The 57,671-nt window shown below is 60.4% G+C and carries 46 protein-coding genes (2 of these 46 only partly in view); 22 read left to right on the forward strand and 24 right to left on the reverse strand.

The annotated features are described in order from the left end of the window. From JH25_RS01260 to JH25_RS01245, 4 genes are all read right to left on the reverse strand, one after another. Nucleotides 1–120 carry the 5' portion of a hypothetical protein gene (locus tag JH25_RS01260; RefSeq protein ID WP_032880749.1) on the reverse strand. The gene continues 237 nt to the left of window position 1, outside the view, so 120 of the gene's 357 nt are visible here — the first part of the coding sequence; the start codon lies at nucleotides 118–120; the stop codon falls past the left edge of the window. Nucleotides 121–122: 2 nt separating this feature from the next. Continuing rightward, a complete protein-coding gene (locus tag JH25_RS01255; RefSeq protein ID WP_032880750.1) occupies nucleotides 123–4,949 on the reverse strand; it encodes an RHS repeat-associated core domain-containing protein in 4,827 nt (1,608 codons plus the stop codon). Between the two features lie 110 nt (nucleotides 4,950–5,059). Next, nucleotides 5,060–8,134 carry an efflux RND transporter permease subunit gene (locus JH25_RS01250; protein ID WP_032880751.1) on the reverse strand — a complete coding sequence of 1,025 codons (3,075 nt, stop codon included), beginning with the start codon at nucleotides 8,132–8,134 and terminating at the stop codon, nucleotides 5,060–5,062. Nucleotides 8,135–8,136: 2 nt separating this feature from the next. Further along, nucleotides 8,137–9,240, reverse strand: coding sequence for an efflux RND transporter periplasmic adaptor subunit (locus JH25_RS01245; RefSeq protein ID WP_032880752.1), 1,104 nt, complete (start codon nucleotides 9,238–9,240; stop codon nucleotides 8,137–8,139). A gap of 722 nt (nucleotides 9,241–9,962) precedes the next feature. On the opposite strand from JH25_RS01245, the gene JH25_RS01240 reads away from it, so the two are divergent. The 3 genes from JH25_RS01240 (at nucleotide 9,963) to JH25_RS01230 (ending at nucleotide 12,986) form a co-directional block, all read left to right on the forward strand. After that, nucleotides 9,963–10,829, forward strand: coding sequence for a pirin family protein (locus tag JH25_RS01240; RefSeq protein ID WP_032880753.1), 867 nt, complete (start codon nucleotides 9,963–9,965; stop codon nucleotides 10,827–10,829). Nucleotides 10,830–11,009: 180 nt separating this feature from the next. Continuing rightward, nucleotides 11,010–12,455 carry a mechanosensitive ion channel family protein gene (locus JH25_RS01235; protein ID WP_032880754.1) on the forward strand — a complete coding sequence of 482 codons (1,446 nt, stop codon included), beginning with the start codon at nucleotides 11,010–11,012 and terminating at the stop codon, nucleotides 12,453–12,455. Between the two features lie 93 nt (nucleotides 12,456–12,548). Continuing rightward, nucleotides 12,549–12,986, forward strand: coding sequence for a carboxymuconolactone decarboxylase family protein (locus JH25_RS01230; RefSeq protein WP_005788953.1), 438 nt, complete (start codon nucleotides 12,549–12,551; stop codon nucleotides 12,984–12,986). Between the two features lie 4 nt (nucleotides 12,987–12,990). Here JH25_RS01230 and JH25_RS01225 read toward each other — a convergent pair whose 3' ends face one another. Continuing rightward, nucleotides 12,991–13,761, reverse strand: coding sequence for an AraC family transcriptional regulator (locus tag JH25_RS01225; RefSeq protein WP_032880755.1), 771 nt, complete (start codon nucleotides 13,759–13,761; stop codon nucleotides 12,991–12,993). A gap of 98 nt (nucleotides 13,762–13,859) precedes the next feature. Here JH25_RS01225 and JH25_RS01220 point away from each other — a divergent pair, with 98 nt between their 5' ends. Continuing rightward, nucleotides 13,860–14,990, forward strand: a complete 1,131-nt coding sequence (locus JH25_RS01220; RefSeq protein ID WP_032881322.1) for an MFS transporter — start codon at nucleotides 13,860–13,862, stop codon at nucleotides 14,988–14,990. Here JH25_RS01220 and JH25_RS01215 read toward each other — a convergent pair. Both JH25_RS01215 and JH25_RS01210 read right to left on the reverse strand, forming a co-directional pair. Beyond that, complete coding sequence (locus JH25_RS01215; protein ID WP_032880756.1) at nucleotides 14,980–17,124, reverse strand: TonB-dependent siderophore receptor; 2,145 nt, start codon at nucleotides 17,122–17,124, stop codon at nucleotides 14,980–14,982. The two genes, JH25_RS01220 and JH25_RS01215, sit on opposite strands and share 11 nt — an antisense overlap. Before the next feature lie 321 nt (nucleotides 17,125–17,445). Then, entirely contained in the window at nucleotides 17,446–18,342 is an 897-nt protein-coding gene (locus tag JH25_RS01210) for a helix-turn-helix domain-containing protein (RefSeq protein ID WP_032880757.1), read from the reverse strand. A 138-nt stretch (nucleotides 18,343–18,480) separates the two neighbouring features. Here JH25_RS01210 and JH25_RS01205 point away from each other — a divergent pair, with 138 nt between their 5' ends. From JH25_RS01205 to JH25_RS01195, 3 genes are read left to right on the forward strand one after another with little or no spacing between them, the layout of a single operon-like run. Further along, entirely contained in the window at nucleotides 18,481–19,839 is a 1,359-nt protein-coding gene (locus tag JH25_RS01205; RefSeq protein ID WP_032880758.1) for a glutamine synthetase family protein, read from the forward strand. Nucleotides 19,840–19,863: 24 nt separating this feature from the next. After that, on the forward strand, nucleotides 19,864–20,964 hold the full coding sequence (locus JH25_RS01200) for a polyamine ABC transporter substrate-binding protein (protein ID WP_032880759.1): 1,101 nt from the start codon (nucleotides 19,864–19,866) through the stop codon (nucleotides 20,962–20,964). Continuing rightward, nucleotides 20,961–22,253, forward strand: coding sequence for an NAD(P)/FAD-dependent oxidoreductase (locus tag JH25_RS01195; RefSeq protein WP_032880760.1), 1,293 nt, complete (start codon nucleotides 20,961–20,963; stop codon nucleotides 22,251–22,253). Before JH25_RS01200 ends, JH25_RS01195 begins: the two co-directional genes overlap by 4 nt. A 38-nt stretch (nucleotides 22,254–22,291) precedes the next feature. On the opposite strand, the gene JH25_RS01190 is transcribed toward JH25_RS01195, so the two are convergent. Next, nucleotides 22,292–23,191: a LysR substrate-binding domain-containing protein gene (locus JH25_RS01190; RefSeq protein ID WP_032880761.1), complete on the reverse strand. Its 900-nt coding sequence runs from the start codon at nucleotides 23,189–23,191 to the stop codon at nucleotides 22,292–22,294. 107 nt (nucleotides 23,192–23,298) lie between these two features. Here JH25_RS01190 and JH25_RS01185 point away from each other — a divergent pair, with 107 nt between their 5' ends. From JH25_RS01185 to JH25_RS01175, 3 genes are read left to right on the forward strand one after another with little or no spacing between them, the layout of a single operon-like run. Continuing rightward, nucleotides 23,299–24,303, forward strand: coding sequence for an aldo/keto reductase (locus JH25_RS01185; protein WP_032880762.1), 1,005 nt, complete (start codon nucleotides 23,299–23,301; stop codon nucleotides 24,301–24,303). Nucleotides 24,304–24,320: 17 nt separating this feature from the next. Next, complete coding sequence (locus JH25_RS01180) at nucleotides 24,321–25,118, forward strand: SDR family NAD(P)-dependent oxidoreductase (protein ID WP_032880763.1); 798 nt, start codon at nucleotides 24,321–24,323, stop codon at nucleotides 25,116–25,118. Between the two features lie 26 nt (nucleotides 25,119–25,144). Continuing rightward, nucleotides 25,145–25,561: an SRPBCC family protein gene (locus JH25_RS01175; RefSeq protein WP_032880764.1), complete on the forward strand. Its 417-nt coding sequence runs from the start codon at nucleotides 25,145–25,147 to the stop codon at nucleotides 25,559–25,561. On the opposite strand, the gene JH25_RS0127470 is transcribed toward JH25_RS01175, so the two are convergent. Beyond that, nucleotides 25,502–26,077, reverse strand: coding sequence for an AAA family ATPase (locus JH25_RS0127470; protein WP_050549418.1), 576 nt, complete (start codon nucleotides 26,075–26,077; stop codon nucleotides 25,502–25,504). The genes JH25_RS01175 and JH25_RS0127470 overlap by 60 nt on opposite strands. A gap of 158 nt (nucleotides 26,078–26,235) precedes the next feature. Here JH25_RS0127470 and dapF point away from each other — a divergent pair, with 158 nt between their 5' ends. Then, a complete protein-coding gene (gene dapF, locus JH25_RS01170; RefSeq protein ID WP_032880765.1) occupies nucleotides 26,236–27,039 on the forward strand; it encodes a diaminopimelate epimerase in 804 nt (267 codons plus the stop codon). Here dapF and JH25_RS01165 read toward each other — a convergent pair. Next, complete coding sequence (locus tag JH25_RS01165; RefSeq protein ID WP_032880766.1) at nucleotides 27,036–28,172, reverse strand: PAS domain-containing sensor histidine kinase; 1,137 nt, start codon at nucleotides 28,170–28,172, stop codon at nucleotides 27,036–27,038. The genes dapF and JH25_RS01165 overlap by 4 nt on opposite strands. Continuing rightward, on the reverse strand, nucleotides 28,162–28,977 hold the full coding sequence (locus JH25_RS01160) for an alpha/beta fold hydrolase (RefSeq protein ID WP_032880767.1): 816 nt from the start codon (nucleotides 28,975–28,977) through the stop codon (nucleotides 28,162–28,164). Before JH25_RS01160 ends, JH25_RS01165 begins: the two co-directional genes overlap by 11 nt. 132 nt (nucleotides 28,978–29,109) lie before the next feature. Between JH25_RS01160 and JH25_RS01155 the strand changes: the two genes are divergently transcribed. Further along, nucleotides 29,110–30,303 carry a TPM domain-containing protein gene (locus JH25_RS01155; protein WP_032880768.1) on the forward strand — a complete coding sequence of 398 codons (1,194 nt, stop codon included), beginning with the start codon at nucleotides 29,110–29,112 and terminating at the stop codon, nucleotides 30,301–30,303. A gap of 107 nt (nucleotides 30,304–30,410) precedes the next feature. Here JH25_RS01155 and JH25_RS01150 read toward each other — a convergent pair whose 3' ends face one another. The 3 genes from JH25_RS01150 to JH25_RS01140 all read right to left on the reverse strand — a co-directional run bounded on the left by JH25_RS01150 (nucleotide 30,411) and on the right by JH25_RS01140 (nucleotide 32,462). After that, nucleotides 30,411–30,800, reverse strand: coding sequence for a hypothetical protein (locus tag JH25_RS01150; protein ID WP_032880769.1), 390 nt, complete (start codon nucleotides 30,798–30,800; stop codon nucleotides 30,411–30,413). Nucleotides 30,801–31,117: 317 nt separating this feature from the next. Further along, nucleotides 31,118–31,609, reverse strand: a complete 492-nt coding sequence (locus JH25_RS01145) for a GNAT family N-acetyltransferase (protein ID WP_032880770.1) — start codon at nucleotides 31,607–31,609, stop codon at nucleotides 31,118–31,120. Nucleotides 31,610–31,859: 250 nt separating this feature from the next. Further along, entirely contained in the window at nucleotides 31,860–32,462 is a 603-nt protein-coding gene (locus tag JH25_RS01140; RefSeq protein WP_032880771.1) for a LuxR C-terminal-related transcriptional regulator, read from the reverse strand. A gap of 98 nt (nucleotides 32,463–32,560) precedes the next feature. Between JH25_RS01140 and JH25_RS01135 the strand changes: the two genes are divergently transcribed. Further along, on the forward strand, nucleotides 32,561–34,174 hold the full coding sequence (locus JH25_RS01135) for an ATP-binding response regulator (protein WP_032880772.1): 1,614 nt from the start codon (nucleotides 32,561–32,563) through the stop codon (nucleotides 34,172–34,174). Here JH25_RS01135 and JH25_RS01130 read toward each other — a convergent pair. After that, the gene (locus JH25_RS01130) at nucleotides 34,164–34,499 is read right to left on the reverse strand and encodes a hypothetical protein (RefSeq protein ID WP_032880773.1); all 336 of its coding nucleotides are present in this window, start codon (nucleotides 34,497–34,499) and stop codon (nucleotides 34,164–34,166) included. The genes JH25_RS01135 and JH25_RS01130 overlap by 11 nt on opposite strands. 175 nt (nucleotides 34,500–34,674) lie before the next feature. Between JH25_RS01130 and JH25_RS01125 the strand changes: the two genes are divergently transcribed. Then, nucleotides 34,675–35,157, forward strand: coding sequence for a GNAT family N-acetyltransferase (locus tag JH25_RS01125; protein WP_032880774.1), 483 nt, complete (start codon nucleotides 34,675–34,677; stop codon nucleotides 35,155–35,157). A gap of 526 nt (nucleotides 35,158–35,683) precedes the next feature. Here the strand turns inward: JH25_RS01125 and JH25_RS01120 are convergent. Together JH25_RS01120 and JH25_RS01115 are read right to left on the reverse strand one after the other, a co-directional pair. Next, nucleotides 35,684–36,166, reverse strand: a complete 483-nt coding sequence (locus JH25_RS01120) for a copper chaperone PCu(A)C (protein WP_032880775.1) — start codon at nucleotides 36,164–36,166, stop codon at nucleotides 35,684–35,686. Beyond that, nucleotides 36,166–36,774, reverse strand: coding sequence for an SCO family protein (locus JH25_RS01115; protein WP_032880776.1), 609 nt, complete (start codon nucleotides 36,772–36,774; stop codon nucleotides 36,166–36,168). Before JH25_RS01115 ends, JH25_RS01120 begins: the two co-directional genes overlap by 1 nt. 180 nt (nucleotides 36,775–36,954) lie before the next feature. Between JH25_RS01115 and JH25_RS01110 the strand changes: the two genes are divergently transcribed. From JH25_RS01110 to JH25_RS01095, 4 genes are all read left to right on the forward strand, one after another. Further along, nucleotides 36,955–37,338, forward strand: coding sequence for a DUF2946 domain-containing protein (locus tag JH25_RS01110; protein WP_005788904.1), 384 nt, complete (start codon nucleotides 36,955–36,957; stop codon nucleotides 37,336–37,338). 62 nt (nucleotides 37,339–37,400) lie between these two features. Then, entirely contained in the window at nucleotides 37,401–37,946 is a 546-nt protein-coding gene (locus JH25_RS01105) for a putative natural product biosynthesis protein (protein ID WP_032880777.1), read from the forward strand. Between the two features lie 151 nt (nucleotides 37,947–38,097). Beyond that, entirely contained in the window at nucleotides 38,098–38,649 is a 552-nt protein-coding gene (locus JH25_RS01100) for a cytochrome b (protein ID WP_032880778.1), read from the forward strand. Between the two features lie 115 nt (nucleotides 38,650–38,764). After that, entirely contained in the window at nucleotides 38,765–41,659 is a 2,895-nt protein-coding gene (locus tag JH25_RS01095) for an RHS repeat-associated core domain-containing protein (RefSeq protein WP_032880779.1), read from the forward strand. Nucleotides 41,660–41,710: 51 nt separating this feature from the next. On the opposite strand, the gene JH25_RS01090 is transcribed toward JH25_RS01095, so the two are convergent. From JH25_RS01090 to JH25_RS01075, 4 genes are all read right to left on the reverse strand, one after another. Next, nucleotides 41,711–46,153 (reverse strand): SpvB/TcaC N-terminal domain-containing protein, encoded by a 4,443-nt coding sequence (locus JH25_RS01090; RefSeq protein ID WP_032880780.1) that lies wholly within the window; start codon nucleotides 46,151–46,153, stop codon nucleotides 41,711–41,713. Further along, entirely contained in the window at nucleotides 46,150–50,865 is a 4,716-nt protein-coding gene (locus JH25_RS01085; protein WP_032880781.1) for a neuraminidase-like domain-containing protein, read from the reverse strand. Before JH25_RS01085 ends, JH25_RS01090 begins: the two co-directional genes overlap by 4 nt. 34 nt (nucleotides 50,866–50,899) lie before the next feature. Next, the gene (locus JH25_RS01080) at nucleotides 50,900–53,509 is read right to left on the reverse strand and encodes a Tc toxin subunit A (protein WP_032880782.1); all 2,610 of its coding nucleotides are present in this window, start codon (nucleotides 53,507–53,509) and stop codon (nucleotides 50,900–50,902) included. Between the two features lie 177 nt (nucleotides 53,510–53,686). Beyond that, complete coding sequence (locus JH25_RS01075; RefSeq protein WP_032880783.1) at nucleotides 53,687–54,163, reverse strand: hemerythrin domain-containing protein; 477 nt, start codon at nucleotides 54,161–54,163, stop codon at nucleotides 53,687–53,689. Nucleotides 54,164–54,450: 287 nt separating this feature from the next. On the opposite strand from JH25_RS01075, the gene JH25_RS01070 reads away from it, so the two are divergent. Continuing rightward, on the forward strand, nucleotides 54,451–54,657 hold the full coding sequence (locus tag JH25_RS01070; RefSeq protein WP_005788888.1) for a hypothetical protein: 207 nt from the start codon (nucleotides 54,451–54,453) through the stop codon (nucleotides 54,655–54,657). A gap of 60 nt (nucleotides 54,658–54,717) precedes the next feature. On the opposite strand, the gene JH25_RS01065 is transcribed toward JH25_RS01070, so the two are convergent. After that, a complete protein-coding gene (locus tag JH25_RS01065) occupies nucleotides 54,718–55,278 on the reverse strand; it encodes a type 1 glutamine amidotransferase domain-containing protein (RefSeq protein ID WP_032880784.1) in 561 nt (186 codons plus the stop codon). Nucleotides 55,279–55,305: 27 nt separating this feature from the next. Then, complete coding sequence (locus tag JH25_RS01060; RefSeq protein WP_032880785.1) at nucleotides 55,306–55,809, reverse strand: DUF4142 domain-containing protein; 504 nt, start codon at nucleotides 55,807–55,809, stop codon at nucleotides 55,306–55,308. Between the two features lie 197 nt (nucleotides 55,810–56,006). On the opposite strand from JH25_RS01060, the gene JH25_RS01055 reads away from it, so the two are divergent. The 3 genes from JH25_RS01055 (at nucleotide 56,007) to acpP (ending at nucleotide 57,193) form a co-directional block, all read left to right on the forward strand. After that, nucleotides 56,007–56,216, forward strand: a complete 210-nt coding sequence (locus JH25_RS01055) for a hypothetical protein (RefSeq protein WP_032880786.1) — start codon at nucleotides 56,007–56,009, stop codon at nucleotides 56,214–56,216. A gap of 2 nt (nucleotides 56,217–56,218) precedes the next feature. Beyond that, entirely contained in the window at nucleotides 56,219–56,650 is a 432-nt protein-coding gene (locus JH25_RS01050) for a hypothetical protein (RefSeq protein ID WP_032880787.1), read from the forward strand. A 303-nt stretch (nucleotides 56,651–56,953) separates the two neighbouring features. Then, nucleotides 56,954–57,193 carry an acyl carrier protein gene (gene acpP, locus JH25_RS01045; protein WP_032880788.1) on the forward strand — a complete coding sequence of 80 codons (240 nt, stop codon included), beginning with the start codon at nucleotides 56,954–56,956 and terminating at the stop codon, nucleotides 57,191–57,193. 8 nt (nucleotides 57,194–57,201) lie between these two features. Here acpP and JH25_RS01040 read toward each other — a convergent pair whose 3' ends face one another. After that, nucleotides 57,202–57,671 carry the 3' portion of a DeoR/GlpR family DNA-binding transcription regulator gene (locus JH25_RS01040; RefSeq protein WP_032880789.1) on the reverse strand. Its footprint extends 313 nt past the window's final position, so only the last 470 of its 783 coding nucleotides appear in the window; its start codon lies beyond the right edge, outside the window — the gene reads right to left on this strand; the stop codon is at nucleotides 57,202–57,204.

The raw sequence follows: 57,671 nt of genomic DNA on the forward strand, positions 1-57,671 counted from the left end.
TGTTTCGCTGTTGACATTTTTTGAAGCGATGAAGCACTCTCTTTCAGGGTCGTCGTAGTTTTCAATGCTGTAGGTGAATAGTAGGCTTCTGAGTATTGATAGTTCTGGTCTGAGCTTCATGTTTAGAATTCCGTGTACGCAGTAATCGGATTGCCATCATTGTCAAGTATTACAATAGCTTTGCTTTGTCTTCCGTATTCAAAATTATTTTTTTTGTATCCTTCTCCAATTATTTTTCCCATGTGCATTGGTCTGCGAGATGTTTGTAGATTTGTATATTTAAATATAAGTTGTGCGCGATAAATGGCGTTGAGTTGGTCCCGGTGGCTGAAATATCTAGTGGCTGCAGTAGGTATTTTGGGTTCACCATCTTTTCTTCCACCAATGTATCTTTCGATTTCTTCTGTTGTTGGGTTTTTACCTGATCTTACTCTTTCGAGTTGGGAGTCGGAGGTTGTCTGCGCGCCGTGCTTCTCCAAAAAATGTGCTCTTGGGAATGCTTGTTCGATCTCTTTCAAACGTCTGTAGGCGTTTGCCTCGGCTAGCTCATCAATTCTCGCCTGCCGCTGCGCGCGGGTCAGTTGCGGTAAGGCAGGCTCTCCGTGGTTAACACTCTCCGCAGGATTTGGAGCACTAGTGCTGGGTTTACACCCGTCAGCACCTGGGCATGTATTCAAGCCTAGCGGATCTACCCATCCCGTCGGATTGGGCACGTACTGGTAACCATTGATCCCACCCGCCAACTTCACCGGATCCGGCGTCAGGTAACGACCAATATCCGGATTGTAGTAGCGATGGCGGTTGTAGTGCAGTCCGCTTTCCTGGTCGAAATACTGACCTTGGAAACGCAGTGGATTGTCGATTTTGCCCACGTCGAGCCGGGCGATCTGGCCGTAGGCGCGGTAGTGGGCGGACCAGGCGATTTCGCCTTCAGGCGTGGTGAGTTCTTGCGGTGTGCCGAGGTGGTCGAGTTGGTAGTGGTAGGGCTTGGCCTCTTTTGGGCCGAAACCTTCCAATAGCGCCAGTGGGCGGAAGCTTTCGGGCTCGTAGAGGTAACTGCGATGGCGTTCCGCATGGTGCTCGGCAACCAGCTTGTCGCCTTGCCAGAAAAACTCGGTGGTCTCGCCATCCACGGTTTTGCTGACACGCCGCCCAAACGGGTCATACCGATAGCTTGCGGTCTGCCCGTTGGGTTTGGTGACGCCAATCAACCGATGCTGGCAGTCGTAGCGGTATTCCGTGACGAGTTGATGGCCCTTGCCGCGTCGTTCGCGGATCAGGTTGCCGAAGGCGTCGTAGTCGTAATGGCGGTCGCCCTGGATCATCAGGCGGTTGCCGGCAACGATGTCCGGGCCGGGGCGGTCTTGCATCAGCAGGTTGCCCGCTGGGTCGTGGGCGAAGCGTTCCTGGACGTCTTGGGAATGATCGGCGCGGGTTAGCCGGTTAAGCGGGTCGTAGCGATAGTCGTGCTGGCCTTTGCGGGTATCGAGCAGGCGGGTGAGGTTGCCGGATTTGTCGTAGTCGTACTGGCGCTGGTAAAGGTAGTTTTCCTGCTGTGTGACGGCGTGGGCGTGTAGGCGGTTTTGGTCGTCGTAGTGGTAATGGCTGAGCAGTTGACCTTGTTGGCGTTGGTGTTCGCGGCCGCTCTTGAATAAATGTGCAGTGAGCACCTCACCATTGAGCTCGACCGTAGCGAGATGGCCTCCCTTGTCATGGTTGAAGGTGAGGCGGTTGTTGTCGGGCAGGCGCAGTTTTTGTAGTTGGCCGCAGGCGTCGTAGCCGTAGTGCAAGGTGCCCCAGCCTTGGTGTTCGGCGGTCAGGCGGTTTTGGCGGTCGTATTCGTAGGCCAACGCCCAGTGGCCGTCTTCGACGCTGAGGAGATTGCCTTGGCGGTCGTAGGCATAGTCGACAACGCTGGCATCGGGCAGGGTTTTTCGTACGAGGCGACCGGCGTGGTCGCGCTCGTAGCGGGTGATGAGCTGACTGCCGTCGTCGCCGTGTTCGGCCTTTTCCAGCAGGTTGCCGTTGAGGTCGTAGACGTAGGCGGTGCGTTGGCCGTCGAAGCCGGTTTCCTGTTGGATCAGGCCGTTGGGGTGGTAGTCGAGTTGATAGGTTTCGCCGACTTCGTTTTCGATTTCGGTCAGCAGCAGCCGAACGTTGTCGTAGCGGTATTTGACCTGGGTGCCGTCGGCGTTGATACGGCGGCTGATCAGGTGCAGCCCATCGGCGTATTCGTAGCGGGTGACGTGGCCGAGTTCATCGCGTTCGGCGATGATTTTTCCGTAGGGGTTGTAGCTGAATTCTCGTGTGGTGCCGCCTGGCAAGACGAGGCGAATCAACCTACCGACGCTGTCCCATTCATAGACTGTCTGCGCGCCGTGTTCATCCTCGCGGGCAATCTGTCGGCCTAAATCGTCATAGCGATAACGCTTGATCCCGCCATTGGGCAATTGCTCTTCCAGCAACTGCCCACGCTCATTCCACACCAGCCGATGGCAACTGTGATCCGGGTACCAAACTCCGGTCAGTTGCCCGTGTTTGTTGTAGCTGTAATCGGTAACCTCGCCGTCAGGATCGATCCTACGCGTAATATCGCCTTGCTCATTACGCTCGTATTTCCAGACAGCCTCGCCGCGCCTTACAACCCGTACGAAGCCGTTGTCATGTTCGTAGGAGGTCGGCTCATCATCCCCGGGAAACAACGCCACCAAGCGTCCGGCTTCGTCGTACTGATACGCCATCACCGCGCCCAGCGGATCCTGCTCGACGGTCAGCCGCCCCTTGGCATCGTAGGATTTGAAATGCTGCGCGCCGTCTGGATCGATGCGCTGCACCAAGCGCGCCCGATCATCGTGGACATAAACTTCCTGGCTACCATCGGCGTTATGTACGGTGACACGCCCGTCATCCCCCCAGGCATAACGCGTGTCCATCTGGGAAAAACTCGCCCAATGCCGAACGCAACGCGCCGCCTTGCCAGCGTGCTCCCATTCCCAAAAGAAACTCGCCCCACCGGCCAGCTGCCGCTCAAGGATGACGTGCTGATCGTCGTACCGATAACGCTCGCTTTCCCCGACAGCATTGGTCGCGCAAACCAGTCGTCCGTCTTCGTCATAGGCGTAGGAAACAACGTTCTGTTCGGTCTCCCACACGTAGGGCTCACGGCCTTTGGCGCGATGAACCTGGTAGTCCACCGCCACGATGCGATCCAGCTCATAACGCAACAGCAGCGAGCGACCAGCACCGTTATCCAGCCGCTCAATCCGCCCCGTGCGATCACGGAAAATGCGCAGGCGGTTGTCATACGCATCACTGATCGAAACCAACGCACCGTCGCGAAAGTGATAGAACCGCGACGCCTGGGCCAGCACCAGCTCATCAGGAGCCGAGCCTAAATAGATCGCCGCTTCGGCCAGGCTATTGGTGATCGCTGGCCGAGAATCGGTGGGCAAGGGAAACTGCGTACGGCGGTTCTCATGATCAGTCCACACCACCGAATCGCCCGACACACAAAGCCGGTGCGCCAGCGCATGGCTCCAGCCAAACCCCAACCCGCAATCCAGTTCCACCGCACTGGTGCGATACAGCCGTGTCCACTCAAACGGCAAAATCCCGTCCAGCGCGCCATCGGTGAGGGTGAGCAATTCTTCCCCGGTGACCATCGACACCGGGCAGCCGTTGGTGACCGTCTTGTCCGCTGGCGCCGCCGCATCTCCCTTCGGATTGGAAGCCACGGCAGGCGCATCATCCACATGCTCCTGCCGGACCAATACCGTCTGCCGAGTCTTGTTGCGAACCACCGGCACCGGGTTCGAAACCAGCGTGTCGCCAGCCTTCAATGGAACCACCGGCACCGCCTTGAGCGGTGTCGCCGCACTGCTCAGCAACACAGGCTTGGCGGCCTCAACATGCGTGTCCAACCGCGGCCCCGCCACCTGCCTGGCCAGCAACTCCAACAGCGCCCGCACTTGCCCGGACTTGACGCCACTCAGCACCTGCGCACCCAGCCGCAGCTGTACGCCAATACCCCGCGTCGCCCAGATCAGTAGCAAATTGATCAACACTTCGCCGGTGATTTCACCCAGCAGCTCGTACATTTCGGGCGGCGGCAGCATCCGTATCCAGGCCACCACCGCTGCCACGTAGATAAACAGCAGCGGCTCATCACTGAGCACCAACAGTCCCTCGGCCAGCGTGTCTTTGCCCAGCGCGAGCAACTCGTCCAGTTCTGCCTGAGAGATGTACTTCAGCAACTTTTCGCTGTTGGATTTGAGATTCGCGAGCAGGTCATACAGCTCGGTGATGTTGTCCCACAGGTTGTAGAGCGCCTTGCCAAGTCCGGTAGCGAAGGCAAGGCCCTGCATCGCACTGCGCTTGTAAGCAGGATCTTTGGCAAAGTCTGCCCATTGAGGCGCGAAACGCTCGTCCCACTGTTTACGCAGATCAGCTTCCAACCCGGCAATCACTGACGTGTAGGAGGCATACAGCGCCTTGACGTGATCCTTGGAGACATTGGGGTAAAAGGTGATTTGGTATTGCTGGTCGCGGGTACAGTCGTTGACTTCGAGGATGCCGCTGGGGCCGATGGTCCGATGAAGCGGCGCGCCGACTGGGCTGCCATCCCGAGCCAGGGCTTGCAGTTCCACCTGGGTGTTGCCGATGGGTACGAACCGGGTACTTTCAAACAGATGCACCAGGGTCAACCCACCCTGGGCTTTGCATTGAGCGACGGTACGGCTGGGTTTATCGGAAGAAGCCGGCGCGACCAGTGCGACGTCTTCCCCAACCTTGAACACCTGCTCCACGGCAAGTGCCGAACCACCCAACAGGCTGTCGGCCCATGCGTCGAACGTGTTCAGGCAGGTACGAAAATCCGCTAGAACGCGAGTGACATCCGGCGCCTTGGGATGCATGGGGGCCAGCACAAAGCCAGCGATCACCGGAATCAAGAGCCAGCCCTGTCAACCAGGGCTCTAACGAAAACAACCATCTGCAATCCCTCGCACTGTTCAATCAGGCGAGGGACTTTGCAGAGGTTTTCAGGGCAGGGGAGTAGAGCTTATCCGGCGCTTGCGTGGGAAGTTTCAGCAACCTTGTCGCGCAGCACCAGGCTGCACAGCGCAGGCAGGAACAACAGCGTCAACACCGTGCCCACCAGCACGCCGCCAATCAGCACATAGGCCAGCGACGACCAGAACACCGACAGCGTCAGCGGAATAAACGCCAGCGCCGCTGCCAGTGCGGTGAGGATTACCGGGCGCGCACGGCGCACTGTGGCTTCGATGATGGCCTCGCGAATCGCCATGCCGTGATCCTGGTTCTGGCGGATCTGGTCGGTAAAGATCAGTGTGTTGCGCATCAGGATGCCGCCGATGCCGATCAGCCCGAGAATCGCGTTGAAGCCGAATGGCTGGTTGAACAGCAACAAGGTCGGCACTGCACCGATCAGGCCCAGAGGCGCGGTAGCGAACACCATGAACATCACGCCGAACGAGCGCACCTGGAACATGATCACCGTGAGGGTCAGCAGGATCATGATCGGGAACAGCGCCGCCAGGGCCACGTTGGCCTTGGCGCTTTCCTCTACCGGGCCGCCGATGTCGATTTTGTAACCACTGGGCAGCTTGGCGATCAGCGGTTGCAGGTCTTTGTACACGGCCATTTCCACATCGGGCGGTTGCACGCCGTCGATGATGTCGGCGCGCACTTCCACGGTGGTGGCGCGGTCACGGCGCTTGAGGATCGGTTCTTCCATCACCGCCTTGAAATGTCCGACCTGGGCCAGCGGCACCGACGTACCGGCGCTGTTGGTCAGCGTCATGTTATTGAGGTTGGCAAGGTCTTCGCGTTGGCTGCCCTGGGCGCGGGCCACCACTGAGACGGTGCGGTTGCCTTCGCGGACTTCGGTGATCGGGTTGCCGCTGAGCAGGGCGTTCAACTGGGACTTGACCTCGTCGGGGGTAAAACCCAGCAAGCGCAGGCGGTCCTGGTCCAGCACCAGGCGATAAGCGCTGGCACGCTCGCCCCATTCGAGGAAGGTGTCTCTGGTCAGCTTGTTGCCGGCCACGACCTGGCGCACGTCTTCAGACAGCTCGCGCAGCACATTGAGGTCTGGCCCGGAGACGCGAAACACCACCGGGAACGGCACCGGCGGGCCGAAGACGAGCTGTGTGACCCGCACCCGCGCCGATGGAAATTCGCCTGCCGCAATGCGCTCGCGCATACGCAGTTTCAGCGCATCGCGGGCGTGGGAGTCGGGGGTTTGCACGATCAGCTTGGCGAACGCCGGGTCGGGCATTTCAGGGTTCAACGACAGGAAAAACCGCGGTGCACCGCCGCCCACATACGTGTCCACCATGCTGGTCTGCGGCTCTTGCAACAGGGCTTTCTCCACCTGCGCTGCCACCGCTTCGGTGCTTTTAAATGCGCTGCCGGGTGGCATATACACTTCAAGAATCAGCTCCGAGCGGTCGGAGTCGGGGAAGAACTGTTTCTTCACCACCGCCATACCCAGGCCGCACAGCACGAACGCGGCCACCACCAGCCCGGTTACCAGCCAGCGCCCGCGCACGCAGGCCTCCACCAGGCTGCGCAGTTTCTGGTAGTAGCGCCCGGCATAAATCGCATCATGCCCGCCGGGGACTGGCTTGATGTGCGGCAACAACTTCACGCCCAGGTAAGGCGTAAACACCACGGCCACCAGCCAGGACGAAATCAGCGCGAAACCTACGATCCAGAAAATATTCCCGGCGTATTCGCCCGCCCCGGAGCGCGCAAACCCTACCGGGAGAAAACCGATGATGGTGACCAGGGTCCCGGTCAGCATCGGCGCCGCCGTGGAACTCCAGGCGTAGGTGGCCGCGTGGATCCGATCAAAGCCTTCTTCGAGTTTGACCACCATCATCTCGATGGCAATGATCGCGTCGTCCACCAACAAACCCAGGGAAATGATCAGTGCGCCGAGGGTCACACGGTCGAATTCACGGCCGGTGACCAGCATGATCACGAACACGATCGAGAGCGTCAGCGGCACGGCTGCCGCCACTACCAGCCCCACGCGAAAGCCCAGGGCCAGCAGGCTGATCAGCATCACCACGGCCAGGGCGACGAAGAATTTGAGCATGAACTCGTTGACCGCCAGGCTGATGTTTTTCGCCTGGTCGGAGACTTTGGCGAAGTTCACGCCCAAGGGCAGGTCGGCCTGGATCCTGGCTTCCTGGGCCAGCAGGCTCTTGTCCAGTTCCAGGCCGTTCCAGTGTTTTTCCATGATCACACCCAGCATCAGCGCGGGGTCGCCCTGGTGACGGATGCGGTAGGTGGGCGGGTCTTCATATCCGCGGCTCACCGTGGCGACATCAGCGATGCGCAGCACGCGGCCATTGACTTGCAGCGGTACGTTTTCGATCAGCGCGAGGCTGTCGAAGGCGCCGTCGATGCGTATGTAGGCGCGGGCGCCGGCGGTTTCGACGAAGCCTGCGGGCGCCACGGCGTTTTGCGCGGCGAGGGCGGCGAAGATTTGCTCGGGCTTGATGCCCAGAGTTGCCAGGCGCTCATAGGAAAACTCCACAAACACGCGCTGGGCCTGTTCACCAAGGATATTGACCTTCTTTACCCCCGGCAGGTTGAGCAAACCCTGGCGCAGCTCCTCGGCCATTTGTACTTGTTGGCGGTGGGGCAGGTGTTCTGCCTCCAGGGCATACAAGGCGAAATACACATCGGAATATTCATCGTTGAAAAACGGCCCGATCACGCCCTTGGGCAGTTGCGCGGCTTCGTCGCTGAGCTTTTTGCGTGTCTGGTAGAACAGCGCCTGGATCTCGCTCGGGCGTGTGGATTCGAGGAAGGTCATGCGCATCGACACGAAACCCGGCTGGGCGATGGTCTCGACGCGGTCGTAGTAGTCCAGTTCCTGCAGGCGTTTTTCCAGGCGGTCGGCCACTTGCTCCTGCATCTCCTGGGCGGTGGCGCCGGGCCAGGCGGCGGTGATGGTCATGACCTTGACGGTGAACGAAGGGTCTTCGGCGCGGCCCAGCTTGCCGAACGCGAAGACCCCGGCGACGAGGATCGCAATCAGCAAAAACAGGGTGACAGCGCGGTGTTTGACGGCCAGTTCGGAGAGGTTGATCCCGCGCATACTCATTGATCCTGCTTACGGTTGAGGGCCAGCGCTTGGGAGGGCAGCAAGCGCACCGTATCGCCGCTGTGCAACAGGTGAGCGCCGAGGGCGACGATGGTTTGGCCGGGTGTTACGCCGCTGTCGAGCAAGGCGTCCTCCTGGCCGAGGCTGGCGACCTTCACCGGGGCGAAGCTGAGTTTGAAATCGTCGCCAATCACCCATACGCCCGTGCCTTGCCCTGCATCCTGCAAGGCGCCAATGGGTACGCGGGTTTGCAGGGGCTGGCCGTTGCCTTGCAAGCGCACGGTGATGGTGGAACCGAGGGCGAAACGTTCGACCGCACCCTGCAGCACATAACGTGCGCGGTAGGTGCGGGTCACGGGGTCGGCGCTGGCGGACAGTTCGCGCAGAGTGGCGGTCACGGCCTGGTCCGCTGCGCCAAAAGGAAGCGCCAGGGCTTTTTGCGTAGCCAGGTCACGCTGGTTCTCCGGCAGATTGACGATGGCTTCGCGGGCGCCGTCATGGGCCAGGCGCGCCACGATTTGCCCTTCGGCTACCACCTGGCCGCGATCGGCCAGCACGTCGGTGATGATGCCGTCGCCATCGGCCTTGAGTACTGAATAAGTGCGACGGTTTTCGATCTGGCTGGCATCCGATTGCGCCGCGGCCAGTTCGGCCTGGGCGACGCGCAGGTTAGTGGCCGACTGATCGAAGATCTGCCGCGACACCGCGCCGGTACTGGCCAGGCGCTGGTAACGGTTTTCGTCATCGCGGCGCTGGCGCAGTTGGGCCTGGGCGGCGTTGACGCGGTTTTTTGCCGAGCGCAGCGCCAGTTCGAAGTCGCCAATGTCCAGCACCAACAGGGTGTCGCCACGGGAGACGTGCTGGCCGGGGTCGACCTTGCGTTCGATCACCTTGCCGCTGACCCGAAAGCCCAGGTCGCTTTCCGTGCGCGCGGCCACTACACCGGTATAGGCGCTTTGCTGGGTGCCGGCTGCTTCGACCTTGGCGGCGAGTACCGGGCGCGGCACTGGCACCTGGGCGGTATCGGCCTTGCTGTTGCAGCCATTGAGGAACATCAACAGGGCCAGGGGCATGAGAAAACGCAGGGGGAGAGGGGGCATGGCGAACTCCGGAAACCATTGTGCAAAAAATTACGGCCGTAATTTTTTGCTTATATTATGGTTGAAATATAAATTAATCCAGCCCCCCGATAATCCCAGTCAGCTATGTGCAGATCTCCTGTGGGCTTGTTCGCGAAAGCGCAGTGCCAGTCACTGATGAGTCAACCGAACCACCACTATCGCAGCATAGGCATCTACACAACTTTGTAGCTGCCGCACGCCCCGTAACCACGATGCGAAGCGAGCCGCTCTTGATCTTGATCTGCTCTTGATCTCAGGCGCCCCGTTAAACCACGCTGGCCGGAATTCGACAGGGATTTGGGGGGTAAACCGGCAGGGATGCCGGTTTAGCAGCCCCGCGCCATGGATGGCGCGTGGCGGCGGCCCCCCAAATCCATGGCGGATTACGGGCACACCGAGCCCAGGAGCCGCCGTAAGGGCGGAACCCTAAGTGGCCGTTACCGCAGGAATGGATATGCACCCGGTATAACTGCGTCGCCTGTCAGGCCGCCTTCGCGAGCAAGTCGAATCGTCGCACCGCCCCTCCCACAGTTGGATCGCGGGGTGTCAGGTAGGTAGGTGTCGGCTGGCAAGCCACCATCGCAGGCAAGCCCGCCTACAGGCTAAAGAATTGTTCTATATGTAGAACGATCAGGGCCAGTTTTGCCCTCTAGTGCTCAGAGGTGAGGCGAATTAAGCTGTACTCACTTTGGAGGTACATCATGAAAAAGCTAATTGGTATCTACACCAGCCCCCGCGCCCACTGGGTCGGCGATGGTTTCCCGGTACGCACGCTGTTTTCCTACGACACCATGGGCAAGCACATCAGCCCATTCCTGTTGCTGGATCACGCAGGCCCGGCTGAATTCACCCCGACTGAACAGCGTCGCGGCGTCGGCCAACACCCGCATCGCGGTTTTGAAACCGTGACCATCGTCTACGACGGCGAAGTCGAGCACCGCGATTCCACCGGTGCCGGCGGCAAAATCGGCCCGGGCGATGTGCAATGGATGACTGCAGCCAAGGGCATTCTCCACGAGGAATTTCACTCCCAAGCTTTCGCTCGTAGCGGCGGGGCGCTGGAAATGGTGCAACTGTGGGTCAACCTGCCGGCCAAGGACAAAATGGCGGATGCCGGTTACCAGACCATCGTGGATGGCGATATCCCGGTGCTGCCATTGGCTAACGACGCGGGGCAATTGCGCCTGATCGCCGGTGAGTTCGCCGGTACTCAGGGCCCGGCCCGCACCTTTACGCCGATTGACGTGTGGGACTTGCGCCTCAACGCCGGTAAGGCGGTCACGCTGGACCTGCACGCCGGGCGCAACACGGCCTTGGTGATCCTCAGCGGCACTGTGCTGGTCAACGGCAAAGAAGTCGCGCGCCAAGGGCAACTGGCGTTGTTCGAGCGTGACGGTGATCAGATCACCCTGGAGTCCAATGACGACGCCAAGGTGCTGCTGCTCAGCGGTGAACCCATCGACGAGCCCATCGTCGGCCACGGTCCGTTCGTGATGAACACCGAGCAGGAGATTCACCAGGCGTTCGCCGACTTCCAGTCGGGCAAGTTCGGGCAGATGCACGCCTGACGGTTCACCGCAAAAAACCTGTAGGAGCGAGCTTGCTCGCGAAGAACTTCAACATACTGCGTTCAATCAGACAGAACGCGTTATCGTTGTGGTTTTTCGCGAGCAAGCTCGCTCCTACATTTTGTTCCCAGGGTTCTTATTTCATGCGATCTTCTCGGCATTCGCCCTGGAGTCGCCTGGATGCCCTCATTTATCGCTGATCACCCGATGTTGTGCGCCGTGGCGTTGATCCTTATCGACATTGCCGTGTGGCGCCTTATTTCCCCCAGCCTGGCCAATTGGAAACTGGCGGCGCGGCTGGTGATCTTTGCGGTATTCAGTGCCGTGTTGTTCAACGACGGCATGAACCCCATGCAAGCGGCGCCCTATGCCGACGACACCACCTTGCACCTCGCCGCCACGGCGTTGCAGATCGGCTGGTGGCTGTTCGCGGCGCGCACCCTTACGGTGTTGCTCGGCGCGGTGATGATGCAGCGGGTCGGCCATACCGGGCGTTTATTGCAGGACCTGCTGGGCGCGGTGATTTTCCTGATCGCGATCATCGCCGCCATGGCCTATGTGCTCGACCTGCCGGTCAAAGGCGTACTGGCCACCTCCGGCGCCGTGGCGATCATCGTCGGCCTGGCGCTGCAAAGCACCTTGAGCGATGTGTTTTCCGGGATCGTCCTCAATACCACCAAGCCTTACCAGATCGATGACTGGATCTCAATCGACGGTACTGAAGGCCGCGTCACCGACATCGACTGGCGCGCCACGCGCCTGCAAACGTCCCAGGGCAGCCTGGCGGTGATCCCCAATTCCCTGGCGGCCAAAGCCAAGATCATCAACTTTTCGCGCCCGGCAGACATGTTCGGCCTGGCGGTCAGCCTGCAAGTCAGCCCCCATGCGCGCCCGCAAACCGTGATCGAGGCCCTGGAGCGTGCCATGCAAGGCTGCCGGCCGCTGCTGGCCAAGCCCGCCCCAAGCGTGGCGTTCAAGGCCTCCACCAGCGGCGGCGTGGAATATGAAATCAGTGGGTTTGTGCCGGCCATGGGCCTCAAGCGTGAAACACGCAACCAGCTTTACGACCTGGCCTATCGGCATTTGCAGGCGGCAGGTGTGGGGCTGTTGTCCTCCACCGAAGGCAGCACGCCGCCATCCGTGTCCGGCGCCCGCGCTCTGCTTGAGCGCTCATCGATCTTCTCCACCTTGCGTCAGGAAGAAAAAGACACCTTCAGCCAGAACATGACCCTGCACACCTACCGCGCCGGTGAGATGATCCTGGCGGCGGGAGAGGTCAGCGATCACCTGTTCATCATCGAGTCTGGCGTGGTCTCGGTGCTGTTGATCAAGGACGGGCACAAGTTCGAGGCCGGGCGCATGGGGCCGGGGGAGGTGATCGGTGAGTCCGGCATCCTTTCCGACCAGGCGGCACTGGCGGATTTTTCGGCCAAGACCTACTGCACGCTGTACCGCATCGAAAATGAATACCTCAAGCCGTGCCTGGACGCTCGGCATGATATCGGCGAAGCCATGAAAGCGCTGCTGGATTTCCGTCGCCATGCCGCCCAGGCCCTGACCGAAGACGTACCCGTGGTGCCGGTCAAGAAGGGCTTCATCCAGTGGCTGAGGAAGCGTGGCCTGTAGATTGGTCACCTGTTCTTCGCCCGGATTGGCTATTTCTCCAGAACGCTGCGCTGATTACTCTGCGCACCTGTCCCAACGTTCTGGAGTCTCATCATGCAAACCCGTACCGATTTCTACACCGCTTCCCCAGACGCGATGAAAGCCATGCTCGCCCTGGAAGCGGCGGTAGGCAAACTCTCCATCGAATTGCCACTGCTGGAACTGGTGCGCCTGCGCGTCTCGCAAATCAACGGCTGCGCGTTCTGCCTCGACATGCACACCGCCGATGCGCGCAAAGGCGGCGAGACCGAGCGGCGTCTGTACACCCTGTCGGCCTGGCGCGAAACGCCATTTTTCACCCCACGTGAACGCGCCGCCCTGGCCTGGGCCGAAAGCCTGACCCTGCTCAGCCACACCCACGCCCCGGATGAAGACTTCAACGCCCTGGCCGCCGAATTCAGCCCACAGGAGCAAGTCGACCTGAGCGTGGCCATCGCCACCATCAACAGCTGGAATCGCCTGGCGGTGGGGTTTCGCAAGATGCCCAAGTAAGGCATCAGTTGGCTTTGAAATAACCACGCGGGGTGCTGCCGGTCATGCCTTTGAAAAAGGCGATCAATGCACTGTCGCTGGCAAAGCCCAGTTCAAAGGCGCAGTAGCCCAGGCTGCGCCCGGTGGCGAGCAGTTCGATCACCCGCATCAGTCGCCACTGTTGGCGCCACTGCTGATACCCCAGGCCGGTCTCCCTGAGAAAAATCCGGCCAATGGTCTTGGTGCTGGCGCCAATGTGCTGCTCCAGTTCCTGCAATGTCGGTGGCAAGCGGTCGAGTTGGGCCAGCAAGGGTGCCAGGCGCTTGTCTTGCGGCAACGGCAGGAGCAGGGGCTGCTCGACCGCGTGGCGGATTTCGTCCAGGCACAGCCCAAGCAAGTGGGCATAGCGGCCGGTGTGCCAATCGGTCTCGAAGGGTGCCATAGCCATCGGTTCCAGTACGGCCCGCAGCAAGGTACTCACTTGGATCACTCGCACCTGCGCGGGTAACTGCCCGGCCAGGGCCGCGCTCACGTACACCGACCGGTAATCGACCGCGTGCTGCATCACCGCGCGATGAGGCAGGCCGCAAGGTATCCAGGCAGCGCGGGTGGGCGGCAGCAGGCACAGTTGAGTGTCCAGCGTGATGCGCGTGCAACCTTGCTGGGTGAACAGCAACTGCCCGCGCTGGTGGCGATGCATGCCGGAGTCGTGATTGCCCAGCACCGCAGCGATGCCGATCACGGGAGCGGCAAACGCGTCGGGATTGAAAGACGCAGTCGCTTCGAGCCAAGCCATGGTTTGTCCGATTTCATGGATAAAATGTCGAAGTCTGGATAATACCCCAGTTGGCGCGCCCTAGAATTCGTCCATTGTTTTTATGGATGGACCTGGTGATGAAGTCTGGAAATTTGCTGATGCTGACGATGGCCTTGCTGATGTTCCCGCAATTGGCCCAGACCCTGTACAGCCCGGCCCTGGGCGATATCGGCCGGGTGTTCGCGGTCGAGCCTGAGCGGGCGGGGCAGACACTGTCGGTGTACTTCCTGGCCTTCGCTTTTGGTGTAGTGGTATGGGGGCGCTTGAGCGATCGTTGGGGGCGGCGGCCCGTGATGCTGATCGGGCTTGGGGTTTATGCAGGCGCCTCGGCGCTGGCCTTGAATGTGACCACATTCAGCGGTTTGTTGCTGGCCCAGGCGTGTGCTGCTTTCGGTGCGGCGGTGGGGTCGGTGGTCACGCAGACCGTGTTGCGTGACCGGTTCCACGGCGCTGGACTGGCCCAGGTGTTTTCGCTGATGGGCATTGCGCTGGCGGCCAGCCCCGCCATCGGGTTATTCAGCGGTGCGAGCCTGGTGGAGTGCTTCGGCTATCGCGGCGTGCTTGGCACGTTGCTGCTGCTCGCACTGGGGTTGTGGGCCTGGTGCCTGTGGGCCCTGCCGGAAACACGCCCGGCATCGTTGCCCACGGCCGCCCTTGGCCAGACACTCGGATTGATGCTCAAGGATGCCGGAATCTGGCGCTCGGTCGGATTGGTGGCAGCCTTCAATATTGCGCTGTTCAGCTATTACAGCGTGGGGCCGTTTATCTTCGCGCACCTGGGGCGCTCCACTGCCGAGTTCGGCTACAGCGGCGTGCTGCTGGCGTTGGGGTCCGGCCTGGGGGCGTGGCTGAACAAAGCCTTGCTCAAGCGTGGTATGGACAGCGATCAATTGGTGTTTGTCGCTGCTGCAGTGGCGGTGGTGGGGAGCCTGCTGGTACTGGCCCTGCAACACAGCTGGTTATTGGTATGGCCGATGTTGCTGGTGGTGCTGGCATTCGGCATGGCGATACCCAACGTGCTCGGCGGCGCGTTAGTCGACTACCGCGATCGCCTCGGCACTGCCGCCGCCTTGTTTGGCTTGCTGTATTACCTGGTGATTGGTGGCGGGCTGACCCTGGTGGCATGGACCCAGGACCTTGGCTGGAGCCTGTTGGTATGCAGCTTGGCGGCGTTGTGGCTGGCAACGCCGCGGGTATTCAGAAGTTGACCGATGCACTCAAGCGCGCCGTCAGCGGTGCGCCCTGGAACAGGTAGTCATCGCCCATGTATTCGCCTGCGTCGCGCCAGTAGCGCTTGTCGAACAGGTTGTCGACGCTCAGGCGAAACACCGTCTCGTACCCATCGACCTTGGTGGTGTAGCGGCTGCCGACATTGACCACCGCGTAATCACCCACCTGTACATTACCGGTGCGATTGGCGTATTTCTTGGCGCTGTATTGCACGCCGCCCAGTACCGCCAGGCCATTGACCCACGGCAAGGCATAGTCGGCGTACAGGCTGGCGCGCAGCTTGGGCACGTTGATCGCCTGGTGGCCTTCATAGTCCGGCGTGCCGCTGCCGCTGACCCGCGCTCGAATCGCTGCCACGCTGGTTGCGATTTGCAGGCGGTCGGTGGCCCAGCCGTTGGCGGACAATTCCAGGCCGGTGTTCTTCTGCTGGCCTTGCTGCAGGTAGGTGAAACCGTCACCTTCGGGCTTGGCGTATTGGTAAGCCTGGCGCGTCTGGAACACGGCAGCGGCAAAGCTGATGCGGCGCCAGTCGTATTTAACCCCGGCTTCGATTTGGCGCGAGACGGTGGGGGCGAGGGTTTCATCCTGGTTTTTTGCGAACCACGGCGCCGTGCCACCCAGTGACAGGCCCTTGCTGTAGCTGGTGTACAGCGAAACGTTGTCCACTGGTTTGTAGATCAGCGAGGCCTGGGGCAGGAACACGTATTGTTGGGTGTGGCGTGTCTGGTTGCCGGTGACGCCGTCAAAGGCTTTTTCATCCAGGCGTACTTCACGACCACCGAGGATGGTTTGCCATTGCTCGTTGAAGCGGATGCGGTCGGTGACGAACAGGCCGTACTGGCGGCTGTCGAGGTTGCGATGGCTGTCGTTCAGCGGCTGGCTAGTAGGTTTAAAGGTTGGAGTTGGTTCATAGATATTGCCGCTGCCAATTGAAGCGTTCACAGATTCACGTTTGTCGATCACCCGACGAAACGCGCTGGTACCAAAGGTTAACTCATGGCTTAAGCCTGCGGCGTCGAACAAGCCAGTCATCGCAGCCTGGACTTCATCATCGCGACGAGTGTCGTCAGGGCTGCGGAAGTCGTAGATGTCGTAGTCACCCTCCGGCGTGAAGTAATTTCCTAGGCCGTTGGTATCGCCGCCCCACGCAAACGAGCTGTAATCGTCAATCACCACCTTGCTGCGCGCCGCACTGATATTACCTTTCCACTGGTCGCTGAAACGGTACTCGAACTTGCCGTTGAGGTTCAGCGAATCAATCCCCACCTGCTTGCCGCCGGTCTGGTGCCCCAGCAGCTTTTTCGGCGAGGCGTCATGGGGCACTTCCGTACCCCCCAACAGTTGATACCCCGGTACCGAACGTTGTTGCTTGTTCTGGTACTCGGCATCCAGTTGCAGCACGGCGTCGGGGCTGATGTTCCAGTCAAAGGCCAGGGACAGGAAATCGCGCTGGCCATTGGCGTGTTCCACATAGGAATTGAGGTCTTCATGGGCGACGTTGGCACGCAGGCCGAACTGCTGCTCGCTGCCAAACCAGCCGCCGACATCGGTGGCGATATAACCGCTGCCGCGATCATCGGTAGACACCGTCACCGAGCGCACGTCCTCCGGCCGCTTGGTCACGTAGTTGATCACGCCACTGGGCTCGGAAATGCCGCTCTGCAAACCGGCCAGGCCCTTGAGCACTTCCACCTGCTGCTTGTTTTCCAGGGCGACGTTCTGCTCGCCTGTGATGGTGCGCCCGTTGATCTTGTAGCTGCTGGCCGCATTCAGCGAGAAGCCGCGCACCACGAAGTTTTCGTAATAGCCGATGGGCGCGTAACTGTCGCCCACCGAGGCATCGTTGCGCAGCACTTCACTGAGCAAGCGTGCCTGCTGGTCCTTGATCAAGGCTGCGTTGATCACCGTGATCGAGGCCGGAGTGTCGAGCAATGGTGCTTCGTCAAAACCGCCCACCGAAGCGGTTTCATTGCGGTAACCGGACTCATCCAGGCCCTGGACCTTCACCGCCGGCAATTGGATCTCGGCGGCCAGGCTGCTGCCGATGCCGCCACTGAGCAGCAGGCCGAGGGCAAAACGTGAAGTGACGACGGGTCGAAAACGCAGAACCATGGGCAGGGCCTTATAGCGCGGGGCGGGGGCGCATAAGCTAGGCATAACGGCCAGGTTTTACAAGCGTTCGGTACTCGCGCACACCGAGCCTGGGCGAGGTGCCGAGTGGAGGGGCAAGAACATTTGATTACTTTGCCGCTTTTGCAAGGTGACCCGCCGGTGGGCGGAACCGATAGTGGCCGTTACAGCACAATGGATATGTACTCGGTCTGGTTAAAGGTGGGAGGGGGCTTGCCCCCGATGGCGGTGGGCCAGCCCCAGATGTATTGGCTGACACTCCCTCATCGGGGGCAAGCCCCCTCCCACCTTTTTGAATGCGTTTCAACGTGAGCGCTTGAGGGTTTCGCTGGGCAGTTCCTTGAATAGTGCTCGATAGCTATTGGAAAACCGCCCCAGATGCCAGAACGACCAATTCATCGCCACCTCGGCCACGGTGGTATCCGCGCCACTCAATAGCTCCCGCCGCGCCCCATTCAACCGACGCAACCGCAACCACTGCGCCGGACTCATCCCGGTGTAGGTCTTGAACCCTTGTTGCAATTGGCGCAACGGCACACCCGCAATCTGCGCCAGTTCCAGCAGGTTGGCAGTTTCATCCGGAGCATCCGCCGCCCATTCACCGATACGCGCCATCAACCGGCGTTCTTCATTGCGTTTTTGCAAGGAACTGCCGTCCAGGCACACGCAGGCGTTGTCGAGGATAAACAGGCAATCGTCGAGCAACTGCTGGGTCAGGGCATCACGGCTGATGGGGTCGGTCAGTGCCGACAGGCGCGTAAGGGTACCGCTGAGCCAGCGAGTGAACAGCGCGTTTTGCTGACAGGCCAGTGGCGCCATGAACAACCCTTCCAGTCTGGCCATGTCCAGCCCATGGCGTTGCACGAACTGCGGGCCGAACACCACCGCTACTTCGCGGTAGTTCTGCGGGGTGATCCAGGTATTGCGGCTTTCGCCGTTAAGCAGGTACAGCGCGTTGTCGCTGCCATCGAAGCAGAACGACAGCGCGCCTGGCGGCGCGTTGAAGTGCTGTTCCACGCGGGTGTTCATACATTCTTCGTACACCTGCACGCCTTGCAGGTCGAGGTAGCGCACGCGCCCGGCGAAATGCCCGGGGGACATTTGCTGGTAATGCTGCACCCAACCGGGTGTCGCACTGCATTGGGCGGTCACATCGCCGGTAGCGAAGGCCTGTACGCGCAAAGCGGTTGCCTGTGTCATGGGGGATCCGTGCGCACTCTATTGGTGCGTTGTACTGCGTGCAAAGTGGATAGATGCCGTTTCAAGGCCGGCCCAAGATAGACCTCAATGTGTCGACTGTACAAGCCGGCGCCGCATCCCACCCAAGACGAGGTCCTTATGAATGCCCCCTTCGATCAGCTCTCCACCTGGCTGAAAGAACACAAGATTACCGAAGTCGAATGCGTGATCAGTGACTTGACTGGCATTGCGCGCGGCAAAATTGCACCCACCAACAAGTTCCTGCATGAGCGAGGCATGCGCCTGCCGGAAAGTGTGCTGCTGCAAACGGTAACCGGGGACTTTGTCGACGACGACATCTACTACGACCTGCTGGACCCGGCTGATATCGACATGATCTGCCGTCCGGTGGCCAACGCCACCTACGTGGTGCCCTGGGCCATCGAGCCCACTGCCATCGTGATCCACGACACCTTCGACAAACAGGGCAACCCCATCGAACTGTCGCCGCGCAATGTGCTGAAAAAAGTCCTGCAGCTGTACACCGACCAGGGCTGGCAGCCGATTGTCGCGCCGGAAATGGAGTTCTACCTGACCCAGCGCTGCGAAGACCCGGACCTGCCGTTGAAAACCCCCATCGGTCGTTCGGGGCGTGCCGAAACCGGGCGCCAGTCATTTTCCATCGATGCCGCCAACGAATTCGACCCGCTGTTCGAAGACGTCTACGACTGGTGCGAAGCCCAGGGCCTGGACCTCGACACACTGATCCACGAAGACGGCCCGGCGCAGATGGAGATCAACTTCCGTCACGGCGATGCCCTGAACCTGGCCGATCAGATCACTGTGTTCAAGCGCACCCTGCGCGAGGCCGCGCTCAAGCACAACGTGGCCGCGACCTTTATGGCCAAACCGGTGGCCGACGAACCCGGCAGCGCCATGCACCTGCACCAGAGCGTGGTGGAAATTGCCACCGGAAAACCGGTGTTCGTCGATGCCGACGGCAACATGAGCCCGTTATTCCTGCATCACATCGGCGGCCTGCAGAAGTACATCCCCAAGCTGCTGCCGATGTTTGCACCCAACGTGAACTCGTTCAGGCGCTTTTTGCCGGACACCTCGGCGCCGGTCAACGTCGAATGGGGTGAAGAAAACCGCACCGTCGGCCTGCGCGTGCCGACTTCCAGCCCCGAGGCGATGCGCGTGGAAAACCGCTTGCCGGGTGCCGATGCCAATCCCTACCTGGCGATCGCCGCCAGCTTGTTGTGTGGCTACCTGGGCATGATCGAGCAGATCGAGCCCAGTGCGCCGGTGGAAGGCCGTGCCTATGAGCGCCGCAACCTGCGCCTGCCGTTCACCCTCGAGGATGCCCTGGCACGCATGGAAGACTGCGACACAGTCAAGCAATACCTGGGCGAAAAATTCGTGCGCGGCTACGTCGCGGTCAAGCGCGCCGAGCATGAGAATTTCAAGCGGGTGATCAGTTCCTGGGAACGTGAATTCCTGCTGTTGAGCGTCTAAAACAACGATAAAAGGGGTGACGATATGCGTCTTGTGAACAAGTTTCTGCCGTTGGCACTTGCACTTGTACTGCCGGCGGCATTCAGCGCCAGCACCCAGGCAGCGTCGACGGTGAGCGTCTACAACTGGACCGACTACATTGGTGAAACCACATTGGCGGATTTCCAGGCCAACACCGGGATCAAGGTGGTCTACGACGTGTTCGACTCCAACGAAACCCTGGAAGGCAAGTTGCTCGCCGGGCGCACCGGCTATGACGTGGTGGTGCCGTCCAACCACTTCCTGGCGCGGCAAGTGGAGGCCGGCGCGTTCCTCATGCTGGACCGAGCGCAACTGCCGAACTTCAAGAACCTCGATCCCCGGTTGCTCAAGCTGCTGGAGCAGAACGACCCGGGTAACGCGCACTCGGTGCCGTACCTGTGGGGCACCAATGGCATCGGTTACAACGTCGACAAGGTCAAGCAGGTGCTGGGTATCGAGCGCATTGATTCATGGGCGGTGCTGTTCGAGCCGGACAACCTCAAGAAGCTCCATGAATGCGGTGTGGCCTTCCTTGATTCGCCGGATGAGCTGTTTCCGGCGATCCTCAACTACATGGGCAAGGACCCACGCAGCGAGAACGCCGAGGACTACAAGCAGGCCGAAGCCAAGCTGCTGACGCTGCGGCCGTACATCACTTATTTCCATTCCTCCAAGTACATCTCGGACCTGGCCAACGGCAATATCTGCGTGGCCTTCGGTTATTCCGGCGATGTGTTCCAGGCCGCCAACCGCGCCAAGGAAGCCAAAAACGGGGTGAACATTGCGTACTCGATTCCCAAGGAAGGCTCCAACCTGTGGTTCGACCTGCTGGCAATTCCTGCCGACGCCACCAACCCCAAAGAGGCCCACGCGTTCATCAACTACCTGCTCGAACCCGAAGTGATCGCCAAGGTCAGCGCCTCGGTGGGCTACGCCAACGCCAACCCGGCGGCCAAGCCGTTCATGGCCCCGGAACTGGTCAATAACCCTGAGGTTTACCCGCCCCAGGACGTCCTCGACAAACTCTACATTTCCACCACGCCCACGCCGGCGACCATGCGCGTGATGACCCGCGCCTGGAGCAAAGTGAAGTCCAACCGATGATTCAGTCCAACGAACATGCGCAGTCCTATTACCGCGCGACAGCCAACACCATGCCGCAGCGGCCTGCACTCGACGTTGATCTGAGCGTCGATGTGTGTGTGATCGGTGGCGGGTTCACCGGGGTCAACACGGCCATCGAACTGGCCCAGCGCGGGCTCTCGGTGATTGTGCTGGAGGCCCGACGCATTGGCTGGGGTGCCAGCGGGCGCAACGGTGGGCAGTTGATTCGGGGTATCGGTCATGATGTCTCGGGGTTTGCCAAATACGTGGGCGAGGAGGGCGTGCGCTATCTGGCGCGAGCGGGTATCGACTCGGTGGCGTTGGTGGGCGAGCGCATCGGCGAGCATGGTATCGATTGCGACTTGCGCTGGGGTTTTTGTGAACTGGCCAACACCCCGGCGCAATTCGCCGCGTTCAAGAATGAACAGGCGCAGTTGGCGGCCATGGGCTATGCCCCTGAAACCCGGTTGGTGGGCGCGCAGGACATGGCCCAGGTGGTGGGCTCGACAGTGTACGCCGGAGGCCTGGTCGACATGGGCTCCGGGCATCTGCACCCGCTCAACCTGGTGCTTGGCGAGGCGCAGGTGGCCGAGGCCCTCGGGGTGCGGATCTTTGAACAGACCGAGGTGCTGGAACTGATCCATGGCAACACTGTGCAGGTGCGTTGCGCCGGTGGCAGCGTGCGCGCCGCCCATCTGGTGCTGGCGTGCAATGCGCACCTGGAGAACCTGGAGCCGCGCCTGGGCGGCAAGGTGCTGCCGGCGGGCAGCTACATCATCGCCACCGAGCCGTTGCCGGAAACGGTGGCCGAGCAATTGATTCCGCAGAATCTGGCGCTGTGCGACCAGAAAGTCGGGCTGGATTACTACCGGCTGTCCGCCGACCGGCGCCTGCTGTTTGGCGGTGCCTGCCATTACTCGGGGCGCGATCCCCAGGACATCGCCGCTTACATGCGCCCGAAAATGCTCAAGGTCTTCCCGCAGTTGGCCGACACCGCCATCGAGTTCCAGTGGGGCGGCAAGATTGGCATCACCGCCAACCGCTTTCCCCAGGTCGGGCGGTTGAAGCAGTACCCCAATGTCTTCTATGCCCAGGGCTATTCCGGCCATGGCCTCAACGTGACCCACTGGTGCGCACGGCTGCTGGCCGAAGCGATTCACGCGGGTGCAAGTCGCGGCCTGGATATTTTCAGCCAGGTGCCGCACATGACCTTCCCGGGCGGCAAGGCGCTGCGCTCGCCGCTGTTGGCGTTGGGGATGCTGTGGTATCGGTTGCGCGAGGTGCTTTGATCACACAAAGGGCGCAGGCAATCGCTGTACTGGGCGCCTTATTCACTAATCTCAGGTTCAGTCAGCACCTTGCGAAACGTCTCCACCAGCGGTCGCAAATTAACGCGGTGCCAGGCCGCCCACAGCGGTGTGGTGTAGGTCAGCCACGGCAACTCTCGCAACACCACGCCGGGCGGGGCATTGCGGCTCAGGCCCTTCTGCACCATCGCTACCCCAAGCCCTGACGCCACCAGGCCCAGTGCGGTAAAGGGTTCGCTGGCTTCCATGGGAATCTGTGGGGTGAAACCGGCACGAATGCAGGCGGCGACGAAATCATCGGCGGGGTTGGCGCCGGTTTTGCGCTGCACGCCGATCCATTGTTGGTCCGCCAGGTGTTCGGGCAGCAGTTCGCGTTGCCGGGCCAGCGGATGCTGTTCGGGCAGGGCCAGCAGCATCGGGTCGTCGAGCACCTGCAAGGCGCTCAGGTCTGGATCGTCGTCGGCGGGGGGCTCGCTTACCAGGGCGATGTCCAGACTGCGTTGGCGCAGGCCCTCCAACTGTTCGAGGGAGGGCAGGTTATACAGCTTGATATGCACGGTGGGGCGATCGTCGCGCAGTATGCGCAAGGCATTGGGCAGAACACCGGCGTGCATGGCATTTTCGATATAGCCGATGCACAGGCCGCCTTCCTCCCCACGACCCAGGCGCTTGCCCAGCGATTCCAGACGGTTGGCATGGGTCAGCAACGCCTTGGTTTCGGCCAGGAAGGTCTGGCCGTCGCGGGTCAGGCGGATGCGCTGCTGGCTGCGCTCGAACAGGGTCAGGCCCAGGCGTTCTTCCAACTGGGCGATCTGCCGGCTCAGGGGCGATTGGGAGATGTGCAAGCGCTCGGCGGCGCGGCCGACGTGTTCTTCTTCGGCGACCACTTCGAAGTAGCGCAGTTGGCGTAGATCGATCATGTAAGACCTGTAAGGACTCAAGTTGGTCGCAGTATGTCTTGGACGGTCTGACTAACGCAATCTAGCATCTGCTCAACGGTCACAACCAACCGATTGAGGATCTCACCATGAGCTTGAAAGACAAACTCCCCGGCGTACTGGGCTTTGGCACCGCACCCTTGGGGAATATGTTCCGCGCCATCCCTGAAGACGAAGCCCAGGCCACCGTCGAAGCCGCCTGGAACCACGGCGTCCGTTACTTCGACACCGCGCCGTTCTACGGCTCGGGCCTGTCGGAAATCCGCTTGGGCCAGGCCCTGTCCCACTACAACCGTGATGACTACGTGCTCAGCACCAAGGTCGGCCGGGTGATTCTGGATGAAGTCGAAACCGGCGCCCGTGACCTTGGCGAAAAAAGCGGCGTGTTCGAACACGGCCGCCCGAATAAAATCCTCAATGACTACAGCGCCGATGCCACCCTGCGCTCCATTGACGATAGCCTCAAGCGCCTGCAAACCGATCGCCTCGACATCGTGTGGATTCACGATATCGCCCAGGATTTTTACGGCGACCAGTGGCTGGACTACTTCAACCAGGCCCGTACCGGCGCCTTCAAAGTGCTGACCCGCTTGCGCGAGGAGGGTGTGATCAAGGCCTGGGGTCTGGGCGTCAATCGCGTCGAGCCGTGTGAACTGACCCTGGACCTGACTGAGGCGCAGCCCGACGGGTTCCTCCTCGCCGGCCGCTATACGCTGCTGGACCACGAGCGCGCACTGCAACGCCTGATGGACGCAGCCTTGGCCCAGCAGGTTGAAATTGTGGTCGGCGGCCCGTACAGCTCTGGCATCCTCGCCGGCGGCGCACACTTTGAATACCAACCCGCTAAGCCTGCGATCATCAGCAAGGTCGAGCAGATCAAGGCGATTGCCCAGGCATTTGGCGTGAGTGTGAAAGCCGCGGCGCTGCAGTTTTCCCTGGCACACCCGGCCGTGGCGGCGGTGATTCCCGGTGCCAGTCGTCCGGGGCGCATTGCCGAAGACGTTGCGGCGTTGTCAGAACAGATTCCAGCAGCCTTCTGGCAAGCGCTACGCGAGGCCCGACTGATTTCGGATCGTGCGCCTTTGCCTCTCTAATCTTAAGGAAGCTAACCATGAAAATTGATGTGAGCGGCAAAGTAGCCATCGTCAGCGGCAGCACTGCCGGTATCGGCTTGGGCATCAGCCAGGCCCTGGCGCAATCCGGCGCAACGGTGGTAGTGATCGGGCGGGACGCGGGCAAGGTCGACGACGCTTTGGCCAGCATTCGCCAAGGGGTGCCCGGCGCTGACCTGCGTGGGCTGGTGGCCGACCTTGGCACCCTGGAGGGCGCCGAGAAACTGTTCGCCGCCGAACCTCGCGCCGATATCCTGGTCAACAACCTCGGCATCTTCAACGATGTGGATTTCTTCGAGGCGCCAGACAGTGAGTGGACGCGCTTCTATGAGGTCAATGTGATTTCCGGCGTGCGCCTGTCGCGCCATTATGCGCCGGGCATGGTCGAGCAGGGCTGGGGGCGGGTGATCTTTGTGTCGTCGGAATCCGGGGTGGCGACGCCGGCCGACATGATCAACTACGGCGTGACCAAAAGCGCCAACCTGGCGGTCTCCCACGGCCTGGCCAAGCGCCTGGCAGGCACCGGGGTGACGGTGAATGCGATTTTGCCGGGGCCGACCTTTACCGACGGCCTGGAACAGATGCTCAAGGACGCCACGGCCCAGTCCGGGCGCAGTGCGCGGGAAGAAGCCGATGTGTTCGTGCGTAATGCGCGGCCCACCTCGATCATCCAGCGTGCAGCCAATGTGGATGAAGTGGCGAACCTGGTGGCGTACATTGCTTCACCGCTGTCGTCTGCCACTACCGGTGCCGCTTTGCGCGTAGACGGTGGCGTTGTCGACAGCATGGCGATCTGATTTTTCCCCTGATTGGAGTATTTATTGTGGCAACAGCGTCTTCAGTAATTGAAATCCCGGCATCAGCCGACCAGGTCTGGCAACTGATTGGCGGCTTCAACAGCCTGCCCGACTGGCTGCCCTTTATCGCCAAGAGCGAGCCGAGCGAAGGTGGCCGTGTGCGTCACCTGACTACCGCTGACGGCGGCCAGATCGTCGAGCGTTTGCAGACCTTTGACAACGTGGCGCGCATTTACAGCTACACGATTGAAGAATCGCCGTTTCCGGTGAGCGCGTATCTGGCGACCGTGCAGGTTGAAGCGCTGACCGAGTCGTCGGCGAAAGTCACCTGGTCCGGCGTGTTCACTCCGGCAGCGGGCACCACGGATGCGGCGGTGGAGGAGTTATTTGCCGGCGTCTACAGCGGTGGCTTGGAGGCGTTGCGCGGCAACTTCCCCAACTGAACCGGTGTTATCGGGAAAAAACTGGTGATGGGCGAGGATCGCTGCAACTGACTCAGCGGGCGTCCTCTGCGCCGTATCGAGCCTGAACGGCGGCTCATCCCAGCATTCATATTCATGCACCAGCACCGACTGCCAGGTCGGCGGCGCCAGACCGGGAACATCGCCCACGCGGCTTTCCACACGGCGCCGATGCTCGTGCTGATCAGCACACACCACCTGGATATTGATCAGTTCAACCTGCGCTGCCGTCGCCACGGCTTGCCAGGCTTGGCGGCTCTCCCTGACCGGGTTCACGCAATCGGCGATGACCCGATGCCCCAGGCGCAAATTGCTCAGCGCCAATGCATTGGCCACGCTGTAGCCGCTGGCGCCCACATCCCCCGCCAATACGGCGGCATCGCGCAGCGCCTGTTCGATCACATCAATACGCAGGTAAACCGCGCCGGTCTGTCGCGCCAGTTCCCTGGCAACCGTGGTCTTGCCGCTGCCGGGCAGACCGCTGAATACGATAAGCATGGTCATCAACTCTTTGCAGGAGCGAGCTTGCTCGCGAAAAACGTCAACGATAACGCGTACTTCCAGGTAAAACGTGTGGTCTTCACTATTTTCGCGAGCAAGCTCGCTCCTACAGTGTTATTAGAACTGCTTCACTTCGACAACAGGACCTGCGCCCCATGACCCTGCCATTTGTGAAGATGCACGCCCATGGCGACGACTTCATCATCATCGACCGCCGTGGCCAGGACAACCCCATCACTGCACAGGTCGCCGCCCGCCTGGGCAACCGCCGCTCGGGTATCGGTTTCAATCAGTTGGCGGTGATACTCGACTGTGGAGACGCCGCCGCACATGTCCAGTTCTGGAACCCCGACGGCACGCGGCTGCCAACCTGCGGCAGCGCGACTCGCGGGGTGGCCGACCGCCTGATGCACGAGACCGGCATCGACACCGTCGTATTACGCACCGACCGCGGTTTGCTGACGTGCACACGCGTCGACGGGCAGCGCGTGTCGGTGGACATGGGCGCGCCGTCGCTGGACTGGGCGGCGGTGCCGCTGGCCGAGGCGATGGACACCCGCGTGCTGCCCATGGACGGTAACCCGGCGGCCTGCAGCATGGGCAACCCGCATTGCACGTTTTTTGTGCAAGACATCGCTGCCATCGATGTCGCGGCGGTGGGCCCGGCGCTTGAAGCTCACCCGCTGTTCCCGGCCAAGACCAATGTGCATTTTGTGCAGGTGTTGAGCCGTGGCCGTATCCGCCTGCGCATCTGGGAGCGTGGCGGCGCGGTGCCGTTGGGCTCCGGTTCGTGCTGCTGCGGTGCGGTGGTCAATGGGATTCGGCGCGGGTTGCTCGATGACAGCGTGGAGGTCGAATGCGACGGCGGCACGGTCACGGTGCAGTGGGACGGGCAGGGCGGGGTGATCTTGGCCGGCCGTGTCGAGCCGATCATGCAGGGCGCCGCATACCTGGGCTAGAACGTCACGGTAAACGTAGTACCGGCCGTGGCGCAGGACGTCACCGCCACATCGCCACCATGCACCTTCGCCAGTTCGCGCACGATATACAGGCCGAGGCCGACGCTGCGCACATCGCTGCCCTGGTCGGTGCCACGGGTCATGGGCTCGAACAACCCGGCCAGCAGTGTTTCGGGAATCGCCAGGCCATGGTTGTGCACCGCGACCGCGCAGGCGTTGTCGCCCAGGCGCGAGGTGATGGTGATCGGTTGCAGCAGGTCGCCATAGGCCACGCTGTTGGCAACCAGGTTGCCGATCATCTGCTGCACTCGGTCGGCATCCAGGCACGCCTGGCCGTTGCCTTCGGCCTGATGCACCAGCGTGGCCCTGGGAAAGGCCACCCGCAATTCATCCACCGCATGTTGAATAACGCCGTGCAAATCCAGCGGCACCGCCTTGATGGTGATGCCCTGGCCGACCCGCGCCTGGGTGAAGTCCAGCAGGTCGGCGATCATGCGATGGGCGCGTTCGGCCGACTGGCCGATATGCCCCAACAGTTGGCGCTCCTTGGCCGTGCGCTCGCCACGCTGCAGAAAGTCCGAAGCCATGCGGATGGCGGTAAGGGGGTTTTTCAAGTCATGACTGACAATCGCCACCATCTGTTCGGCAAACAACGCCCGGCGCTGGGCAACCGCATAGGCCGCGCTGAGTTCGGCCTGGGCCTGTTGCAGGGCGACCTCGGTGGCGGTTTTTTCCTGGAGCAGCGCTTCGGCCAACTTGCGTGCATTGAGCAGTTCGCGCTCGTATTTGTCGCGGTCGGTGGTGCCGAACAGTGCCAGGTCATGCACCACGCCGTCGGCCTGCCGGCGCTGGTTGGCATTGAGTAATACGGTCACTTTGTGCCCGGCGCAATGGCGGATGTCGAGCTTCACTTCGGTGACGCTGCCGTGCATGCGTAGCATCGGTGCCAGGTGGGTCTGGTAGAAAATCCGCCCGCCCATGGTCAGCAGGTCCTGGAAGCGCCGCCCTTGCAGCGCAGCGGCGCTGAACCCGAGCCAGTCGCTCAAGCGCGGGTTGACGTGCAGGATCGTGCCGTCTTCGTGGGTTACGGCCAGGGCGCAGGCGGCGCTGTCGAACAACGCGTCAGCGGGCATCGGCAGGCGCCCAAGGGGTCAGGAACCGGTCCATTGCCGCTGCGCACGCCTGGGGTGCACTCATATGCGGGCAATGGCCGACATTCTCCACCAGGCAATAAGTGCTGTTGGGCAGCACGCGGTGCAGGTATTCACCCACGGCTACGGGGGCGATCAGGTCGTCAGTCGATTGCAGGATCAACACCGCAGTGGTCAGGCCCACTACATCCTGGCGGTTATCCGAAAGGAAGGTCACCCGGGCAAATTGCTTGGCGATGTCCGGCTCGGTGCGGCAAAAGCTCTCGGTCAACGCCTCACCCAGTGCCGGTTGGTCCGGCGCGCCCATGATTACCGGGGCCATCGCGCTCGACCAGCCCAGGTAGTTGCTGTCGAGGGTGTCGAGCAGGTCGTCGATATCCTCGCGCTTGAAGCCGCCAACATAATCGTCAGTGTCGATATAGCGCGGCGATGGGCCGATCATCACGTGCGCAGCAATACGCCCGGGGACAAAACGGTCGGCGAGGGTGCCAATCATCGCGCTGACGGAGTGGCCCACCAGGATCACCGGGCCTTGGGCATAGGCGTCGATAATCTCGTTGAGGTCGCGGGCGTAGCCGTCCAGGGCCAGGTATTTGGCTTTGTCGAACGCGCTGAGGTCCGACCGGCCCGCACCGACCAGGTCGTAGAGAACCACGCGAAAGCGCTGGCTAAAGTGCGGCGCCAACTGGTTCCACATCGCTTGATTGCAGCCAAAGCCGTGGGAAAACACCAGCGTCGAAGGACCGTCGCCCATCACATTCACATTGTTGCGGTAGCGCAGGTCCATGGCGTTCTCGTAGCTGGCAATTTGCTATGCGGGGTAAGGCCGCAGTTTAGATAGTCGCGCACCTGGGGTCACGCGTTATACGTCGATAAGGTAAAGTCGGCAGCTTAAGGAAGAAACCTCAGGTAACAAAACATGATAGGGAATTGGCGTCAAAAGGTCTCGGGTTTGCTGGCCCTGGTGCTCCTCGGCGTGCTGAACATAGCCCAGGCGGACACTTCACCGATCGGGGTCGCCCTCGACCAGCGGGTGATTGACCTCACCAACACCCTCGACGCAACCACCACCCAGCGCCTTAAAAACCAGCTTGGCGACCTTGAAGCGCGCAAAGGCGCGCAAGTCGCGGTGTTGCTGGTGCCGACCACGGGCGGCGCCGCTATCGAAGACTATGCCAACCAACTGTTTCGCGCCTGGAAGCTGGGGCGCAAGGACGTCAACGATGGCATCCTGCTGGTAGTGGCCAAGGCTGATCGCGCAGTGCGCATTGAAGTGGGCTACGGCCTGGAAGGCATCGTCACCGACCTGCTGGCTCATCGCATTATTGAAGAACAGATCACCCCGGCGTTTCGCCAAGGTGATTTTGCCGGCGGTGTGCAACAGGGCGTGGACGCATTGACCGTACTGGTGGACGGCGGTGACTTACCGCCATTGGCGGGCGCCGGGATCAACCCTCAATTTATCGCGTTGCTGGTGGCGTTTATCCTGGGCGGCTTGGGCGGCGTGGCGATCGCTGCCGGCAAGCTGCATTGGCGCCGGGCGTTGATCGTCACCGTGGCGGCCACGCTGTTGCTGACGCTGCTGGCGGGCGGTCGCGAGTGGCCGATGTTCCTGTTTGTCATGCCGCTGACGCTGTTGATAGGCGGCGCGATATTCGGCGCGCTGTGGCAGGTGCGTACGCTGTTTTACTGCGTAATCGGGCTGCTGGCTTATATCCTCGGGTTGGTGGTGGCAAACCAGTACGTGGACGTCAGTTTCATCCATTGGCTGCTGTGGCCACTGGGCGTCTTGGTGGTGCTGGGGTTGTACCTGGTGCTACTGCTGATCATGAGAGAGACCTGGCGCACCAGCCGTGCAGGTTTTAGTGTGCGACTGCTGGCGGCGGTAGTCGTGTACGTGGTGGCAGGGTGGGTGATTGACGGCGGCCGCGACGGCTGGCTATTGGCGTTTCCCATCGCATCGTTTGTCGCGCTGATCATCTTCGGCAAGGTCGGTGAAGGGACGGGATCGGGTAGCGGCTCCAGTTCGAGTTCCAGCAGTTCCACCTCCAGTGACAGTTCCTCCGGTGGCGGTGGTTCCAGTGGTGGCGGTGGGGCTTCCGGCAGTTGGTGACGCGGTAGCCGATCCCCACACTTTCGAACCCCATCCATGGCAAGCGCGTGTTTGGCAATGCCATGGGGGGGCACAACGGTTTGGACCGCAAACAGCCGGTTGCAGTATTACGCCTTGACCCAATCGCCCTTGCCATCGGATTTGATTTCGAAATCAATGGGGTCACGGTTGGCGTTGCCTGGAGCGTTTTCAACGGCCTTTTCGTCCGACGGCAGGAAGTTGCGATCTAACTGGCTGCGGGCAGTGTTGACCTGAGAGTTGTCGACGGCCTTTTCGTCCGCAGGCAGGAAGTTCTGATCCAGCCGACTACGGTTGGCGTGGGCCCTGTATTCGTCGCCGATGTTCTTCCAGCCGCCCTTGCCATCGGACACTTCTGCATCGTCCCCAATCTGGTTTTCTTCCTTGGGGTTGTATCTGGCTTTGTCGTTGTCGATCCTGCCGTTGTCAACGGGTTGGTATGCAGGGAAAGATGGGCTGGAACCATTGATTGAAGACACGATTGCACCTCTCTGATAGCTGGGATATTGACCCGCCAGGACGTGGTCCCGGCTCGGCGTTTCGCAGGCTACAGCGCCATGAGCAGTCGCTCAATGCGGCCCATTTCGGGTGAATGTAACCGAGTGAAACCGCTGTGGTCGCGGGTTTCCAAATAGTGAGAGTGGCGATAGGTGCAATCCGGCAAAAGGGGCAGCAGAGTCAGGCTGGATGTAAGAAAGCGTCGTTGGTTCTCAGGTTTTCATTTGTAGAAATACATTTGACGGCTCAGTGGTGTGCGCTTGTTTCACGATTGGAAACAGTTATGTAATGACCTTTCTTAGACAGTTCTCACCATTTCATGCCACGCCATCCCACCGTGATCCGACGGCGAAGGACGCACATAGGTGTAGCCCATGCGGGTGTACAACGGCACGTGCTGGTGCTTGCACATCAGGTGAATCGTCTGCTTGCCCATTGCTGCCATGCGCTGCACGAACGCGGTCATCAGTTTTTTTGCATAGCCTTTGCCTTGATGTGCCGGGTCGACCACCACCGACATGATCACCACATTCGGCGCCTCGGCCACATGGCCTACCAACTCCTTGAATGCCTCATCCGACATCACCACATTGTGGGCACAGCCGGAATTGATGAAACCTGCGATTTCGCCATCCGCCTCCAGGATCAAAAAGCCCTGGGGATACTGGGCGATGCGCGTGGTGATTTTTTCCAGGGTGGCGGCTTCGTCGCCTTCGTATGCGCTGGTTTCGATTTCAAAGCAGCGGTGGGCGTCGGTGGGCAGAGCGGTACGCAGGGTAAGGGTGGGCATGGGTGGTTCCAAGGCGTTGAGCGAAAGGCAACATCATAAACAAACGTCGAGCTTATGGCACAGCAAGGCCATTTGCTTGGAGGGGAAGGTGTGAGGTTCAACTGAAATATCGGATGCAGAGCGCAGGCCTGACTGATGCGACTCAGTCCAATGAGGGAGGGGGCTTGCTCCCGATGAGGGAGTGTCAGTAAACGCATCTTGGACTGACCCACTGCCATCGGGAGCAAGCCCCCTCCCACATTTGGACGACCTAGAATTCCCCGGAATACTTTACTGCCGCCGCCGCCCGCGACGGCACATTCAAACTGCGCAGCAATGACGACACATGAATGCGCACGGTAAACGGCGAAATATCCAGGGCCTTGGCGATTTCCTTGTTGGTCTTGCCCTGGGCAATCAGGCGCAGCACTTCCTGCTGGCGGGTGGTGAGGGTGTGGGTGTCCAGCGGCAGCAGGCCCGAAGGCGCGAACTTGACCAGCACTTCGCCGGCGCGAATCGCCAGCAACGCCTGGCCGATGTCGTCGGGGGCGATGTTCTTGCCGATGAATCCGTCGGCGCCCAGGGCCATCACCTGTTCGATCAGCGCCGGGTCGTCGACCATCGACACCACGATCAACGTTGTGCGCCGCAGTTGCTGGCGCAGTTCGGCCAGTTGGCTGATGCAAGTCAGGCCGGGGAAGCGCAGGTCGAGGATCAGAGTGTCGACTTCGCTCGGCTCGCACAGCAGCGCATTCACCGTGGCCAGGTCGCCGGCCTCTTGCACCTGGGCGTCGGGTAGCAGGCGCCGCACGGTGCGCGCCATGCCTTCGCGAAACATCGGGTGGTCGTCGGCGATGATGATCCGGCCGGTCATGGTGAGCTCCTTCCTGGGGCAAGGTGGTGTCGAGGCATGCTACTTTACCAGCGGGCCGAGGGCCTCTTTTCCAAAGATGATCTGTCAAGGATATGACTATGAGTCCCGAGACCAACTCCGAACTCGATCAGGCTAACCTGCGCATCGTGGTGGCCACCATCGCCATTGTGTATATCAGCGTACTGGGTTTTTTGCCCGGGCAGTCGCTGGACACCTACCTGCCGGTGATCCTGTATATCTTCGGGTTCCTGCTGGCGTCCATCGTGTTGCGCCAGGTGATCGCACGCTGGCCCGGGCATTACCCGGCGCGGCGCATCTTCGGCATGATCCACGACTACACCGGCACGTCGTTCGGCCTGGTGGTGGGTGGTGAGGCGGCGTTGCCGCTGTATGCGGTGATGGTCTGGGTGAACCTGGGCAACGGGATGCGCTACGGGTCGCGCTACCTGGCGATTGCCACGGGGCTGGCGTTGCTGGCGCTGCTGATCGTGTACCAGCTTACGCCGCTGTGGCAGGCGCAACCGTTCATGGTGTTGATGCTGATGATCACCAGCACGGTGATCCCGGTGTACGCCCATATCCTTCTGGAGCGCACGCGCAAGGCTTCGGAACAAGCCATTGCCGCCAACCTGGAAAAATCCCGCTTTCTCGCCCAAGCCAGCCATGACCTGCGCCAGCCGATCCACTCCATTGGCCTGTTCACCGCCTGCCTGCGCGAAGCACGGTTGGGGGATGACGAGCGGCGGCTGGTGGACAATATCGATCGCTCGCTGCTCAACGTGTCGCAACTGTTCCGTTCGATCCTCGACCTCTACACCCTCGACAACGGTCGCCTGTTGCCCAAATACCAGGTGATCCACCTGGGCGACTTTCTCGCCGACCTGGTGCGTCAGAATGCCGAGGCCGCACGCTGGGCCGGCGTGGAGTTGCGCTTGCGCCCCTGCACTCACTGGGTACGGGTGGGCCCGGGCATGTTGGCAACCATGGTGCAAAACCTGCTCTCCAATTGCTTCAAGTACGGCGCGCAGCGGCCAGTGCTGATCGGCGTGCGTAGTCGTGAAAACGGCTTGGTCATAGAGGTGCATGATCAGGGGCGAGGGATTGCACGGGAGCATCTTTCAAAGGTCTTCGAAGAGTTCTATCGCGTGCGCCAATTGCGTGACAAGGATGTCGAAGGCGTGGGCCTCGGGCTGTCCATCGTCAAGCGCCTGGGGCAATTGATGGGGATGCAGGTGAGCCTGCGTTCGCGGTTGGGCCAGGGCACCTCGGTGAGCCTGCACGGCCTGGCCCTGGCCACCGCGCCGCGTCAACTGGCGCTGCGCGACGATGTGCGCCAGGCCGGTCTGCTCACCGGTCTGAAAGTATGCCTGGTGGAGGATGACCACAACGTGCTGCTTGCCACCCAGGCGCTGCTGGAGCGATGGGGGTGCCAGGTGCAGGCTGAGTCGAGTGGGAAGGGGCTGGTCAGCGACTGCGATATCATCGTCGCCGACTACGACCTGGGTAATCACGCCACTGGCATCGAATGCATCGACGAGCTACGCCAGCAACGCGGTTGGGCGGTGCCGGCGTTGATCCTCACCGGTCACGACGTGGAGAGAATCCAGGCCGCGTTGCACGACCGTCAGATCGCCATCTTGTCCAAACCGGTGCGCCCTGCGGAACTGCGCGGCAGGTTGCGTGACCTCAGCCAGGAAAAAGTTACTGCATGAACGGTGTCAGCCCGTTGCCACGTGCGCCTTTTGGCTGGCAGTAGGCGGCAGGTTTCATCAGGCCAAAACTGGCGATCGCAAATGCACCGCCACTGGCCCCGCTTGGTACGGAGCAGTTGTATTCGCCGGACGCAGTGTTGGCTACATAGTAAGTAGTCATGGAATCGCTGCGCACATTGGAAATACGTTTTACCGGTTCGCCCAGGTTGGTTTCCGACAGCTTCTTGAGGTGATCTTCAGTGGGCTTGATATTGCTGCAACCGGCGACGCCGATGATCAAGGCGCCCAGCAGGGCAAGGCGAGTAACAGGGGAGTGGAGTTTCATGGTGCGTCTTCCTTGGGGTTGTTTTGGTTTTTCCAGCGCGCAACAAACCCGCACGCAATGAATGCGCGGTGCTGAGGAAGCGTTGGAAGTGCCGAGGAATATAGCGCCGCGGGCGGGCAGGGTCGATTAGCACAAATGGGCTAATGGCAATTTGAGGTCATGGAAGGAACAGGCAGTGTTGGAGATAAAACGAGCTACGCCAGACGACGCCGACAGAGCGTTCGAGATTCGCCGTGACGCCATTCGCGGTCAGTGCATTGGCGCCTACAGCGCGGAGCAAATGGCGCTCTGGACCCGAGGTTGCGCAAGTGATGGCTACAGCGTGTTGATGGACAAACCGTTCTACCTGGGCTGGGTGAACGGTGAAGCTGTCGCTACCGGTATGCTCGATCCTGACCACCATGAGGTGGGAGCGTTGTTCGTGCGGCCTGCGTTCACTGGGCGCGGCTATGGCAAGGCGATGCTTGCGCATGTGGAGGGCATTGCACGGCAGATGGAGATTGAAAAGGTAGTGCTGGACGCCACCTTGAATGCGGTGAGTTTCTACCGCTCGTGTGGTTATGTGGGGGATGAGCAGGCGGTGTATCACTCACCCTCGGGGTTGGTGCTGGCGTGTGTGCCGATGGTGAAGCGGCTGCGGGTCATGCCGGCGTTTTGAATGCTGCGCGCAATTGCTCAATGACCTGAGCAACGCCTGGGCCCCGAATCCGTGGCGAGGGAGCTTGCTCCCGATAAGTATCGATATCTACACAACTCTCTAGCAGCCGACCGTAACCACGATGCGAAGCGAGCCGCTCTTGATCTTGCTCTTGATCTGCTTTTGATCTTGATCTTAGGCGCCCCGTCAAACCACGCTGGCCGGAATTCGACAGGGATTTGGGGGGTAAACCGGCAGGGATGCCGGTTTAGCCGCCCCGCGCCATGGATGGCGCGTGGCGGCGGCCCCCCAAATCCATGGCGGATTACGGGCACACCGAGCCTAAGCGAGGTGCCGAGTGGTGGGGCAAGAGCCCTTTGGTTACTTTGGGGCTCTTTTTTTCAAAGTGACCCGCTGTAAAAGCGGAACCAATATCAGCCGTTACCTAAATAACGGATATGTACTCGGCCTGATCCAACATCCTGGTCGGCCCTGAGGCCGCCATCGGGAGCAAGCCCCCGCCCACAGGACCGCCTACACAGGGCAATCAATGCATCTTGCTATGGTCCATCTGGCTGTGATCCATGCCGTCCAGGCCACGGGCATTGGCCTTCACCTCAACGGTCTGCTTTTCACCCTTGGCATCCTTCACCGTAAGGGTCAGCGGCACCTGGTCGCCTTCCTTGATCTGGCCGGTCAGGCCCATCAGCATGACGTGATAGCCGTTGGGGTCGAGCTTGACGGCTTTACCCGCCGGCAGGGCCACCGAGTCAACCGGGCCCATGCGCATCACGTCGTCCTTCATGCTCATCTCATGGATCTGCACGTCCTTGGCCACCGGCGAGGCCACGCTGAGCAGTTGGCTGTCGCTGTCGGCGGTGAGGGTCATGAAGGCACCGCTGGACGGCTGGCCCGGTACGGAGGCGCGTACCCAGGCGTCGGTCACTTGCACCTGGGCGCTGGCGTGGGCGGCGAGGCCGAGCAGGGTAAGGCCGAAGGCAAAGCGTTTCAGGGATTGAGCGGTAGTCATTAGCAGACCTCCATGACGGTGAGCAGGTCTTCTGCGCACTCTTGAGCGGTAAGGGATGCCTGCAAGCCAAGGCGCAGGTTGCCACGGGTGTCGAACACGAAGCTGGTGGCGGTGTGGGACAAGGTGTAGGTGTCGCCGGCGGGGATCTTTTCATAAAAGATCCCGAACTCCTTGGCGGCCACGGCGATTTCTTCCGGGGTGCCGTAGAGGGCTTCGAAGCTGGGGTCGAAGGCCTTGACGTACTTGTCGAGAATCTCGGGAGTGTCGCGTTCCGGGTCCAGGGTGATGAACACCACCTGCATGATCTTGCCGTCGCGGCCCATCAGCTTCTTGGCCTGGGCGGCGCGTGCCAGGGCGGTCGGGCAGACCGCTGGGCATTGGGTGAAACCGAAGAACACCACGGGCATCAGGCCACGGTACGAGCTCAAGGTGACGGTTTCGCCGGCGGTGTTCTTGAGCTTGAAGGTACGGCCCATGATCTTGTCACTGAGGTCCTTGCCGTACTTGAAGTTCAGTTTGGGGCTGTAGTCACAGCCGCCCAGCAGGCTGCCCAGGCCCAACAGGCCCATGCCGGTCAGCACTTTGCGGCGGGTGAATAACGTACTCATCAACTGTGCATCCTGTGAAACGCCTGCAGGGCTGTGAAGCGGCCGATCAGGCTTGGAAAAGGAGTAACGAGAAGGGTGCAGAGTCTATCAACCCTGGCCACCCTGCGTAATCTGCGACGTTCTGCCACAGGGGCGCACCGTACTTCATCCTTTTGCGGCTTCAGTGGTAGAGTCGCCGCCATGAAATTGCGCCACTCTGACCGCTCGCTGATCGCCTGGGCCCTGTACTTCTGCGTGCTGATGAACCTGTTCGCCTGCGGTTTGGGGCACGGTCAGATGATGGGCCAGCAGCTCAATGGCATCGGTGGGCTGTTCTGTTCGGTGGAAGGTGGCCAGTTGCCAATTTCCGATAAAGGGTTGGCTGACCCGAGTTCCAGCAACATCTCGAACTACTTTGCCTGCCCGGTCTGCAACGCCATTACCGTCGCTATCGTATTCCTGATCGGCCTGGCCTGGCTTCTTGGCCTCGGGCAAACCCCGCGCCCGGGCCATGAGCGGCGCAACAAGGCGCCACCGCGTTACTCCTGGCCCTCGGCCAACCCCCGCGCTTCCCCTGCATTCTGACGTATGCCTTGGGCCTCCTGAGACCAGGGGGCATTCTGCCGTCACGATTATGGGTGCTATCCATGAATCAACTATTGCCTGCAGGCGCCAGCCGCCTGGTCAGCAAGGCGTCCCGTCGCCTGCGCGCGGAGCCCGCGCTGCCCGATTACCCGAGTAATGCCCGTTGCTTTGTGCACCTGGATGCACGCCTGTTGCCCCATTGGCATACCTTGTTCGATATCTGCCCGGCATTGCTCAAGCTTGACCCGCCGGAGGGGCTGAACCTGTTCCGCAGCTTTATGACCTGGGCCTATCGCAATCAGCCGCCGTTGGATTGGACCTACCATCTGAACGTCTGCCGCTGGCTGCTGGGCTCGATGTACCGTGCGCAAATAGATAACGAGCCGATAGAAACCTTTATGGCTGCCGCGGCGGCGTGCTGGGTGACGACCGATCAAAGCCCGGCCCAGGGCGTGGTTCTGGCCTGGCAAGACACACGGGTTGTCGATTGGAAGGGCAGGCCGCTGGTTGATATCGAACGCCAGGTGTTGCCTGCCCCGGCAGGGGATTTTGCCTGGTGCCCGTTGACCCGCCAGGCCGGCTTCAGCGGCTGGCAACCGGTGCCTTGAAGTGCTGGTCGAACTATGACGTGAGGCGACGTAAGAAACGCGAACTTTTTGTAGGATGAAACTGTTTTTTCATACTGCTGATGGGAACGGTATTTTTTTACCCGCAAGAGTGCGATGTTCACGTTCGACGCCAAAAACACAAGAGGCTGCGATGAAGAAGATGTTCGAGACAACCCCTTTGCCCAGTGATCACTACGATGTTGTCAGTCGGGCGCTGCACTGGTTGATGGCCCTGGTTTTCACCTGGATCTATTGCACGGCGGTGGCCCACTACCTGGCTTCCGACTCTACGGTGGACAAACTGCTGTGGCCCTATCACAAGCCCACAGGGTTGTTATTGCTGGTGCTGCTGATACTGCGGACCAGTTGGAACCTGTTGCACCGGCACCGTCGTCCTCCAAGCGTGAACCGCTGGTCATCGATCGGGCATGGCGCGCTGTATGCGCTGATGTTGCTGATCCCCGTGATCGGGCTGCTGCGCCAGTACGGCTCCGGTCGCGAATTTTCGGCGTTTGGCCTGACGATCATGGAGGGCCTGGAAGGCGAAAAGGTGCAGTGGATGATTGATCTGGGCCGCGACTTCCACAGCGAACTGGGGTGGACGATGCTGGTATTGATTGTCGGGCATATCGGCGCGGTGCTTGTGCATTCGCTGCGAGGCGAGCCTCAGGTATTGCGACGCATGTTCAGTCGTCGGGCTTGAAGCGCTGACGAGAGATTCGGAAGGCCCGCACGCTTCACAGCGTGGTGCGCTGCCATGCGACCTTCGAGCGGATGACTAGGCTTTGTGAACCATTGGTTTTCAGGTTTATCCGCTTATGCCTTCCTTGCACCAAAACACCCCGTCACTGACGGTTTTCGACCCGCGAGGGTTGACCGTGCGTAGCGTGGCTTACCACCGCAACACGCTACAACAGCAACCTCTGGAGTATGTCACACGCCAGGTATTCGGCGCCCGGGGCTTCCTGCAACAACAATGGGACCCCAGGCTATCTGACCTGCACGGCCTTGACGACGCTGTGCCGCCCAATCTGTCCCATCGCCATAGCCTCACCGGGCTACCCCTGAGCACCGATAGTGTGGATGCCGGTAGCCAGGTCATGCTGCCTGGCAGCGCTGGTCAGGTCGTGCAGCAATGGGACAGCCGTGGCGCCCGGCAGCGGTTTGAGTACGATCAGTTGCTACGCCCCGTGGCGGTGTTTGAGCGTGCCGCAGACGAAGCGGCAGAGCGCTGCGTGGAGCGCATGACCTACGCCGGCATGACGTCTCGGGAGGCGGCACGTAATCGCTGTGGCCGCTTGATCCGCCACGATGATCCAGCCGGTACGCTGTTCTTCGATCATTACAACGTACAGGGCAGCGTCACGGTGCAAACCCGGCGTTTGCGCGCACAATACACTGCGTCCGACTGGCCGCTGGCGGAGAGTGAACGCGACGCACACTTGCAGGCTGAGGCATTCACGACCACCTGGCGGTACGGCGCGCTGGGCCAGGTGCTGGAACAGGTCGATGCCCTCGGCAATCGTCAGCAATCGCGTTACGGCGTAGACGGCTTGTTGACCCACAGCGAAATAGTCTTCAAGAGCGGAGCGCGCAAGACCTTGGTGGATCAGCGCACCTTCAACGCCTCGGCGCAGGTGTTGGCCGAACGCACGGGCAATGGCGTCGTCAGCGTGGCCGAGTACGCCGATGCCGATGGCCGTTTGATGCGCTTGAGCGCCCACCTCAAAAACACGCCGGGTAGGCTCCTGCAAGACCTTTCATACCGCTACGACCGGGTCGGCAACGTGCTGCGCATCCACGACGCGGCGCAGCCGACGCGGTGGGCGACTAACGTTCAGGTGGCGGCGGTCAGTACGTTCGAGTACGACAGCCTGTCACGATTGATCAAGGCCACTGGCCGGGAAAACTCCCGTAGCGCCGGCACATCCGCGCTGCCGGGCAGGGTCACGTTCGGGGCCACGGACGACAATCTCTGGCGCAACTACACCCGACACTACGCCTACGACCCGGCCGGCAACCTGACGCAGATGCGCCATGTTCCTTCCTCCGGCAGCGGCTTTACCCAGCACATGCGCGCAGGTGAACACAGTAACCACAGCGTGATCGAGCGGGAGGGGGCGACGGCGCCCGGCCTGGGCAATCGCTTTGATCAGGCCGGCAACCTCAAGGAACTGGCGCGTGGGCAGGCGCTGACCTGGAATGTGCGCAACCAATTGGTTCGTGTTGCACAAGTGCTGCGTGACAGCGGCGAACATGACGATGAGGTCTATGTGTACGACGGCGCCGGCCAGCGGGTCAGCAAACGCCGAGTGGCACACGCCGGCTCACAGACCCATACCCATGAAGTGCTGTATCTACCGGGCCTGGAGCTGCATCGCCAGGGCACCTCGGGTGAATGGCGCAATGTGCTGCTTGCTCAGGCCGGGCGCACTGCGGTCAGAGGGTTGCAATGGCAACAGGGGCGCCCCGAGGGCATGGTGGACGAGCAACTGCGCTTCAGCCTCTGCGATCACCTGGGCAGCAGTACCTTGGAGCTTGACGAAAAGGCAGCCTTGCTGAGCCAGGAAAGTTATTACCCGTTCGGTGCGACCGCCTGGTGGGCCGCGAAGAATGCGCTTGAAGCAAGCTATAAAAACCGGCGTTACTCGGGCAAGGAGCGAGACGCCAGCGGCCTGTATTACTACGGGTTCAGGTATTACGCACCCTGGTTGATGCGGTGGATAAGTGCAGATCCGGCGGGAGATGTGGATGGGTTGAACCTGTACGCCATGGTCGGGAACAACCCTGTCGGCTACGTGGATGACAATGGCTTGCAGCGCAATCCCCTGGTTGAAGTGGTCATCATCATTATCATGGCGGTGTTGGCTGGGCCAGCCATTGGCCTGGACGCAAGCCAAGCCGCGCAGATAGCTATCGCGGGATTCATGACGGCAGTTGTGGGCGCAACGTTGTGGGTTCGCCAGCAGGTAAGAACTGACAGGAGCTGGGAAAACGAGCGCAGTGCAGTTTATCGAGAACTGGCCATGGAAAATGCCCGGAATATATTGCAAGGGGCCAACCCCAGCGAGGAGGAGATCACTGCGTTTGCGGATTTTCTTCATCAGTTCCGAGTGAACAAATCCGACAGTGGGAGCTACGCCTACGGATTGATACCTGATGATTACGGTGGCATTTATGCCTACACCGGACCCGGTCAGGGCAAGCACGCGGCTTTGAAAGCTGCCCAATCACACAAAAACCCGAATCGGGAGTTAAAAAGACTGGGATTTGAAGCGATGACGCTGCGCCCTCCGCGACATGAAAGGGTTGGCCCACTGCCGGCAGCCGGGCTGACAGCTACCGAAGTACGCCCGCTGACAAAAGCCGCAAGTGCGGGGCGACGAGGTTCTGGCGCAGTTGAAGAGGTGACGGCAGCTGAACGCCCAGGGCCTTCTTCCGGTCGAGCGCCGGAACGCCTTGTGATCGACGAATCAAATATTCTGAACGAGTTGCGTGGGCGTGATGGGGGAATTATCAGGGACGTCCTCAACAGGCTGGCATCCAGAGAATGGGCCATGGAAAGAGGGCACGCTTACGGAAATAACATCCGAGGCTTTGATTTGCCGGGGTATCGCGGCCAGCGCGGTCGCGGTGCGTATCGGCTATTGATTCAGCACGTCAGTGGCTTTCACTATCGGGCTGTCAGGGTGATGAATCCACACCGAGGGTGACGCGTTCTTTTGTCTTGAAGGCCGCTGCCTCGGCAACGGCCTTCAGTGCTGCTAATCGGCAGGATTGTCCTCCTCGGTGTCGTTTTCGTCCTCGCTTACGGTGTACCAGGCCCAATACGTTTGGCGCCGCAGGCCGCCATTGGCGTTGAGCACACTTACAGTGCGCCCCAGAGCATCATGCACCTGTCGCTCGCTGGGGCGTGAGGCGTTGAATGCCTCGTCATCGATGTACCCGGCACGGTCGGCGAAGTAAGGCCGCCAGGTCCGCGCCACGCCACCTCGGTTGTCGTATTCGACGCGCCCACTGATGCGCCAACGGCGACTGGCTTCGACTTGATCGGCGCCCTCGCTTAATGTCCCTGCGTGGTCGACCTCAAACGCGGGGCCTGATTGTGCCTGCTCCTGGGTTTGCCGCACGCGACCAAAACCATCACTGAAGGCGAGGGCTACGTGGATCTGCCGATCGGCCTCACCTGGCGTTCCCTGCCAGTGGTCGTCATGCAGCACCACGGCGTGCACCGGTACTCGACGGGCGGTCTTGATCAGGCTTATGAGCGTTTGATGATGGGGCTGCTGGCTGGGCAGGTGGTTGATGCGCGACAGCGCTGAGGCCCGAATGTGCCCGCTGGGCAGCAGGTAACCGCTGCTCACCCAGTGCCCCTGCACACTGGCAGGCGGGATGCGGCCCATCCAACTGAACACGTCATAAAAGCAGGCGCTCTGGGCATTGTTAAGGGCCGTGGCAGGATCGGCCAGCGCTTGTGTCGGGCCGCTGTCGAGGGCGCGGGTGACGGATTGCCAGTTGTCATAGCCGACAGGCGCGCCCTGTTCCTCACCCCCAAGGCCAGTGGCAATCAGATGTCCGCGGGCATCGTATTGCGCGTACTGCCGGGTGCGCTGTGCGTCGGTGACTGTCACCGGCAGGCCGATCCGGTAGTCGTAGTCGGCCTGGGTCGAGCAGCCGTCCGCTGACTGAACCTTGATCACGTGTAGCCAGTAGGCATCGTATTCGGTCTGCGTCGCGGCGTGGCTCATGCTGGCCTGGTGGCGACGAGGCCGGTAGAACCCTTCAGGTTGCGCGTAACGGTTATAGCCGCGGCCGACCGACCAAAGTGTCATTGCATCGTCCTGCCCTGCAATCGCCGAGAGAAACGCGGACATCGGGCGATAATGTTGTTCGGTCAAGGTGGCGGTGATCTGTGGGTCCTGATAGACACTCAATGCCGGCGCATCGAGTTCAGCCACTTCGACGTAAGCGGGCAAAGCCTGGAAACTCGCGGTTCCGGGCGGTAACGGCGTGGTGTGCTCCGCCAGGCAATAGTGCTGCACCGACAGCCCGCCGAGTTGGCGCTGGTCACCCGGCCTCAAGGGGTTGGACGCGTCCTCGGCGACGAATTGTTCATAGCCGATCTGCCCGTGCGGCCATGCTTGCCTGGGTAGCGTCAGTACGTTGCTGCGCTGCTGGTAAGGCAGTTGCAGGCGCCAGCGTTGCGGTGCGTCCAGGTGAATGAAGCGGGCGAGGGTTTCGTTGAGGTAGTAAGCCTGTTGTGCCGGGTCGTGCGCTGCACGCCACCACTGCTGCTCATGGGGTTGGCCGGACGGCGCGGCGTCAGTGGCGCTCTTGCGGCGGGCATAATCGACCACCACGCTGTGCACAAGGCTGGCGTAGGTGTCCCAGCGCAGATTCAACAGGTGCCGACAGCGCGGATCATCCTGTTGGCGCTCGTAGTGACAGGTGATCGATTCCAGCAGCAAAGGCAGCAGTGTCGCCGGTTCGCCAGCCTTTCGCGACGGGCTTATAAGGCGTACCAGATAACGTTGCTGCTGCACCGAGTAGGGCACGCCGTTCGGCGATTTATCGGCGGCGGCGTAGACCTCCTCGCGCAACAGGCTACCGGCCAGCGCACGCCGCACTTGATGCAAGGTCGATGCCTGCGGGTTGGCAATCAGGGTGTCCAGAGTGCGCCCGGTCTCCAACTGGCTCAGCAGGGTCGGCCCCACCACAGGCGCATGCCGATCCCCTGCATAAAACCCCTCTCGCGAAAGCTCAAGTGTATTGAACCAGCGTTTGGTCAGTACCCCCGATGCGGTATTGGCGGACGGCGGCATATCGGTTTCCAGCACCAGGCCGAAGCCGATGAACCGGCGCTCAACGCTGTCGTGACAGGCTTCACGGTAGCGAAAATACTGGGTCAGCCGATTGCCGCTGACCTGGTCTGTTTGCCGCTGAAGCCGAACCACCGGCACGGGGAAGGGCAGGCTGCTGACTGAGGCTTTCCCCGAGGACTGGCGCTGGTGTTTTTCGTCGAGCCATTCCTGGGCACTGCTGCGGTAACTCAGTTGGGTGGCCGCTCCCATGTTGTTGAGGGTTGCCGTCAACAAATAAGGTTTTCGGCGGACAAAGTCGAAGCGCCAATGCCGGGGTTTGATGTGCGGCACGCTCAGGATCAGGCTGGAACAGCCCAGGCCTTGAAGGTCGGCGAAACTGACCTGACACGTCGCGTCGTGGAGCACGCCGTCTGGCCAGGGCAACGTCACGGGCGGCATCAGACCGCTGCCGGCGCGGTTCATGAGAATCAGCAGTTGTTCAGGCTGCAGGTAAATCAGGTCCACCGCGCCTGAACCGTCGAGGTCAGCCAGGCGGATATTGGCGGCGTCGAAGCTGGCGTAGTCGAACGGCAATGCCGCAAACACGAACCCCTTGCCGAAGCGTCCGCGGCCCAGGTTTGGCCAGCATCTGATTTCATTATGGCGAATACGCACCAAGTGCTGTTGACCGCTGCCCAACGGGTCGCAGAAGGCGACCAGTTCGGTCGATGTATGGCTGAGCGTGGGCAGACCCTCGTCGGCGTGCTCGTAGGGCACTTGGAGGCCGGCGCCATACCCCTCGCCCTGATGATGGGCATACAAACGCACGCTGTGATTGCCGATCAACGCAAGGTCCAGGCGGCCGCTGCCCATCAGGTCAGCGAATTGCCCGTGGGGATGGAAAAACTCCTGGGGTATCGCCGCGAACGGCGTAAAACTTGACCATTGTTGCTGCGTATCGAGGGTGAAAAAACCGCTCATGCCCGGTTGGGCCACCACCCATTCGAGGTGCCCGTCACCATTAAGGTCTGCCAGGGCCTGACGGGTGGCCTGGGCAGTGTCGGCGACGGGAATGCGTGGCAATGCCTGCCATGGCCCATAGGTCACCGCATCGAGGCCGGTCGCACGCGCAGCCCTGAGCGGTTCGCGGTAATACCAACTTTTGTCGGTACGGTGCAGGATGCCCGGCAGACCGTCGTTGCGCAGGTCCACCAGTTGATAGTGTTGCCCATCGTTGACACCCGCCATGCCGTCGAACGGCTGGTAGCGGGCGGGTTCCAGTACCGGCTTGAAGGCGCTATAGGCCAGTTCCAGGGGCGGCCAGGCGCTGGCCGTTCCCTGAGCGTCATATGCCTGGTTGTGCAAGGCATTCAAGCAACTGCCTGCGGCGTGACGGTCGGTGTGTTCCAGCAGCAGTCGCCGGGTCAGCACCGGGTTGGCGCCCATGCTCGGCTCATCCGGGAAGTAATGAAACATCAGGACTTGCCGGCAAAGCCGCTGGGTGCCGAGTTCAAAACCGTAGGCGTAATTGCAGAACGGGTCGCCGCGCGAGAGCCACGGCCGTTGCTCGGCATAGGTCGGCACCTGGCTCAGCTCGGTGTGGCGTTCGCCGTAGTCCAGCAGCAGCTCGAAGTGCCATTGTTTCTCGGCGAGCACATCGGTATTCCAAAGCGCCAAGTGTTCGCAGTGTCGCAGGTTGCCGTAGCACACCCTGGCCAGGTAACGCTGCGCACGGTAATCCCTGGTGATTGGAGCGCGCTGGTCTTCTGGCTTGTAGTGGTAATAAATCTGCTCTCCCAGGGGATTGAGGCTTTCCTGCAACAGCCATTGGGCCACATGGCGGCTGTCCTCCGGGTCTGTGCAGCGAGCGATCAGGGTTTTGCCGAACAGATGTACGCAGCCGTCCGCACCCTGTACCAGCCAGAACCCGGCAGTATCACTTGAGGATGACCAATGTTCGATCCGATCGAACCTGCCCTCGACGATGGGTACATAGCGCACTACCCGATGCGCTTCACCCAGGGACAGGCCGTTGTACTGGTCGCAAGCGGTGGCGTGAATCTCGCCCTGGGCGTCACGCTCCGGGATCAGCTCGACCCCTTGGGGGCTGACGAAACGGTCATCTTCGCCGTAGGCCGGGATACCCTTGCGTGTATCACGGCTGATCGCGCCCGCCGACAGTGTCCAGCCGAGTCCGAACGGGCCATTGCCTTGTGAGCTGCGATACCCGAGGCTCAACGCAGGGGCGAAACCGCGTCCGGGCGAAATCGGCAAAGGCACGTCCAGGCACGCCTCGCCCCGTGAGCCGACAGGCCCCCAACTGACGCCAGGGCCCTGTATGGCACCGCCGCCCTTGGGCAGGGCAGGGATTGCCGGCTGCAAAAAATCGGATGACTGCATGCTCATCGCAGGCCTCCGCTGTTCCTGGCGGTGTAACGCAGGTGCACGATGATATCGGTCAAGGATTTGAGCAGGTCCCGTTGCCGCGTATGGTTGGGGAAGCTCAGTTGCCAGGTGGAAATGGCGCCGGTGTATTCGAACGGCAGATAACGTTCGTCACCGTCGAAGTTCAAAGTAAACAGGCCGCTGTCGTTGAGCCCGTTGGACAGGGCGATTTCCTGCCTGGCGCGCCAGTCTTTCTTTACTGCAACCTCGGGTTTATCAGAGGTGGGCGCAAGCTGCGTGGTATTGCCGGTCTGGGTCAGGAGGGCCTTGATGTCTTCGTAGGGCCCCAGGGTGGCAGGCAGCGAGACACTGACGCTTTTGATCCGTCGCAGGTAGTGGCCAGGGTAATCGTCGTCGAACAGCTTGCGGGTCAGTTCGAAGCTCAGCGTACCGTTAGTCAGCAGTTCGGCTTTAAGCGTTGCCCAGGGTTTATCGCCTGTGGCTGAAGCGTCTTGGTCGTGAAGCTGACGCAACGACACGGTTTTGGTGATCTCCAGCAGGCGTTCGTTCTGGGTGGCGTAGGCACTGCTCATGCTCAGCAAATTCTGTTTAAGGGCTTCGCCGGCGCTGAGGCCACGGTATTGGCGAACCCAGAGCCCGGTTTGAATGAAGTGTTTGTCCCACTCCGCGCGCTCCTCTTGCCAGCACGCCTCGGCGGCCAGGCACAGGGACAGGGTGGCGTCATACGCCTGGTAGTAGAACGTCGAAAGCTGGCCGTTGAGCCATTGATAGAGCTGAGCGTTGGTAAAGCGTTTACCCAGTAGGTCATACAAGGTTCGCGCCTGGGTGAACGAGGTTTGGGCCAGGCGCAATTGCAGGCGGGTATGTTGCTCTTGTTCGGTGTAAGCCAGCAGTTGTGCATCGACCTGGGCCAGTTCCAGGCGCGCCTGCTCCAGGGCATTGCCCCATTCGGCGGCGCGGCGGGCGAACAGGTCGGAGCGGTCGAGGTGGGCGGCGTTGGCGCGCTGTTCGTTGGCCATGCCTTGGGACATGGCTTGCAGCGCGTGAAAGGCACCTTCGTAACGCACGCCGCCATTGGAGGTGCCGAAAATATTCGGTATCAGCATCGCCAGGCCCGCGCCGGCTTGAGCAACCGCGGCTGCCGTTTCCCAGTGTGCGCTGTCCTGATACGCCTGGGTGGCCTGGGCTTCTGCCGGGCTGATGCCGACCTTGAGTTGCTGCTCGAAGAAGGCCACCCGGGCCTCGACGATGCGACGTCCGGCCAGTAGGGCATGCTTGTTTCTGGTATCGACCTGCACGGCCTGGGCTTGTTGCTCGACGGCTAACCTTGCCAGTTCCCAGGCCTGTTGTTGCTGGGATTCTACAGAGTGGGCCTGCTCCTTGCGCTCCCACAGTGACAGCAAGGTCACTCCCAACTGGATCAGGTTATCGACGGCCTGCAACGCGTGCCCCAGTACCACCTGGAAGCGATAGTGCCCGGCGTGCGCAGTGCGCAGGGTTGTCTGCACGCCGGCGCCGCCGGTGCCTTGCTGGTAGGCGGCCAGCAACGTTTGGGGTGTCAGCGTGGCGGCGTAGAGCGGCAGGCTCATGGGCTTGCCGGTCAGGTCAAGGTGATGGCGAAGGTTGTACAGGCGCGCATCAACCTTGTCCCAGCGCATCAGCAGGTCCGGGCTCAGGGATCGGCACAGCCGTGCTGTGCCGGCAGGCACCGGCGTTATGCCAAGTGACGAGGGACTTTGCAGTTTGTCCAGGGTCGTGGTCACCCAGGGATCAACAGCATTGAGCGGTGGGCGCAGCCCCAGCAATCCTTTAGCGCGGATGTACCACAGCTTGGCCTCGGCCAGACTGTCGCGGCTCATTTCCCGGTAGGCCGCGTCACCGCGATTAAGCAGGATATCGACATACAACAGGTACAGCGCCTGGCGAAAATGCACGGGGCTGCTTTTGGCCAGTCGATGAGCGCAGAGCAAGGTCTGGCTGGGTTGTGGCGTAGTGTCGGCCAACAGCATCGGCTGACGCCAATGGGCAGACTGGTGAGCAGGATCGAAAAGAAAACGTATCCAGACTTCGGCGTCGGCATATTGCTGTTCCAGGTTCAAACGGTGCGCCAACAACCAGGGCAGGTAAAGAAACAGCTCCCAGTAATACGCGCCATGGGCACCCTGGAAGTCCAGCAGGCTGTAATTCTTTTCGCCCGCCAGCGGTGGCTCACGCCAGGCGTCCGTTGGCAAGGAGAACAGGTGATGCACATCAGCCCCTGCGGTTTTTGTCAGCAGGCTCGCGACGCAGGTATTGGTACGAATGGGCGCGCGTTTGTGCTTAGGCGTAACGCCGTACTCGATGGCGCTGCCGTCGAAATCGATGAACTCCGCCGTGCCATAAGGCGCCGATGTGAGACGACGAATGCGCGGGGCCAGCGGGATGACAGGAGGATTGCTATGGGTGCCGAGCGTGAATGTGGCAGTTTTCAGCGCATAGCCCAGAATGGTAGGCGAGGGATAGTGCACATCGCTTTCCAGTATCAACACGCCGTGGATAAGGGTCAATGAGGTCGGGGGAGGATTGCCGGGGTCCTCGCCATAAGGTCTCATCGTCTGCGGCGCGAACTCGATCGGCACGTCAAAAAAATGCTTTATGGACAGTTCCGGGAAGGCATCGCGCAGGTTGCGGCGCGAGTGTTCGGCCTGCCCGACCAGCACGGTATTGTTCCTGTTCAGGGTTTCCGGCAAAGCAGCATCGGCTTGTTTCATATACATCAGTACGGGTCTGTACAGACGTTGTTTTTGGTAGAGCGTGACAGTGCCGATGAACAAGTCGTGCTTATGGTCCGGTGGCGAGCCGTGATCTTCATGGAATGTCAGCGAAACGAGGTAAGCAGAATCCGGGGCGTTGGAAAAATACTCGAAGGCTTCGCGTGAAATGTATGCCCCGTCCAGGTCCAGGGTGACGGAATCTGTGGGGGGGCTGGCATTTTTTTTCGGTGGTAGGGCAAGACTGAACGGTTCATTACTTTGATTGCGAATAAAGTCAGCCTGCTCGACTCCGGTTTTCTGGCATTTGAGGCTCAGCCCTATTTGCACGGAGGACACTTCAATGAGCACGGCGCTCTTGAGATGGATCTGTGAGGTGGCGCTCAACTTCAGTGTTTCATTTGCCCGGGGCACGCCGTTTGTACTCAAGGTCAGGGTAAACGTGACCAGGTCGTTGTCGTAGTTGAAGATCAGGGTGCGATGCGGCTCGAAGCCTTCTGCGAGCCTGGTCGTCACCTCCAGTATCGAGGTCGTGGTATTGAACTTGATATCGGCGCTCGTCAGCGCACGGATCTTGTTCTGGTGGCCTGCATAATTCCAGCCGTTGACAGCGCCATGAGGCGCGTCATGGGTTAAAGCCTCCACGTTTACCTGCGCGGTTTTCGTAGCCCTGAACTGAAACCTGGCATGGTTGTGGTGTGCAAACATGGCCAGGTAGCGCCCCGCCAGTTCCAGGTGAGACTCATCGAGCCACAGGCGCGTCTTGCGGGTGCTACCGATGCTCTCAAGCCAATGGGTGTTGAAGTGTTCGTCCACGCGAATGGCTTGGTAAAAGTTTCTATGGGTACCGTTGTTCTGCGCGGGTGCTGGAGCGTCCGGATGGGCGATGAGGCCCAGAAACAGCGACGGTGCGTGGGTGTTCGCGTCTACAACGGCAATCGTATGGGTGGCACTCATCAAGTCCTCTGAACTCAACTCGTCGAGGTCTTTGGCGATGTTGTATTCCTGGATGCACAGTTGCGGCGTGCTCCAGCTGTCATCGAGCTTTTTGAACGAGAAGTACAGCCGGAACTGCAGGTAGGTACTTTGTATCCGGGTATCCAGGCGTTGCTGGTAGTCCTTGTCGGATTCAACGTCGCCGCGTCCAAACGGGGTGATGTCTTTGGTGGAGGACATCGGATTGATACATTGGGCCCACACCAGGAAAAGACGGCCATTGAACACCACTGGGCGGATCGTCTGTTCGGGAACATTGTCGTCGATGGACAGATGGATTTTTTTCCATCCCGACCAGGCCGTTGGGTTGGGAGCGGTGCCCTCGGCTGGGCGCTCAGACATAGCCAGCGTGCGCCAGTAATAGGTGTTTTCAGAGCTGGATTTGCCAATGAAGTAATAGGCGCTGCTGGCGAAGCTGTCCTTGTCGCCATCGATATAGCCATTGAGGGTTCTGATATTGGCGAGTTCTTCGAAGCGATTGAGGTAACCGTGGACAGCCTTCAATAGCGATGCCGGCTCGGTCCGGAACTGGTTCAACTCGTCTTCCAGTTGTCTGAAACTGTCGCTCTTGTCGTGGCGCAGGGTGGGGCTCAGGTAACTGGCCGGGTACTGGCGAAGTTGCTGGTTGGCACGCCACAGCGAGTAGGTCAGCAAGGTGTCTCGCCATTCGGTCTGCTGGGCATGGCTCATGCCTGTTTTTTCGTAGCCGGGTTCCAGGCCCAGGTAGATGGCGTTGATGTACTGCTGAAGGCTGGCAATCGCGCTGGCAATACGAGTAGTGGGCACCGCGTGGCTGACCTGGGGGTCGAGCAGCCAGTAGGTGTAGACATCGTCGACGCGCTTGAAGGTGTCGGCCAGTTGCAGTGCCTGCACGGTGGGATCTTCGGGCAGTACGGTGTTCATGTAGAACGCCAGCATCGCGTCGCGCAGCTGTTCGTTGAGGTATTGGGTGATGGGGGCAGACATGGTCGTTCCTTGATCCGGTCGCAACAAAGCGGTGTTATGGGGCGGTAGTGATCAATGCCGAACCGACGTGTTTCCAGTCCTCATTCATCAATGTGGCGTGCAGGTCGGTCGCCTTGAGCAGGGTTTTGGCACAGAGCCCGGTGAGTCTGACGGTTTGGTGGCAACGCAGGATCCAGTCCAGGTCGGCCAGGGTTTTTACCTGTTTGTTCGGGAGATGGTCGACCAGATGCTCGATCTCGCCGGCGTCCCACTTGAGCAGGGCGGCCAGTCGTGGGCTGGCCGAGGTGTCGACGTCTGCCGCAGAGGGTGTGTTGGCGCGTTGCAGGTAATCGAGAACGCTGTGTTGGGCAAGCCCATAGGTGTCGAGGCAGTGGGCAAAGCGCTGCAGCAGGTACAGCGTGTTCAGTGTCAGCTTGAGCAGCGAGCCTTGCGTCTGCTCCTGGCTCAACCAGTGCGGGTGGAGCAAAAAGGTGTGCAGGGTCTGGCGGCTCACCGTCAGCTCCAATAACACTTCGGCGTCCGGCAACAGCAGCAGCAGATGTTTGACCAGGTCAAGGGGCGATTGGGCGGTGGCCGCACGGGCAATCTGTCGGGCGGCGAGCTTGCGCGATTGCAGGTACAGTGCCGGATCGCCAGGCAAATGCGAGGGGGCGCCGAACAGCGCATCGATTTTTTCCTTCAAAGGCTGCAGCTGCCGATAGAACTCGCCGAGCTTCTTGGTCACTGCGTGTTTGGCATCAGCGTGCAGGGTAGCGTTGCGGGTCGGGTCCAGGCTCAGGGTTCGAGCTTCAATGAGTTGCACAAGTGCCTTGGGCAGTTCGCTGGGAGCTGGCGGCTTGAGCTGGGGGTGGCTGTGCAGCAGGCCCTGGACGATGAGGGCATGCCAGGGAATAGGCGCGGCCCTGGTGTCAGGTTCGGGCTGGGGCAGCGTAAGGTCAGCGATGTCTTCTTGCGCCAGCAGCCCCTGTCGGGTCAATTGCACCAAGTCATCAAGCTGGGTGAGGTACGCCTGGACCTGGGCCGGCTGTGCGTCTTCCTCCAGGACTAAACGACGGCGAAGTTGATCAACCGATTGGCGCGCGTCCTTGAGCCAACCGAGCAGCCAATCCATTTGCATCAGCATATCGAGCATGTCTGGCGGTGCATTGACGCCGGAGCTGCGTAGGGAGGGGTTGACCAGTTGGACTGTGTAATCCGTACCGCCGAGCAGTGCCGCCACGTGATGACTGTCGAGCACCGATAACCCGAACAACCGTGCGATCCGGGCCTGGCGGTACAGGGCGCTATAGAACGTCAGCGTCGGGCAAGGCGAAGGCAGGTATTGGCGCGCCTGTCCGATCAGCCAATGCAAGGCGTCGGGGGTGTCCCCAAGGTTCAGACCGGCACACAGCCGATGTCGCAGGTTGTCCGGCAGCGCTTCATGCAGCGCCAGATTTGGCACATCCACCCGCAGTGTCTCGCCGGGCATTGAAGCGTGGTTGAACACCTGGTCATACAGCGACAGGCGATTGCCCGACGCCCACACAGGAAGCTCATCCAGCATCGCCGCAAACTCTTCAAGTGGCAGGCCATGACGCCGCTCCAGGTAGCGGTAGACACCCAGCGCCCGCAGGGTATTGTCGTTGCAGGGCTGATGCGGATCAGCATCCTGCTCACGTCGCACAACGCTGATCAACAGCGCGTCCAGATCCTCAAACGGCAGTTGCGTCCAGCGTTGCAGGCGAATCATTCGGTGCAGGCGCTGGTAGCGGTTCCATGAGGTGTTTTGCAGTTCTGTGTGCTCTATCGACAGCGGTTGCCGCGTCTCGGCATTGCTGGTTATTGGGCCGTTCACGTAGGCTGCCCGTTCATGTGTCTGCAGCTCGGGCGTCGGCCTTGGCAGTGCGGCGGCAGATACATTGCCCGAGAGCACCGGCAGGTACCTGCCACATGCCAGTAATGCCTGGGCCTGGTCGCGAGTCAGAGCGGTTTGGTGCAGCCAATGGGGCGTTTTTCTGAGCGACTCCTCCTGGAGGCCATAGTGCCGCGCGAAAAACTCAGTGGCGTGCACATTCCCCGAGTTTTCCAGAAACGGTTCCGTCAACAAGTTTTGCTGTGCAGGGCTCAAGCCGCACAGCAATCGCTGTGCTTCATAGGCCGCGTGCCTGACGACGCCGTAGGCGTTCTGAGCGCGTTGGGTAATGGGCAGCTTCAGACTGATGCGATAGCTGAGTTCACCCAGTTGCGGCTTGCCTGCGGACAAGCTGAGCCAGCATTGCCGATGGGCTCGTTCAAACGGCAGTGCGAACGGAAAACGTTGAAGACCAAGCACCGTATCCAGCGAGCGTCCACGGTTTTCACCGGTGGTCTTTCCAAGGTATGTGTCGATCTGGTGAGTGAGGGTTTCATTAATGATCGACAGTTGGGGGATCACAGCCGTCAGGCTGTGTTCGTCGATGGGCAATGCCTTGAGCTCAGGTCGCCGCTGGTCCAGGGTGACTTTGCCGGCTCGGCCTTTTCCGCTGTCTTCAAGCACCTGGGCAAATAAATACAGCGCCTTTAGATAGGCTGCCGGTGAATCGACGGCAGCCATGGAGGAAGCTGAGCAAAGCAGCTCCCAGTCTTCCTTGAAGAGCCTGGTGTAGGTGGGCGAATGCGTGTCCATTTTGGTGAATCTCCTGAAAGCCCAGTGCCAATGCCATGGGCAACGGCACGCTAACATGGGCGTCCAGGCCGGCTCGGTCGGCCGGGTCGCCGAGTAGGCGAGGAGAAATCACTGGTGAAGCTCGATAGCGCGACAGACCCCGTGGGGCCGTCGCTTGAGCTTTCATTTGCGGGTCTATCAGGCCGCGAGGGGTTTGTTGGTCGAGGCCTTTTTGTAGGCCGCTTTCATCGCCTCCATTTCGGCCCCCAGCTCTTCAAGTATTGCCTTGCCCAGCAGTTTTTTCGCCTGGGGAAACATCTCCGTTTCTTCCTCTTCGATGTGGTGCTCAAGCAGTTCCTTGACCACTTTCACACGGCCTGAAAATTCGGTGGAGGAGGGTTCGGTCTGCTTCAGGTCGGGCAGCACCAGCGAGTCGACGGTACGGTGCTCTTCCTTGGCCTCGTGGTACATGATGTCTTGCTCCTTGCCACCGGCTTTTCTAAAAGCGGGATAAAGGATTTCTTCTTCGAGCTTGGTGTGCAGGGTGATTTCCATCTCGAGCTTGGCTAGCAACTCGGTGCGCTTTTTAACCCCGCGCTCGGTGGACTCGCTTAGTTGGGTCAGCAGGGTCTTGACGCGTTCATGGTCGGCTTTAAGCAGGTCGATGGCATTCATGTGCAACCTCACGGGTAGTTGTCGGGCATGTCGAAACGCACGCCTCGTAGTGAGGGAATTGCATCAGCCGTACCAACTTTATTCGGGGTTAAATAACTATTTAAATCAAATAGATAGGGATTTATATGGGCGGGTTCGTCGTGCAGCTTGCATGGTCTGGCCCTTTCGAGATTGCACAACGCACTCCTGCCGGTCACGTGCCGGGCTCGCGTGAGCGTTCCTGAAAATTCTAATGGAACCCTTGAGCGATCTGCTTGACCTAACCTTTAGACCTCAGGAGGTGAATCATGCAAATAGAATATATCTGGATCATATTGGCAGTGATTCTGCTGCTCTTGGAACTGTGGGCGATCAATATCGTCTTGCGCAGTACCGGTGGCTGGGAGACCAAGGGACTGTGGGTGGTGGTACTGGTTTTCGTGCCGCTGTTGGGGTTGATCGCATGGGCGATGTTCGGCCCCAAGCGCGAGATGGCTGAGCATCGCAAGAGCTGAGTCGGTGAGCCATATAAAAACAGGCGCCCATGGGCGCCTGTTGTCATTCGTTAGCCATGATCAGCCGGCCACAGCTCTGGCAATCGCCTCATTGAACGCCGGCAAATCGTCCGGCGTCCGTGAGGTGATCAAGGTCCAGCCATTGGCTTTGCATTCCTTGACCTCAGCATCCACTACGCCCGCAGCGCCAGCGTTTTCCAAGTCGATGCGTACGCTTTTGTACGAGGTCAGGGTTTTGCCCTTGACCACGCCTGCGTCGATCAGCGCCCACGGGCCGTGGCAGATCGCTGCGATGGTCTTGCCGGCCTTAGCGAACTCGTTGATCAAGCGCAGCGCCGCGGCATCCTGACGCAAAGTGTCGGCATTCACCGTCCCGCCCGGGATGACCAATGCATCGAAGCTGCTGCCGACCACATCAGACAATTGCACATCGGACTCAACTGTCCCGTCCTTTTCGGTATCGCCGACAAAGGTCTGGGTGGTGCCGCCCTTGCTGGAGGCGTGCGTCACCGTCGCGCCATAGCCACGCAGGGTTTCCAGGGGTTTGAGCAGCTCGTCGCGCTCGATCCCGGTGTTGGACGTGATGACGAGGATTTTCTTACCCGTGAGTTGCGAACTCATACTCAGATGCCTCCGGTGTCAGGTTGATTATTTGGCGTATTTGCTTTGCAGTTCCTTGGCCATTTTCAAGTGAGCTTCAAGGGTTGGCAGCGTCTTGGTGGCGAAAGCCTTCAGCTCGGCATTGTCCGAAGAGGCCGCTTCTTTCTTGAACAGTTCTACGGTTTTTTCATGGGCGGCCACCTGGTTGTTGGCGTAGGCCTTGTCGAACGATTCGTCGCGCATTTCCAGAATCGCTTTCTTCGCCTTGTCGGTCAGGGCGGCGTCATCCGGAACCTCGATATCGAGTTTTTTTGCCAAGGCCATCAGCTCGTTATTGGCTTTGGTATGGTCGGTCACCATATGCTGCGCAAAGGTTTTTACGTCTGCCGAGCTGCTTTTTTCCAGCGCCAGCTTGCCGGCTTCCACCTCGGTAATACCGCCCTCGGCGGCGTTGTCGACAAAGTCGTTGGACGTGGCCGCCATAGCGGTCGAAATCGAGCCGGCAACGAGTGCGAACGTCAGGCCCATTTGTTTCATCAGTCGAGTTGTCATGGTGTCTCTCCTCAGGAAATGGCGCGATGCCGTACCCAAGTGTTGAGCGGGGGGGCGAGCAAAAGGTTTAATTTTTTTTGCGCGTGTTTGCCCAACGGTCAGGTGTGGCAATTTCCTTGAACCAATTCAAATTCAGCGTGTTCTGCTGCATAAGGCCGCCACTGTTTGGAAGGCCGTTATAGGCAGGAGATTGCACTGTGAACGAACACAAGAGCGCCGATAAAACCCCCGACCCCGTCAGCTCTGAAGACGCGCAGAAGGGTAAGGCTGAAGGTCTGAAAGGGCAGACGCTGGAGCGTGCGAACCCGAAAACCGAAACCATCGACAAAGTGGTGACACCCACCTCGATCAAGGACATTGAACGCCAGACGGATGCGATCAACGAGAAGCTCGACAAAGGGCATTGAGCATGGCCCGCTCCATCAGCGCTGCCCAGTTGGGCATCGAGCTAAAACCCGATGATGACGCCAGTCTGTTCAAGTGGTTCATCGCCAGCTTCCTGATGGGCAAACGCATCCAGGCGCCCATCGCTGCCCAGGCTTACAAGGTGATCGTTGAGGAGGAGGGGCGTGATACGCCGCGCAAATTGCAGCACTGTACATCGCGGGAGTTAGTGGCGATGTTGGGGCGGGCGCATTACGTGCGGTATGACGAAACCACGGCGCAGCGCCTGTTGGACCTGAGTGCCCGGCTCAATGCCGATTACGGCGGCAAGATTACCGGGATTCGGCAGGCCAGCGAAGATCGCCAGGCGTTTGAACAACGCTTGGGTGAATTCGATGGCGTCGGCCCCAAGACCATCGAGATTTTCATGCGCGACGCGGCGGATGTGTTGTTTTGATGCCAACGCTGTATGTGGGCTGCACTGGTTGGAGCTTGGGCGAGGTGCCAAGTGGTGGCACTGTCGGGCTTTTTTTATAAGTGACCCGCCGTCAGGGCTGAACCCTTTACTAGGTCTAAAACGGCAGGTTTCTAAGCATCGAACGATATCTGTGGATACACAGTCATTGCTTATTGCGAACCGATATAGCCGACTGTCAATTCTGACAGTAGAAGCTTTTTTACCTGTGCGTATCTTTAAAGGCGTTTACATGCCTGCTTCAAACGGCTTGGTTTCGATAACGTTAAGCAAGGGTATGCAAAAATGACTGATATAGAGCAACGTGTTAGGAAAATAGTGTCTGATTATTTAGAGATTTCTGAGGCTGAGTTTAGTAATGAGGCATCTTTCATTGACGACCTGAGTGCCGACTCTATGACACTTGTTGAACTCGTCATGGATTTGGAGGATGAGTTTGGCTTCGAAATTCCGGACAAAGACAGCAATAAAATTACCACGGTCCAAGATGCGATCAATCTCATGACGAATATGGCTAATCGCTAATGCTGCAATCAGATCTCCACCCGCAGCACTTCCACGCCTGATTGCTCATATGCCTCCACCCCCGGCGCATCCCACTCGGTAATCAGCGTATGAATACGGCTGCACGGCGCCACCACAAACGGTTCCACTGCACCGAGTTTGTCTGAGGTTGTCACTGCAACCACTTGGGACGCGCTGTCGATCAAGGCTTGCTTGACTGCCACTTCGGCAAAATGCAGCGAGGTAATGCCCACTTGCGGGTGCAGTGCGCACACGCCGGTAAACAGCAGGTCGGCCTTGATGCTCTGGATCAGGCGCAGCGCTTCATGCCCGCCGGTTGAAAGGGTGGCGGGGTTGAGTTGGCCTCCGGCCAGGATCAGCGTTACATGCGGATGGTCCGCCAGGGCGATGGCGATCATCGGCGATGGGGTGACCACCGTCAGGTGGATCGCCTGCGGCAGTGACTGGGCGATCTGCAGGGTGGTGGAGCCGGAATCGA

Source organism: Pseudomonas sp. BRG-100, assembly GCF_000737955.1.
In the GTDB taxonomy this organism is placed as follows: Bacteria; Pseudomonadota; Gammaproteobacteria; order Pseudomonadales; family Pseudomonadaceae; genus Aquipseudomonas; species Aquipseudomonas synxantha_A.

Bases quoted from the DNA above. Each gene is read 5' to 3' on its own strand.
- JH25_RS01100 (WP_032880778.1), top strand. From the start codon at position 38,098: ATGAAGAAGATGTTCGAGACAACCCCTTTGCCCAGTGATCACTACGAT.
- JH25_RS01240 (WP_032880753.1), top strand. From the start codon at position 9,963: ATGAAAAAGCTAATTGGTATCTACACCAGCCCCCGCGCCCACTGGGTC.
- JH25_RS01110 (WP_005788904.1), top strand. From the start codon at position 36,955: ATGAAATTGCGCCACTCTGACCGCTCGCTGATCGCCTGGGCCCTGTAC.
- JH25_RS01195 (WP_032880760.1), top strand. From the start codon at position 20,961: ATGATTCAGTCCAACGAACATGCGCAGTCCTATTACCGCGCGACAGCC.
- JH25_RS01230 (WP_005788953.1), top strand. From the start codon at position 12,549: ATGCAAACCCGTACCGATTTCTACACCGCTTCCCCAGACGCGATGAAA.
- acpP (WP_032880788.1), top strand. From the start codon at position 56,954: ATGACTGATATAGAGCAACGTGTTAGGAAAATAGTGTCTGATTATTTA.
- JH25_RS01120 (WP_032880775.1), bottom strand. From the start codon at position 36,166: ATGACTACCGCTCAATCCCTGAAACGCTTTGCCTTCGGCCTTACCCTG.
- JH25_RS01135 (WP_032880772.1), top strand. From the start codon at position 32,561: ATGAGTCCCGAGACCAACTCCGAACTCGATCAGGCTAACCTGCGCATC.
- JH25_RS01190 (WP_032880761.1), bottom strand. From the start codon at position 23,191: ATGATCGATCTACGCCAACTGCGCTACTTCGAAGTGGTCGCCGAAGAA.
- JH25_RS01220 (WP_032881322.1), top strand. From the start codon at position 13,860: ATGAAGTCTGGAAATTTGCTGATGCTGACGATGGCCTTGCTGATGTTC.
- JH25_RS01070 (WP_005788888.1), top strand. From the start codon at position 54,451: ATGCAAATAGAATATATCTGGATCATATTGGCAGTGATTCTGCTGCTC.
- JH25_RS01115 (WP_032880776.1), bottom strand. From the start codon at position 36,774: ATGAGTACGTTATTCACCCGCCGCAAAGTGCTGACCGGCATGGGCCTG.
- JH25_RS01155 (WP_032880768.1), top strand. From the start codon at position 29,110: ATGATAGGGAATTGGCGTCAAAAGGTCTCGGGTTTGCTGGCCCTGGTG.
- JH25_RS01205 (WP_032880758.1), top strand. From the start codon at position 18,481: ATGAATGCCCCCTTCGATCAGCTCTCCACCTGGCTGAAAGAACACAAG.
- dapF (WP_032880765.1), top strand. From the start codon at position 26,236: ATGACCCTGCCATTTGTGAAGATGCACGCCCATGGCGACGACTTCATC.
- JH25_RS01130 (WP_032880773.1), bottom strand. From the start codon at position 34,499: ATGAAACTCCACTCCCCTGTTACTCGCCTTGCCCTGCTGGGCGCCTTG.
- JH25_RS01145 (WP_032880770.1), bottom strand. From the start codon at position 31,609: ATGCCCACCCTTACCCTGCGTACCGCTCTGCCCACCGACGCCCACCGC.
- JH25_RS01210 (WP_032880757.1), bottom strand. From the start codon at position 18,342: ATGACACAGGCAACCGCTTTGCGCGTACAGGCCTTCGCTACCGGCGAT.
- JH25_RS01050 (WP_032880787.1), top strand. From the start codon at position 56,219: ATGGCCCGCTCCATCAGCGCTGCCCAGTTGGGCATCGAGCTAAAACCC.
- JH25_RS01225 (WP_032880755.1), bottom strand. From the start codon at position 13,761: ATGGCTTGGCTCGAAGCGACTGCGTCTTTCAATCCCGACGCGTTTGCC.
- JH25_RS0127470 (WP_050549418.1), bottom strand. From the start codon at position 26,077: ATGCTTATCGTATTCAGCGGTCTGCCCGGCAGCGGCAAGACCACGGTT.
- JH25_RS01235 (WP_032880754.1), top strand. From the start codon at position 11,010: ATGCCCTCATTTATCGCTGATCACCCGATGTTGTGCGCCGTGGCGTTG.
- JH25_RS01165 (WP_032880766.1), bottom strand. From the start codon at position 28,172: ATGCCCGCTGACGCGTTGTTCGACAGCGCCGCCTGCGCCCTGGCCGTA.
- JH25_RS01245 (WP_032880752.1), bottom strand. From the start codon at position 9,240: ATGCCCCCTCTCCCCCTGCGTTTTCTCATGCCCCTGGCCCTGTTGATG.
- JH25_RS01140 (WP_032880771.1), bottom strand. From the start codon at position 32,462: ATGACCGGCCGGATCATCATCGCCGACGACCACCCGATGTTTCGCGAA.
- JH25_RS01250 (WP_032880751.1), bottom strand. From the start codon at position 8,134: ATGCGCGGGATCAACCTCTCCGAACTGGCCGTCAAACACCGCGCTGTC.
- JH25_RS01105 (WP_032880777.1), top strand. From the start codon at position 37,401: ATGAATCAACTATTGCCTGCAGGCGCCAGCCGCCTGGTCAGCAAGGCG.
- JH25_RS01085 (WP_032880781.1), bottom strand. From the start codon at position 50,865: ATGTCTGCCCCCATCACCCAATACCTCAACGAACAGCTGCGCGACGCG.
- JH25_RS01160 (WP_032880767.1), bottom strand. From the start codon at position 28,977: ATGGACCTGCGCTACCGCAACAATGTGAATGTGATGGGCGACGGTCCT.
- JH25_RS01185 (WP_032880762.1), top strand. From the start codon at position 23,299: ATGAGCTTGAAAGACAAACTCCCCGGCGTACTGGGCTTTGGCACCGCA.
- JH25_RS01200 (WP_032880759.1), top strand. From the start codon at position 19,864: ATGCGTCTTGTGAACAAGTTTCTGCCGTTGGCACTTGCACTTGTACTG.
- JH25_RS01090 (WP_032880780.1), bottom strand. From the start codon at position 46,153: ATGAGCATGCAGTCATCCGATTTTTTGCAGCCGGCAATCCCTGCCCTG.
- JH25_RS01060 (WP_032880785.1), bottom strand. From the start codon at position 55,809: ATGACAACTCGACTGATGAAACAAATGGGCCTGACGTTCGCACTCGTT.
- JH25_RS01215 (WP_032880756.1), bottom strand. From the start codon at position 17,124: ATGGTTCTGCGTTTTCGACCCGTCGTCACTTCACGTTTTGCCCTCGGC.
- JH25_RS01095 (WP_032880779.1), top strand. From the start codon at position 38,765: ATGCCTTCCTTGCACCAAAACACCCCGTCACTGACGGTTTTCGACCCG.
- JH25_RS01075 (WP_032880783.1), bottom strand. From the start codon at position 54,163: ATGAATGCCATCGACCTGCTTAAAGCCGACCATGAACGCGTCAAGACC.
- JH25_RS01180 (WP_032880763.1), top strand. From the start codon at position 24,321: ATGAAAATTGATGTGAGCGGCAAAGTAGCCATCGTCAGCGGCAGCACT.
- JH25_RS01080 (WP_032880782.1), bottom strand. From the start codon at position 53,509: ATGGACACGCATTCGCCCACCTACACCAGGCTCTTCAAGGAAGACTGG.
- JH25_RS01065 (WP_032880784.1), bottom strand. From the start codon at position 55,278: ATGAGTTCGCAACTCACGGGTAAGAAAATCCTCGTCATCACGTCCAAC.